The 57671-nt window shown below is 60.5% G+C and carries 53 protein-coding genes and 2 pseudogenes (1 of these 55 only partly in view); 28 read left to right on the top strand and 27 right to left on the bottom strand.

From position 1 onward, the window contains the following. Positions 1-654: the 5' portion of a hypothetical protein gene (locus IVB47_RS00280; RefSeq protein WP_247459243.1), read on the bottom strand. It extends 222 nt beyond the left edge of the window; the window shows 654 of its 876 coding nt (coding positions 1-654); it begins with the start codon at positions 652-654; the stop codon falls past the left edge of the window. Between the two features lie 125 nt (positions 655-779). Here IVB47_RS00280 and IVB47_RS00275 point away from each other — a divergent pair, with 125 nt between their 5' ends. After that, a complete protein-coding gene (locus IVB47_RS00275) occupies positions 780-1058 on the top strand; it encodes a helix-turn-helix domain-containing protein (RefSeq protein ID WP_247459241.1) in 279 nt (92 codons plus the stop codon). Positions 1059-1180: 122 nt separating this feature from the next. Here IVB47_RS00275 and IVB47_RS00270 read toward each other — a convergent pair whose 3' ends face one another. Continuing rightward, positions 1181-3583, bottom strand: a complete 2403-nt coding sequence (locus tag IVB47_RS00270) for a membrane-bound PQQ-dependent dehydrogenase, glucose/quinate/shikimate family (RefSeq protein WP_256467781.1) — start codon at positions 3581-3583, stop codon at positions 1181-1183. A 216-nt stretch (positions 3584-3799) separates the two neighbouring features. Between IVB47_RS00270 and IVB47_RS00265 the strand changes: the two genes are divergently transcribed. Further along, entirely contained in the window at positions 3800-4684 is an 885-nt protein-coding gene (locus IVB47_RS00265) for a YihY/virulence factor BrkB family protein (RefSeq protein WP_247459237.1), read from the top strand. Here the strand turns inward: IVB47_RS00265 and IVB47_RS00260 are convergent. The 3 genes from IVB47_RS00260 to IVB47_RS00250 form a co-directional block, all read right to left on the bottom strand. Continuing rightward, entirely contained in the window at positions 4647-6029 is a 1383-nt protein-coding gene (locus IVB47_RS00260) for a DUF2254 domain-containing protein (RefSeq protein ID WP_247459235.1), read from the bottom strand. The two genes, IVB47_RS00265 and IVB47_RS00260, sit on opposite strands and share 38 nt — an antisense overlap. An 84-nt stretch (positions 6030-6113) precedes the next feature. Continuing rightward, positions 6114-6866: a PRC-barrel domain-containing protein gene (locus IVB47_RS00255; protein WP_247459233.1), complete on the bottom strand. Its 753-nt coding sequence runs from the start codon at positions 6864-6866 to the stop codon at positions 6114-6116. Between the two features lie 68 nt (positions 6867-6934). Continuing rightward, complete coding sequence (locus tag IVB47_RS00250) at positions 6935-7318, bottom strand: BA14K family protein (RefSeq protein WP_247459232.1); 384 nt, start codon at positions 7316-7318, stop codon at positions 6935-6937. Positions 7319-7584: 266 nt separating this feature from the next. On the opposite strand from IVB47_RS00250, the gene IVB47_RS00245 reads away from it, so the two are divergent. Both IVB47_RS00245 and IVB47_RS00240 read left to right on the top strand, forming a co-directional pair. Next, positions 7585-7980, top strand: coding sequence for a response regulator (locus IVB47_RS00245; protein WP_247459230.1), 396 nt, complete (start codon positions 7585-7587; stop codon positions 7978-7980). Between the two features lie 355 nt (positions 7981-8335). Continuing rightward, positions 8336-8509, top strand: coding sequence for a DUF1328 domain-containing protein (locus IVB47_RS00240; RefSeq protein ID WP_247391914.1), 174 nt, complete (start codon positions 8336-8338; stop codon positions 8507-8509). A gap of 177 nt (positions 8510-8686) precedes the next feature. Here IVB47_RS00240 and cax read toward each other — a convergent pair whose 3' ends face one another. Both cax and IVB47_RS00230 read right to left on the bottom strand, forming a co-directional pair. Beyond that, positions 8687-9547: a calcium/proton exchanger gene (gene cax, locus IVB47_RS00235; protein ID WP_247459228.1), complete on the bottom strand. Its 861-nt coding sequence runs from the start codon at positions 9545-9547 to the stop codon at positions 8687-8689. A gap of 504 nt (positions 9548-10051) precedes the next feature. Then, the gene (locus IVB47_RS00230; RefSeq protein WP_247459226.1) at positions 10052-10864 is read right to left on the bottom strand and encodes a Crp/Fnr family transcriptional regulator; all 813 of its coding nucleotides are present in this window, start codon (positions 10862-10864) and stop codon (positions 10052-10054) included. A 365-nt stretch (positions 10865-11229) separates the two neighbouring features. Here IVB47_RS00230 and IVB47_RS00225 point away from each other — a divergent pair, with 365 nt between their 5' ends. Next, on the top strand, positions 11230-11943 hold the full coding sequence (locus tag IVB47_RS00225; RefSeq protein WP_247459224.1) for a PRC-barrel domain-containing protein: 714 nt from the start codon (positions 11230-11232) through the stop codon (positions 11941-11943). Between the two features lie 200 nt (positions 11944-12143). Here IVB47_RS00225 and IVB47_RS00220 read toward each other — a convergent pair whose 3' ends face one another. The 13 genes and pseudogenes from IVB47_RS00220 to IVB47_RS00160 form a co-directional block, all read right to left on the bottom strand. After that, positions 12144-12443 (bottom strand): cytochrome C oxidase subunit IV family protein, encoded by a 300-nt coding sequence (locus IVB47_RS00220; RefSeq protein ID WP_247459221.1) that lies wholly within the window; start codon positions 12441-12443, stop codon positions 12144-12146. After that, complete coding sequence (locus IVB47_RS00215; RefSeq protein WP_247459219.1) at positions 12440-13084, bottom strand: cytochrome c oxidase subunit 3; 645 nt, start codon at positions 13082-13084, stop codon at positions 12440-12442. The genes IVB47_RS00220 and IVB47_RS00215 overlap by 4 nt, the downstream gene beginning before the upstream one ends. Continuing rightward, the gene (locus tag IVB47_RS00210; RefSeq protein ID WP_247327372.1) at positions 13081-14754 is read right to left on the bottom strand and encodes a cbb3-type cytochrome c oxidase subunit I; all 1674 of its coding nucleotides are present in this window, start codon (positions 14752-14754) and stop codon (positions 13081-13083) included. Before IVB47_RS00210 ends, IVB47_RS00215 begins: the two co-directional genes overlap by 4 nt. Continuing rightward, a complete protein-coding gene (gene coxB / locus IVB47_RS00205; protein WP_247327375.1) occupies positions 14747-15688 on the bottom strand; it encodes a cytochrome c oxidase subunit II in 942 nt (313 codons plus the stop codon). Before coxB ends, IVB47_RS00210 begins: the two co-directional genes overlap by 8 nt. Continuing rightward, a complete protein-coding gene (locus IVB47_RS00200; protein WP_247459216.1) occupies positions 15685-16437 on the bottom strand; it encodes an SCO family protein in 753 nt (250 codons plus the stop codon). The genes coxB and IVB47_RS00200 overlap by 4 nt, the downstream gene beginning before the upstream one ends. Before the next feature lie 17 nt (positions 16438-16454). Next, on the bottom strand, positions 16455-16859 hold the full coding sequence (locus IVB47_RS00195; protein WP_247327381.1) for a hypothetical protein: 405 nt from the start codon (positions 16857-16859) through the stop codon (positions 16455-16457). Further along, the gene (locus tag IVB47_RS00190; RefSeq protein WP_247459214.1) at positions 16849-17919 is read right to left on the bottom strand and encodes a hypothetical protein; all 1071 of its coding nucleotides are present in this window, start codon (positions 17917-17919) and stop codon (positions 16849-16851) included. Before IVB47_RS00190 ends, IVB47_RS00195 begins: the two co-directional genes overlap by 11 nt. Beyond that, positions 17916-18446: a cytochrome c gene (locus IVB47_RS00185; RefSeq protein ID WP_247459211.1), complete on the bottom strand. Its 531-nt coding sequence runs from the start codon at positions 18444-18446 to the stop codon at positions 17916-17918. The genes IVB47_RS00190 and IVB47_RS00185 overlap by 4 nt, the downstream gene beginning before the upstream one ends. Then, positions 18443-18961, bottom strand: a complete 519-nt coding sequence (locus IVB47_RS00180) for a DUF3341 domain-containing protein (RefSeq protein ID WP_247400199.1) — start codon at positions 18959-18961, stop codon at positions 18443-18445. The genes IVB47_RS00185 and IVB47_RS00180 overlap by 4 nt, the downstream gene beginning before the upstream one ends. After that, entirely contained in the window at positions 18958-20325 is a 1368-nt protein-coding gene (nrfD, locus tag IVB47_RS00175) for an NrfD/PsrC family molybdoenzyme membrane anchor subunit (RefSeq protein WP_247400196.1), read from the bottom strand. The genes IVB47_RS00180 and nrfD overlap by 4 nt, the downstream gene beginning before the upstream one ends. After that, a pseudogene (locus IVB47_RS00170) lies at positions 20322-23176 on the bottom strand (4Fe-4S dicluster domain-containing protein). The gene nrfD and the pseudogene IVB47_RS00170 overlap by 4 nt, the downstream one beginning before the upstream one ends. Beyond that, entirely contained in the window at positions 23164-23817 is a 654-nt protein-coding gene (locus tag IVB47_RS00165; protein WP_247400192.1) for a cytochrome c3 family protein, read from the bottom strand. The pseudogene IVB47_RS00170 and the gene IVB47_RS00165 overlap by 13 nt, the downstream one beginning before the upstream one ends. Before the next feature lie 27 nt (positions 23818-23844). Then, positions 23845-26142, bottom strand: coding sequence for an FdhF/YdeP family oxidoreductase (locus tag IVB47_RS00160; RefSeq protein WP_247459529.1), 2298 nt, complete (start codon positions 26140-26142; stop codon positions 23845-23847). Between the two features lie 261 nt (positions 26143-26403). Here IVB47_RS00160 and fdhD point away from each other — a divergent pair, with 261 nt between their 5' ends. The 13 genes and pseudogenes from fdhD (at position 26404) to IVB47_RS00095 (ending at position 39482) form a co-directional block, all read left to right on the top strand. After that, a complete protein-coding gene (gene fdhD / locus IVB47_RS00155) occupies positions 26404-27243 on the top strand; it encodes a formate dehydrogenase accessory sulfurtransferase FdhD (protein WP_247459209.1) in 840 nt (279 codons plus the stop codon). A gap of 159 nt (positions 27244-27402) precedes the next feature. Continuing rightward, positions 27403-27762 carry a hypothetical protein gene (locus tag IVB47_RS00150; protein WP_247459207.1) on the top strand — a complete coding sequence of 120 codons (360 nt, stop codon included), beginning with the start codon at positions 27403-27405 and terminating at the stop codon, positions 27760-27762. Positions 27763-27942: 180 nt separating this feature from the next. Continuing rightward, a complete protein-coding gene (locus tag IVB47_RS00145) occupies positions 27943-29718 on the top strand; it encodes a thiamine pyrophosphate-requiring protein (protein ID WP_247400184.1) in 1776 nt (591 codons plus the stop codon). Continuing rightward, on the top strand, positions 29715-30812 hold the full coding sequence (locus tag IVB47_RS00140) for an enolase C-terminal domain-like protein (protein ID WP_247400182.1): 1098 nt from the start codon (positions 29715-29717) through the stop codon (positions 30810-30812). The genes IVB47_RS00145 and IVB47_RS00140 overlap by 4 nt, the downstream gene beginning before the upstream one ends. A gap of 133 nt (positions 30813-30945) precedes the next feature. Further along, the gene (locus IVB47_RS00135; RefSeq protein ID WP_247459205.1) at positions 30946-31758 is read left to right on the top strand and encodes a hypothetical protein; all 813 of its coding nucleotides are present in this window, start codon (positions 30946-30948) and stop codon (positions 31756-31758) included. Continuing rightward, positions 31751-32419 carry a gluconate 2-dehydrogenase subunit 3 family protein gene (locus tag IVB47_RS00130; RefSeq protein ID WP_247459203.1) on the top strand — a complete coding sequence of 223 codons (669 nt, stop codon included), beginning with the start codon at positions 31751-31753 and terminating at the stop codon, positions 32417-32419. Before IVB47_RS00135 ends, IVB47_RS00130 begins: the two co-directional genes overlap by 8 nt. Then, positions 32409-34061, top strand: a complete 1653-nt coding sequence (locus IVB47_RS00125; protein ID WP_247400175.1) for a GMC family oxidoreductase — start codon at positions 32409-32411, stop codon at positions 34059-34061. The genes IVB47_RS00130 and IVB47_RS00125 overlap by 11 nt, the downstream gene beginning before the upstream one ends. Before the next feature lie 24 nt (positions 34062-34085). Beyond that, positions 34086-34526 (top strand): PPC domain-containing DNA-binding protein, encoded by a 441-nt coding sequence (locus IVB47_RS00120; protein WP_247400173.1) that lies wholly within the window; start codon positions 34086-34088, stop codon positions 34524-34526. Positions 34527-34528: 2 nt separating this feature from the next. Continuing rightward, positions 34529-34909, top strand: a complete 381-nt coding sequence (locus tag IVB47_RS00115; protein ID WP_247400171.1) for a sensory rhodopsin transducer — start codon at positions 34529-34531, stop codon at positions 34907-34909. 32 nt (positions 34910-34941) lie between these two features. Then, positions 34942-36003, top strand: a complete 1062-nt coding sequence (locus IVB47_RS00110; protein ID WP_247400169.1) for an SDR family oxidoreductase — start codon at positions 34942-34944, stop codon at positions 36001-36003. Between the two features lie 9 nt (positions 36004-36012). Next, complete coding sequence (locus IVB47_RS00105) at positions 36013-37752, top strand: glycoside hydrolase family 15 protein (RefSeq protein ID WP_247459201.1); 1740 nt, start codon at positions 36013-36015, stop codon at positions 37750-37752. 99 nt (positions 37753-37851) lie between these two features. Further along, positions 37852-38634: a Crp/Fnr family transcriptional regulator gene (locus IVB47_RS00100; protein ID WP_247459199.1), complete on the top strand. Its 783-nt coding sequence runs from the start codon at positions 37852-37854 to the stop codon at positions 38632-38634. A 125-nt stretch (positions 38635-38759) separates the two neighbouring features. Then, a pseudogene (locus IVB47_RS00095) lies at positions 38760-39482 on the top strand (DUF4396 domain-containing protein). Between the two features lie 484 nt (positions 39483-39966). Here IVB47_RS00095 and IVB47_RS00090 read toward each other — a convergent pair. Continuing rightward, positions 39967-40476 carry a hypothetical protein gene (locus tag IVB47_RS00090; RefSeq protein ID WP_247459197.1) on the bottom strand — a complete coding sequence of 170 codons (510 nt, stop codon included), beginning with the start codon at positions 40474-40476 and terminating at the stop codon, positions 39967-39969. 150 nt (positions 40477-40626) lie between these two features. Then, positions 40627-41685 carry an AI-2E family transporter gene (locus tag IVB47_RS00085; protein WP_247459196.1) on the bottom strand — a complete coding sequence of 353 codons (1059 nt, stop codon included), beginning with the start codon at positions 41683-41685 and terminating at the stop codon, positions 40627-40629. A 230-nt stretch (positions 41686-41915) separates the two neighbouring features. On the opposite strand from IVB47_RS00085, the gene IVB47_RS00080 reads away from it, so the two are divergent. Both IVB47_RS00080 and IVB47_RS00075 read left to right on the top strand, forming a co-directional pair. Further along, on the top strand, positions 41916-43112 hold the full coding sequence (locus tag IVB47_RS00080) for an FAD-binding domain (protein WP_247459194.1): 1197 nt from the start codon (positions 41916-41918) through the stop codon (positions 43110-43112). A gap of 131 nt (positions 43113-43243) precedes the next feature. Beyond that, positions 43244-45061, top strand: a complete 1818-nt coding sequence (locus IVB47_RS00075) for a chloride channel protein (protein ID WP_247400162.1) — start codon at positions 43244-43246, stop codon at positions 45059-45061. 52 nt (positions 45062-45113) lie between these two features. On the opposite strand, the gene IVB47_RS00070 is transcribed toward IVB47_RS00075, so the two are convergent. Next, the gene (locus IVB47_RS00070) at positions 45114-46361 is read right to left on the bottom strand and encodes a sodium:proton antiporter (protein ID WP_247459192.1); all 1248 of its coding nucleotides are present in this window, start codon (positions 46359-46361) and stop codon (positions 45114-45116) included. Between the two features lie 320 nt (positions 46362-46681). Between IVB47_RS00070 and IVB47_RS00065 the strand changes: the two genes are divergently transcribed. Beyond that, entirely contained in the window at positions 46682-46912 is a 231-nt protein-coding gene (locus IVB47_RS00065) for a hypothetical protein (RefSeq protein WP_247400159.1), read from the top strand. A 679-nt stretch (positions 46913-47591) separates the two neighbouring features. Here the strand turns inward: IVB47_RS00065 and IVB47_RS00060 are convergent. Beyond that, positions 47592-48266, bottom strand: coding sequence for a response regulator transcription factor (locus IVB47_RS00060; protein WP_247400157.1), 675 nt, complete (start codon positions 48264-48266; stop codon positions 47592-47594). Next, on the bottom strand, positions 48238-50394 hold the full coding sequence (locus IVB47_RS00055; RefSeq protein WP_247459190.1) for an ATP-binding protein: 2157 nt from the start codon (positions 50392-50394) through the stop codon (positions 48238-48240). The genes IVB47_RS00060 and IVB47_RS00055 overlap by 29 nt, the downstream gene beginning before the upstream one ends. Positions 50395-50467: 73 nt before the next feature. Between IVB47_RS00055 and IVB47_RS00050 the strand changes: the two genes are divergently transcribed. The 7 genes from IVB47_RS00050 to IVB47_RS00020 all read left to right on the top strand — a co-directional run bounded on the left by IVB47_RS00050 (position 50468) and on the right by IVB47_RS00020 (position 56441). Beyond that, positions 50468-51265 (top strand): Crp/Fnr family transcriptional regulator, encoded by a 798-nt coding sequence (locus IVB47_RS00050; protein ID WP_247459189.1) that lies wholly within the window; start codon positions 50468-50470, stop codon positions 51263-51265. Positions 51266-51652: 387 nt separating this feature from the next. Next, positions 51653-52159, top strand: a complete 507-nt coding sequence (locus IVB47_RS00045; RefSeq protein WP_247400151.1) for a PRC-barrel domain-containing protein — start codon at positions 51653-51655, stop codon at positions 52157-52159. A 165-nt stretch (positions 52160-52324) separates the two neighbouring features. Next, the gene (locus IVB47_RS00040) at positions 52325-52696 is read left to right on the top strand and encodes a hypothetical protein (RefSeq protein ID WP_247400150.1); all 372 of its coding nucleotides are present in this window, start codon (positions 52325-52327) and stop codon (positions 52694-52696) included. A 2-nt stretch (positions 52697-52698) separates the two neighbouring features. Next, complete coding sequence (locus tag IVB47_RS00035) at positions 52699-52956, top strand: DUF5985 family protein (protein ID WP_247400148.1); 258 nt, start codon at positions 52699-52701, stop codon at positions 52954-52956. Further along, positions 52956-53231, top strand: coding sequence for a DUF5985 family protein (locus IVB47_RS00030; protein ID WP_247345243.1), 276 nt, complete (start codon positions 52956-52958; stop codon positions 53229-53231). Before IVB47_RS00035 ends, IVB47_RS00030 begins: the two co-directional genes overlap by 1 nt. A 651-nt stretch (positions 53232-53882) precedes the next feature. Then, positions 53883-56117, top strand: coding sequence for a trehalose-6-phosphate synthase (locus IVB47_RS00025; protein WP_247400146.1), 2235 nt, complete (start codon positions 53883-53885; stop codon positions 56115-56117). A gap of 132 nt (positions 56118-56249) precedes the next feature. Further along, positions 56250-56441 carry a hypothetical protein gene (locus tag IVB47_RS00020; protein WP_247459188.1) on the top strand — a complete coding sequence of 64 codons (192 nt, stop codon included), beginning with the start codon at positions 56250-56252 and terminating at the stop codon, positions 56439-56441. Positions 56442-56593: 152 nt separating this feature from the next. Here the strand turns inward: IVB47_RS00020 and IVB47_RS00015 are convergent, their stop codons facing one another. Further along, a complete protein-coding gene (locus IVB47_RS00015) occupies positions 56594-57088 on the bottom strand; it encodes a MarR family transcriptional regulator (protein ID WP_247400144.1) in 495 nt (164 codons plus the stop codon). Between the two features lie 111 nt (positions 57089-57199). Next, positions 57200-57671, bottom strand: a 472-nt coding sequence (locus IVB47_RS00010; protein ID WP_247459185.1) for a hypothetical protein, incomplete at its 5' end; no start/stop codon positions are given.

The raw sequence follows: 57671 nt of genomic DNA, 5'->3' as shown, positions 1-57671 counted from the left end.
AAGGCACGAGGTGACCGTGTCCAGCGTCTCACGGACCGGAACCTCGAAGTGCGAATCGAGCTCCTCGCGACCGATCTTGAAGTCCTTAGTGAACCCTGTGTTCCCGTAGTAGTCGATCACGCCCGCCGTGACGCGCAAGACATTGCGGTAGCCTCGCTTCGCGAGATAGCTGGACAGCACCATGCCCGCCGCCCTCAAGTCATGCTCGGTCGGCCGCCGGGTGCGGCCGTCGACCGGGCCGTTGCCCCGCTTGAAGTCGTAGACGCCGGCCCAGCCCACCTCCTGATCGACCACCACGAGATCGACCGTGACGATGCGCTCGGCAGACGCGTCGGCCCGGATGTTGATCCGAGCAAGGTCTTCCGCGGCATTGCGGGCGAGCAGCAATTCGCTGGCGGCGTCGACGATCGGGATCGCGACGTCGACGAGGACGTCGAAGCGGCCGCTGGCGGCGAGCGCATTGGCCGTCGTGCTCTGGAGCAAAAGGCCGTGGCGCTTCACGACGGAGCCCACCACCGAGATCGCTCGGCTGAGATCCGGGCCGATCACCGGGTCTTCATTGAAAGCCGATGCGACGGCGTTGGCAACGAGCGTTCGAGCGCTGCGCGCGAGCGCGGCCTCGGAAATGGACTCACTGAGCGACTCAACTTCCATGTAACGATCTCCTTTGGTTGATAATCGTGCTACTATAGCACGAATTAAGGAGGTCGCAATGTTTTCGTGCTGAGGTACTCCGATCCAGCCGTGTTAACCTTAATCGCACCCTGAGGAGCGATTCGGTGGCGGAGTTGGACCAGGAGGAGATGCTGACGTCGGCGATGATCCGTGCAGCAAGGGGACTGCTCGGTCTCGATCAGGCAGGAGCAGCCAAATTGGCAGGGCTCAGCCAGCGGACGATCTCGAAATTGGAAGCCGAGGACGACCTCTCCTCCAAAGATCTGCGCCGAAGGAATGCTCTGAAGGCCATCAGATCTGGCTTCGAGAAAGCAGGCATAGAATTCATTTTTCCGGACGAGAAATCCGGTCAGGGAGTTCGGATTAAGCTGGCCTCGAAATAGTCGCTCAGGAAGACGGGAATATGCGAACGGGCTAGATCGCCAGGCGCTGTTTCATTGTGATGGCGAGTTGATGGGACCTTCTCGGATCAGCGAATCGAAAGGGACACCGGTCGGGGTGACATCTATTTTGCCGGTAAGGCGTAAGCCACCAAGGAATCGCCGATCGGCGTCTCCATGAAATGATGACCGCTGGCCATGATCACGAGGTATTGGCGGCCGTCGGCCTCATAGGTGATCGGCGTGGCCTGGCCGCCGGCAGGAAGCACGTCCTTCCAGATGGTTTTTCCGGTCTTAATGTCGATGGCACGGATCAGATTGTCGGTCGTCGCTGCGATGAAGATCAGGCCGCCGGCGGTCACGACCGCGCCGCCATTGTTAGGCGTGCCGATCGTGATCGGTAGCATCGACGGGATCCCGAACGGGCCGTTCGTTCGGGCTTCACCCAACGGACGATCCCACAGCGTCTTGCCGGTCTTCAGATCGATGGCGCGAATTCCGCCATAAGGCGGCTGCTTGCACAACAATCCTGTGCCGGGCAGTCGCCAGCCGGCATTGACGTTGATCGCATAAGGGGACCCGAGTTGCGGATCGCCGGCGCCTTCCTGCCCGCCGATTTCGCCGCGCGCCTGGTCTCGCGGCGCCCAACCGAGACGATTGGCTTCGTCGCGTGGCACCAGGCGGTTATAGTTCGGCATGTCGTTGTAATTCGCAACGATGACCTGGCGAACGGGATCGATGGCGATGCCGCCCCAATCGGAGCCCCCATTGTAGCCCGGATATTCAATCCAGTGGGGACTGGCGGTGGGCGGTGTGAAGATGCCCTTGTAGCTCGCCCGGCGAAACTGGATGCGGCAGATCATCTGATCGATCGGCGACATGCCCCACATATCCTGCTCGGTGAGATCGGCCTTCCGCAAAGTGTGATAAAGGGAATACGGCTGGGTCTTGGCGCGCTGCGCCGGCTCGACGCCGCCTTGTGGCACCGGCCTCTCTTCGACGCCGACGAGCGGCTTGCCGGTGCGTCTGTCGAGCACGAAAATATCGCCGCGCTTGCTCGGCAGCACGAGCGCCGGTACCGGTCCGCCGTTTTCCGTGGGGAAGTCGACCAGCGTGGCCTGAGAGCCGAGATCGTAATCCCAGACGTCGTTGTGCACGGTCTGGAAGTGCCAGGCGGGCTTGCCGGTGGTGACATCGAGCGCGACCAAGGACGTGGCGGACTCCTTCTCGCGCTCGGAGCGGCTGCTGCTCCAATAGTCCACGGCCGAAACGCCGAGCGGCAGATAAACGAGGCCCAGCTCCTCGTCGCCGGAGGCCGTCGTCCACATGTTGGGCGTGCCCCGGGTATAGGTCTGGCCCGCCGGTGGGGGCGCGCCTGCATCGGGCTTGACCATGTCCCAGGCCCAGCGCAACGCGCCGGTTTGTGCGTCGTATCCCTGGATCACACCCGAGGGCGCGTCCCGCTTTTGCCCGTCGAGCACTTCGTGCCCGATGACGATGATGCCGCGAACGATCGTCGGCGCCGAGGTGATCGCAAACATGCCGGGATCGTGCCGGCCAACGCCCGTCGCGGTGTCGACCTGTCCGTCATACCCGAAGCCCTCGCATCGCTTGCCGGTCCTCGCATCGATCGTGATGAGGCGCGCATCAAGCGTGCCTTCGACGATGCGCTTGGCGCAGGCGGCGCCCTGATCGGCATTGGGAAGCTCGTAATAGGCGAGACCCCGACAAGCCGCGGTGTACGGAATGAACTCGTCCGGGACACGCGGGTCAAATCGCCAGATCTGCTTGCCGCTCTTGGCGTCGACGGCAAGAACGAGGTTCTTGGGGGTACACACGTACAGTGTATCCCCCACCTTGAGCGGCGTGTTCTCCGCGCCGTAGGTGCCTTTCGTGTTCTTGGTCGGCAGGTCGCCGGTATGGAAAGTCCAGACCTTGGTGAGCTTGCCTACGTTGCTCGCCTTAATTTGGTCGAGCGCCGAATAGCGGCGCGCGCTGTAGCTGCCGCCATAGGCGGGCCAATCTGCGCCCGCCTTCAGAGGCGAAGGATCGGCCATCGCGCCTGTCGGCGACGGCATCACAGACGGCGCGGCGCTTGCCGGCCGGAAAGCTCCCGTCATCAACAAGCTGGTGGCCACCAACAGAAGCAACCCGACGACGATGGTCGCTGCAGGTTCGTATTGGTGGCGAATCGGGTGAAGCTTCGGGGTCAGCGCCAGAACGAAGATCAGCAACACACCCGGGCCGACCGTCCGCGGGACCAGCGCCCAACCATTGGCGCCAACTTCCCAGAACGCCCAAGCGAGGGTGAGCAGGAAGAGGAGAAGATAAAGCCATGCGCCTTCAACGCGCCGGCGGGTCAACAGAATACCCGAGACGATCAGGATGATTCCGCTGGGGAAGTAATAGAAGGAGCCTCCGAGCCACAGTAGCCACGCACCGCCGGCCCCGAGCACGAGGCCGATGAGAATCATGACGGTTCCAAGAATGAATGCCGCCCAATCTGCTGCGCGATATGTCTGAGCCATGCCGGGGTACTCGTCACGTGTTCGTTGCTCAGATCCAAGGTGCGTCCGCCGCTTTGGTTCCTGCATTTGCAGGTACGCTTCCGGACCAGGGTGAGCCCTTTGACTCAGGAAGCAGTGGACTTAGGAGCCCCTCAGAATTGCTCTTTTGATTATCCGCACGGGAACGTCAGCCGTAATCCAGGGTTTTGGTGTCCTGAAGGCTGGCTAGGGATCAACGTGAGCGAAAATGCAAGCCGCAATGTCGACAGGGCGAGCCCCGTTAGCTCCGGGCCTGTGCACAGGTTCATCTCCGTCGCAATGGCCGTTTGGCACAGGCTAGGCGACCACAATATTTCGGTCCTATCCGCCGCCGTTGCGTTTTACTCCTTTCTCTCGATCTTCCCCGCCATAGCCGCGCTGGTGTCACTCTATGGGCTTGTCGCCGACACTAATGACATCGTGCGGCAGCTCAACGCGCTCCAGGTGATCCTGCCGGGGGAAGCGACCGCGCTCATATCAGAACGGTTGAAGGCGCTCGAGCAGGGCGTGCACCCGCCTTTCAGCGTCGGGCTGTTGGTGAGTGTCGGGATTTCGATCTGGAGTGCGCGGTACGCGACCGGCACGCTCATGACCGCTCTGAACGTAACTTACGCGGTCCCGGAGGAGAGGGGGATCGTTCTCTTCAATGTTGTTGCTCTGTCGCTGACCGTGGCGTTGATCGTCCTGGCCGGTGGGGCCGTGATCCTGATCGCGGTGATGCCGCTCCTGCTCAGCTACCTGCCGATACCGACCGGCTGGCAGGCTACCGCGATGCGGATACGGTGGCCGCTGCTCGTGGGCATGATCATCGCCATCGTCGCTCTGCTCTACCGTTACGCACCCAATCGAACTGAACCAAGATGGGACCTTGCTTCGGCCGGCGGGCTTTTGGCGACGACCGGATTGATTGCCGGTTCATATGCTTTCTCGGCGTATGTGACCACGTTCGCCGCCTACCAGAAGACCTACGGTTCGCTCGGCGCAGTCGCCGTGTTGATGACATGGCTCTGGGTCGCGGCCTATTCCATCTTGACGGGCGCCGAGCTCAACGCCGAGATCGGAAGGCGGCTGTCTCGGCGATAGCTTTTGGCGGATCATCGTCGCCCGGCAGAGGCAAGAGCTGTTCGGTGAATCGCCCCATCGGACCTGCCCGGACCATCTGGGTAAACAGCTGATGTCGGCGTTCGACATCCTCCCTATCGCTGGTAGCGCCAATCATGCGACGAGCGTCCGCAAGGACGAGCTCAGCGTGGTGGGCTAGTGCCGAAAGCCTGTTGGGATCGCGCTCGCAGCTTGCGACCTGAGTCATCACCTCGATCATCCGGATCGATATTGCAGGTTGGGCGCCTGCGCTTTGCCGGATCATATGGAACATCGTTCCGAGCAATTGATCATATTGCACATGCGGCACCACCAGGACTGGCTGACTTCCCCTGATTGACACTCCCGTCGGGAAATGCAGGGGTACAAGATCGCACAGAGCCGCTCCCAGCCGGTCGAGGACCGCTAGGGCGGTGTGGGGGTCATTGATGCCGGGAGAAAGTGCCCTTACTGCGACCTCAACGAGCTGGCGAACGGCAAAGCGCAGATCGGAAGAAATGCTATTCGTTGCGCCCAGCGCCGTCGCATTCCGAATAGCCGCTTCGGCACCGTCGACGGGAGGATTAACCAGAGCGACGGTCGCCCCCGGAAAAACATAGTCGCCGGGACCGATCAACAGCCGAATGGTGACTCTATGCTTGGCCGCCCAGGTGGCCAGGCCCTCTTCGTCCAGATGCTGCAGATAACCGCGCCGCGAGTCCTTCAGGGGCAGGGAGCCGATCCAGTACTCACCCGGCGGAGGCTTCGGCTGCGGATCCTGCACGGTTAGCTGGCGCATAGCGCTGCGAAGGTCTTCGCTGACGAGTTCGACGACGGTTTCAACGTTGATCCGGCCGGCGACGTGACCGACGAAGTAGACGAGCATCGCCACGCAAGCCAATGCGAGCAGAATTCCAACGCTCAATGATAGATGAGGGACGAAGCCGCCTTCCGGCTCTGTCCGGATGCTTCTCAGCACGACGAGAGCGTAACAGAAGGTGCCGAGCAGCATCCCCAGCGTGAATTGATTGCCACGATCGCGCGTGAAATTACGCAGCAGCCGCGGCCCCATCTGACCCGCAGCGAGAGACAACGCGGCAATTGTAATAGAAAACACGGTTCCCGCTACGCCGATCGTCGCGCCGGCTACGGTGCCGAGCAGGGTGCGAGCGCCGGTCGCGCCGCCGTCGTACAACCAGCCCTGTAGATTTGATAGCGAGACCGCGTCGCTTTGGTCAATATGAACGAGAGTGAAGGCGCCGATTAGGCTGGAAAGCACCATGAGCATAGGCACCAGCCAGAATGTCTCGCCAAGGTCAGTCACCACTTTTTCAGCGCGGGCGAGCATAATTGAGCCGAATGACCGAATCCGATCTGGAGCTAACAGCCGGGAAGCTGGAGCGGTTCCGCCGAACCGCTCCAGCTCAGAAGATTACCCGTTGTTGGGGTACTTGAATTCAGGCGCCGACTTCAATTGGTCTGCCGTCGTGTCCATGGTCGCGCTCCACTTCTTGGCCGCATGATCGAACTTCAGATTGATTGCCGAAGGCCGCACTGCAACGTAGTGGTCGCCAATGCCAAGGAACCCTCCCACCGAGAGGATATAGCCGTCGATGCCGTTCTCGTTTAGCGCGACGTCCTTGATCGTGCCAATGTCCTGTTTGGTGTTGTTGTACACCTGCAGACCCATCAACTGCGAGCTCAGGCCGTCCTTCGGCGGCACCGAAGTGAAGGCTCCGCCCGGGCGATCCGAAGTTGCGTTAGCGCTGTTGCTGGACGAGTTTGTATTCGAAGAAGACTTCTGCGCGTTAGCGTCGATCGTTTTCACCTCGGCGAAAGTATTTGGACCAACGAACATTGTCACCGGATTTCCTGACCGATCTCTGGCCTCCACCAGGAACGACTCCGGCCGTACCTTGACGTCGGTGAAACCTGCCTGCTGCAGGTCGCTGACCATCTGCTGCCGAACGCTCGCTTGACTAGCGTCGGACTGGACCGCGTCACCCTTGTTGCCCCCCTTGTTTGCCATGCTGTTTTCCGTGCGTTGGTCGGCCGACTGATTGCGGCTCGAGCTCTGCACGACGCCATGGTCCCCAGGACCGGTAGCTTGCGGAGCGCTTTGTGCCATCGCAAGCGATGATGCGCCGACGAGAGCTGCCACCGCCAAGAATGAGGTCGCTTTCATGTATGGATCTCCTTGCTCGAGTTCAAATGGCGTTCGTAATGGCCGGCGCCGGCAGAACGCCGTGTTGCTCAGGGACATGGATGCCGTATGCCGTCGTAACCCATGTAAGTCCCGGAGCTCGGGTCGTACGACTTGTATCGCTGGGAGCAGTAGGCGTTGTTCTCGGCAGCTTGCGCCCGGCTGTTGGCGACGGCGCTTCCAATCGCCGCACCTGCCACGAAGCCGCCTAACGCTGGACCCCAGCCGCCGCCATAGCGGTGCCTGTAGCCGTCGCGCCAGTTATGACGATGCCAAGCATGGTGACGGTCATGCCTCCATTGAACTTCCACCAGGTTCGGGTCGTTTTTGGCTATCCCGCTCGCAGCCAAGATGGGTGCGGCTTGCGCAGTAGTTCCGACCGGAATCGCGAGCGCCAATACGGCCACGGCGACGTACCATCCGCTTGTTTTCATAAACTCATCTCCTCGTTTTCATTTGCCTGAAGGAAATGCGCGAGCTGCGGTGCCGTTGCAGAGACAGTTGGTACATAAGTGTACCCCGGCCGGGAGCACCTGTTTACTGCAGCAGGAGTAACGCTGCGGTCAAAGTACTACTGGCCCCGTGCGGCAGCGGACCAAGTTATGCGTCTACGATTCGGATCCGGGTTGATCACCGCGGCATCACCGATAGGATAAGCGAAAATCTCGCAGGGGCTTGCTGCTACGTCATTGGAGTCCCAATGCGAATAGCCATAATCGAAGACGAATACTTCATCGCCGACGATCTTGCGACCGAGATCCGGCGCAGCGGTCATGAAGCAATTGGCCCATTTGCCGAGCTAAGCCCTGCTTTCCATGCAGCGGGTAGCGCAGCTATCGACGCCGCGCTTCTCGACGTCGACCTGCACGGGCGGGCGTCCTTCGAATTCGCAGATCTCCTTTTGAAAAGAAGCATCCCGTTTCTGATTTACACGGGATACAGCCGCGAAGTCATACCCGGCCGATTTGCCCCGTACATCGTTGAAAAGCCCATTCCAGCTCGCGATGTGGTTGATAGACTATGTCGCCATGTGCTTGTGCACGGCTCGCTACGGGACCGGTACGTCGTCCGTGATTGCCCAGACATCAGCCGGTAGGGTTGGGTGCAGCAACGCTACCGCGAGACTTGCTTCATGAGTTCAGCCGAAAAGGGACTGCCTCGCTCACTGAAGCTAAGAAGATAATTCGCATTCACCGATTAAAAAGACGTCGAGACCCCGATGACTGCCCGGTCGCGGACAAACATTTCAGTTCGCTTGGCTTCTGACGCAGCGCGTACGCAGGCGTGCCGACTTTCTGTCGGACATAAAACGTTCTGATCGGAACGCCGAATGCCTGGAACGATTGTCGGCAGAACGATTGCCGCTAGGCAAGTCCGAGAGCACCTTCGAACTGGGTGGGATTGCAGACTTGTGCGTACCTCAACTGTAGATAAGGCCGCAGGAGCTTGGCATGCTGAAGTGGGCGTTGATCTTCTTTGTGATATCGATCGTAGCCGGATTGCTCGGATTCAGCGGAATCGCTGCCGGTGCGTCCACTATCGCCAAGTGGCTATTTTTCGCAGCTGTTGCGATTTTTCTGGTGCTCGTGCTCCTCGCCTTTTTCGCGGGGGAGGTGATTTTTTAGGCTGATCGACGGGCGCTCGGCGCGGCCGGTAACCGCGAGGGTCTGCTCCGAAAGGGGGCCCCACTTCGGTCTTGGAGACACGGCGGGGCCATGTCCGGCGGCGCATCCGATCTGCCAAGACGCAACTACTTTGGAGCTTGAACGGTTGCCACTGTTGAAGCCGCCTAGCGTTTCATTTCAAGAAAAGAAGTATGCTAGGGCCAACACGACGTAGACTCCAATGAGCAGAACGCCCTCGAACCAGGTCGTCTCGGCGTCTCTCGTGATGGCATTCACGATGAACGCGGTGCCGGCGATTGAAAAGAGGTCGACGGGATTCCGGAAGACAAGGGTCATCGGCTTCCCGATCACCCATGAGAAAATGACGAGAAGCGGGGCAGCAGCCAGCGCAATCTGAATGGCGGATCCGATGCAGAGCGTCATCACAAGTCCCATCCTGTCGCGCCGAGCGAACCAAACGGCCGCAAAGATGTTCGAGCTGGTGCCCACAAGAGCGAGCACGACGACGCCAAGAAAGAGTGGTGTCACACCCGTTGATTTGGCCGCTTCGGTCAGAGCGCCCGAGACAAATTCGCTCTGAAGGGCCGCCGCGCCGGTGCATGCCAATAACACGTTCAAGCATGTGGTTGTAGACCACGCCGATCTAGCTGAAGCCTCCTCATTGGTCGCGAAGACATTCCGGTGAGTGATGAGGGTGAAGACAAGATTCCCGGAGTAGAGAACTAGCAGCACCATGGACACAGCCAGGCTAAGCAATTCGTCGGAGGCATTCACGTGATGGACATGACGGATGTTGCGACCCGCGTAGTCGAACACTGCGGGCAGAATGAGAGCGATCACCGACAGGACGAGCATGCTCGACAACAACCCAGCGCGCGCTTGGGTGAAGCTCTGGCGCTCGCGATTGAACCCGCCGGCGACGATGGCCAGACCCAGCCCCAACAAGCAGGTCGCCGCTATGGACCCGGTGATCTGGGCGTGAACCACCTCGACATGGCCGCGCGCGAGAACAAATAGCGCAAGAATGAGTTCGGCCAAGCTTCCAAGACTGACGGTCAGGAGACCGCCTATGGCAGGACCGGTGTGGGAGGATAGCTGGGTCGGTTGCTACGCGAATCCATTCAGCGAGTACAGCTATTGCGAGAACGCCGGATCCGAATATCCAGATCGGAGAAAGGTGAAAAACGTACTCGCCCATCGGGGTGAGCAGAACCAAGACCAGCGGCGCAACGCGCGCGATGGTACCGAACTGCCCAAAGATAGTCGTTGCTCTGGAGACGTTGGACTTCGGCAAGCTGGCGACTCACTCCTGGCGATCCCGCAAGGCTCCTACCTTCGATTTTAGCGGACAGATCGGGCCATTCCGCCGCCGACAGAGCGTGGCTTCTGTACCCAAAGCGCGTCGCATTCGATTCCCGGGCAGCTTGCGACGATTAACGAGGTGGGACACTTAGGGTTCGCTGCGCCGGCCTGAACTCGGTACGCAACCGGGCAAGGGAAGCGCATTGCGATGCCCAAGCCCTCATTCTCTTGAGCCATCATTCACCAATTGCTTGTGTATCGGGCATTGGCTGCACCAAGGGAGTTCTCATGCGCAGATAAAATCACGCGATAGCAGCTGCAGGACAATTGCTCGAGCTGGGACTGATCCAGAATCGCGACTTGAGCGCGGCCTTGCTTGATGATGCCTCGCGCTTCCATTTCGCCCATTGTCGACGTGATACCTGCGCGGCGAACTCCAAGGGCCTGTGCAATGCATCGATGCGTGAGCGGGATTTCGCGGGAGAACATCTTATCCTCTGCAACGAGAAGCCACCGAGCCAATCGTTGCTGCAAGCTGTGACGCGAGTTACATGCAGCCAACTGCGAGCTTTGGATCAGGGTGGCCTGCACGTACCGTAGCAACAGCTTCTGGATCTCGACATCCCCCCTCAGCAGCTCGAGCAAAGCATCGACCTCGATGCGCAAGGCTCTCCCGGCAACCTGAACCATGCAACGGTGAGGGGAAACGCGCATGCCAAGGATCAGGGGGATGCCGATGAAGTCCTTCGCTCCAACAGTCTGTATCTCGACGGGGCGGCAGTCTCCAGCCCTAGCGGTCAGCGAGGCCGCGCCATGTTCCACAAAATAGGCATACTGCAGTGGTTGATTGCGCTCCTGCAGCATTTGCCTTGGTCTCAGTGTTACCTCCTCGCAGAGCTCGACTAGCCGGCGGCGTGATGATTGTGGGAGGTGGCGGATCAGATCGTTGTTTGCGGGGTACGCGTGCGGCGTTTGATCGCGCTCTCGTGACCGTTGCAGAGATGGCGTCGCACTGTGCGTCCGCACGACGTGTTCGAGTTCGTTGCTGAGCATGTCGCGTCTCCTTGGAAACGGTTATTCACCAAGATGTGGGGCGCGCGCGGGCCTCCTCACAGTCGGGCTTAGGTGAAGACCCGTCAGGAGAAGCCTGACCAGGTCCTCAAGGCCTCGACCGTGAGCTTGCCTCTGATGCGCGAGCAACGAACGAAGTACGTCGGCCGAAGCATGTAATAGCGTTGCCAGGATGTGCACGCGTGGATCTGCGGTGCGTTTCCAAGGGCCAGGTACCCGATTGATCGCTGCACCTTCTCGTTGGCACGGCAGCGGACCATTCGCTTGACGGCCGGCCAGAACTTCGAGCTTCGGAAACGATTATACGATCAATGATGATGTTGGCACGTGGATCGCAGGAGCGCTGAATGGGCGTAAAGAGCAGGATCACCCTTGCAATTGTCGTAGGCACAATCTCGACCTCCGTTCTGTTGGGTCCCTCACGGGCAGAGACGGCGACGCAGACTGCCACGGAACAGCCGGCGCAGTCCGAGCAGTTCGTCAACACGGTCTATAATGGATACCGTGCTTCGCGACTGCTTGGGAGCGCGGTGTTCTCGTTGAAAGGTGAGTATTTGGGAACCGTCCGGAACGTGACCTTGGCAGACGACGGGCAGATTGATTCTTTGCTCGTCGAAGGCTTCAGAACGAAGGATGAGCCGGAGTTCATCTCCCGAATTCCCTTCAACCGGGTGCTGCGCCCGCTTCACGAAGGAGCTATCGTGGCCGACTTTTCCGATTTGAGGTCGCGAGAATACGGCCTCTTTGTTGACCCTGACCAGGCGCAAGCAGAGCCGCACGAATTCTCGGTCTCCAAGGTCATCGGAGATTATGCGCGGCTGCAGGCAGGCCAAGGCTATGGCTATGTCTCCGACCTCGTTTTCGACAGCGGCGGAAAGCTCGCGGCGGTTGTGATATCCCGCGAGGCGTCCGTGGGCGGGGGCACCTATGCCTTCCCTTACCCGGGCCAAACGGGGCGATGGAGCCCGAACCTAAGCTATTATGGTCTGCCTTACGTCACAGCAGAGCAAGCAAACAAAGTCGGTCTGCGGCTCGATATGAAGCAGTTTCAGAACTCGTGAACCACCAACGTCTGCCTGATGGTCCCCGGCGGTGTGCCTCACCGAGAGGCGCATGGCTTCACGAGCGAATTGGTGCAGTCACCTTTTTGAGCGCAGCCAAAGTTCTCCTCTCCCAAGCTTGCGTTCGAAGGTGGCTGCATCAGAGCGCTTCAATGCGTGCGGGGTAGCAGAAGGTACCTAAAAGTGAGTGCTCCCGTGCGTTAGATGCGTACGAAAACATCAGCGAAGGTCAATGCGAACATCGCGATCACGAAAACAAGCCCCGAGATCGCCGCGATCCGGATCAGCGGCTTCGCTGAGGCGAGTTGCATGAAGAGCAAGACGACGAGGGTCGATTTCACCCCCGCAATGATGATGCCGCTGGCTGTTGTCATTCGGCCCATGGGAACATAGGCGACGACGAGGCTGAGCAAGAGGAGTGCGAGGAGCGCTGCCCAGATCAAGAGGTTCCTCGCCCATAGGCGGCGCACAATACCGCCTGATTCACCTTGCCTGTTCATGATGCACGCCCCGGCAAATAGATCAGCGGATAGAGGAAGATCCAAACGATATCGACCAGATGCCAGTAGAGGGCTGTGACCTCGATCTCGGGATTGTCTTTCGCCGGGAGTTGGTGCCGGAGCAGCACCCAGAACAAGCGGCTCACGAGAGCAATCCCGATGGAAAGGTGGATCGCGTGGACGCCCGTGACCAGCCAATAAAATCCATAAAACAGCTGCGCTCCTGGCAGAGACAATGCAAACCCGGCTCCCGGTACGAGCTGCTTATCGATGTCCTCCTTGTACTCGAAGCCCTTGATCACGATGAACGCGAGCCCGAGCAACGCGGTGAGCATTCGGCACACGAGGACGAGCCGTCGCAGTCGCGCAGACGTTTCGGACGCTTGCGAAGCCATGGCCATGGTGAGGCTGCTCGTCAACAGCACGGCGGTATTGATCGTGCCGTACCAGATATTTGTTTCCCTCCCGGCTGCAGCGAACGCCTCTGGATGCTCGATTCGACAAACCGTGTAAGTCAGCATCAGCGCCCCGAAGAACAGCGTCTCGCTGGCGAGGAAAACCCATATGCCGAACTTGCCTGCCTCGCGCTGCCGGCCGAAATCCAACCAGGGTTCTCTCAGCAGTGCGCTTTCGTCGCTCATCGCGTTTCTCTTGCGTTTTGCATTTCGGGGGGATCGGTTCCAGCCGACATGCCTTCGGCGTGGTAGTCATACGGCGCGCGATCTACTCGGGGCTGCCTGTCAAAATTCTTCGGGGGAGGCGGAGAACCCGTGGTCCACTCCAGCCCTGTCGCGCCCCAAGGGTTCTTCGCGGCCTTTCCGCCGTAGAACAGGGACCAGGTGAGATATCCCAGAGGCAACAGGTAGGCGATGGCAAGGACCGCCGCTCCCGCAGACGACATGACATTGTAGATCTGAAACTCCGCCGGATAGGTATGGTAGCGGCGCGGCATGCCGAGGTACCCGGCGAAGAATTGCGGCAGAAATGTCATGTTGAAGCCGGCATACATGAGGATGGCCGCGAACTTCGCCCAGCTCTCCGGATAGAGCTTGCCTGTGACCTTGGGCCACCAGAAGTGGAGCCCGGCAAAGAAGGCGGACACCGATCCGCCCACCATGATGTAGTGGAAGTGCGCGACGACGAAGTAGGTGTCGGTGACATGGATGTCCACCGGGATCGAGGCGAGGAACAGCCCGGAGAGCCCGCCGGTCGTAAACAGACCAACGAAGCCAAGCGCATACAGCATCGGCGATTCGAAGCTGATCTGACCGCGATACAGCGAAGCGGTCCAGTTGAAAACCTTGATTGCCGACGGCACGGCGATGATGAAGGAGAGGAAGGAGAACACGAGGCTGGCCAGGGCTGACTGTCCGGAGACGAACATGTGGTGGCCCCAGACGAAGAATCCGACGCCCGCAATCGCAAGCATGGCATAGACCATGAAGTCGTATCCGAAAATTCGCCGCCTCGCGAAGCATGGGATTATTTCGGACACGACGCCCATCGCCGGCAGGACCATGATGTAAACCGCCGGATGCGAGTAGAACCAGAACAGGTGCTGGAACAGGATCGGATCGCCGCCGCGAGCCGGATCGAAGATCGGCAAGCCCAGCACGCGCTCCGCGATCACGAGCAGGAGCGAGATGGCGAGCACCGGGGTGGCAAGCACCATGATCAGCGACGTCGCGTAGATCGCCCAGACGAACAGCGGCAGCCGGAACCAGGTCATGCCGGGAGCACGAAGCATGTGGGTGGTCGCGATGAAGTTCACTCCCGTGGCGATGCTGGCAAAGCCGACAACGAACACGCCCGCGGCCGCAGCGAAGACGTGGCTGTTGGAGAACATCGACGAATAAGGCGTATAGAACGTCCAGCCGGTGTCGACGCCTCCGGCGACGAGGGCATAAACGGTGAAAGCCCCGGCAGCGACGGTCAAATACCAGCTGAAAAGATTGAGGCGCGGAAACGCGACATCGGGCGCGCCGATCATCAGCGGCAGCAGGAAATTGCCGAACGTATTCGGGATCGACGGCACCAGGAAGAACCAGACCATGATGATCCCGTGGAACGAGAACAGCTTGTTGTAAGTGTCCGACGTCAACAGCCATCCGTTCGGCTGGAACAGCTCGAGCCGAACGGCGGTGATTGCGGCTCCTCCCATGAAAAAGAAGAACGTAATGGTGATCGCATAAAGGATTGCGATGCGCTTGTGGTCGGTCGTGGCAAGCCAGGACGAGATCGTCGAGCCGTGGCGGAGATAATCGGGGCGTGGCGGAAGCGGCAGCTCCCCTGCGAGCAGGGCGTCAGTCATTTTGCTGCTCCTCCCTGAGCGAGCGGATGTAGGCGGTCAGGCTCTGGATCTCTCCGTCGTCGAGCAGCCCTTTGAAGCTCGGCATGATCGGCTCAAATCCGGCCACGACGTCGCGGTTCGGCTGCAGCATCGAATCGCGGATGTAGGCATCGTCCGCGGAAACGGTGCGTCCATCCGCCAGCTGCACCGCGCGGCCGTAGAGACCCGTCAGGCGCGGCGCGTGGACGTTCGAGGAGACGGCGTGGCAGCCCGAGCATCCCTGCGACACGAACAGCCTGGCGCCCTCATGGGCAAGATCGTCGCCCTCCGGCTGCTGGACCAGCCATTTGGCATAGTCATCCTGTCGCATGATCACGATCTTGCCGCGCATCATGGAATGGTTCGTGCCGCAATACTCAGCGCAGAGCAGTGGAAAGGTGCCGGTTTTGCTGGCCTGAAACCAGATGTCAGTGTCGCGGCCAGGCAGCACGTCCTTCTTGACCCGAAACGCGGGGACGAAGAAGGAATGGATCACGTCCTGCGAGCTCATCAGGAGATGGACGGGCTTATCCAGCGGCACGTGAAGGGCATTGATCTCACGCGCGCCGTTCGGATGTTGCGTCTTCCACATCCACTGCTTGGCGATGACGTGGATTTCAAGTGCGCCCGTGGGCGCGGCAAGGCTGCTGAGGTCAGCGGAAGATGCCCACCAGAATAGGAAGGCGAACGTCAGCAACGTCGCGACCGTCCAACCGATTTCGAACTCGCGGCTGAGAATCTCAGGCATCGGGCCGCGCTTGGCGGGAGATCCGCGCCGATATCGAACGGCAAACAGCAGGATGAGCCCGAAGACGAGGACCACGGTCGCCCCGGAAAGGAAGAGCAGAAGATAGAAGATGTGATCAACCGTGACGGCGTGTGTGCTCGCTTCCGGCAGCCTGAATAACGAATTCATGCCGAGGCTCCCCGACGCCTGCTGCGGACCAGCATCAGCCCGACGAGGGCGGCCATGATGGCAACCGTGGATGCTCCGAAAATCTGCAGGACCGTTGTGATCCTGCGGGTGTAGAGTCCGTGTACCGCGTCAAATCCATAGCAGAGCAGCGCGATGCGTCCGGAGAGTCCACCGATCCGCCCGTCACCGGCATCCAACAGAGCGAGGCGAAGGTCACCGGGCTGCAGCGCGAGGCTGGACAGCGCGCGGACGACCCGTCCGTCGGGCGCGAGCGTGACGAAGGCTGCCGGATGCGCAATCGCGTTATGCTTATCGTCGGTTTCGGTATGGTATCCGATTGCACCGAGCAGCGCGGCAACAGTCTCCTGCGATCCTGTCAGGACCGATGTTCCCGTGCCCCCGATCTGTCCCTGGGTAAAGCGGCGGGCGTCGTCAATGGTGTCGCGCGGATCGATGCCGACAACGACGAGGCTGTAGTCGCGTCCTGCGATAAACCCGGTCTGCTGCAGCGCCGAGCTTGCGATCGTCAGCGCAGGCCCGCAAATCTGCTTGCAGGTGAAGTCCGCTGGAAGGAGCAGGGTCGGACGTCCGTCGATCGCATCGCCAAGGGTGACGGTGTAACCGCCGACGGCCCTAAACTGCAGGGATAACGGAACGCGGGCGCCCTGAGGAGGATCGAACCCGACGCGCCCGATCTGCTCCTCGGTCAAACCGGCATGCGCGAGCCCCGGCCAGAGCGCAAGGGCCATGATGAAGATGGACCGCCTCATGGATTGCCTCCACTCGCACCTGGCGGAGGTGCGGGTGCGGGTCGAAGGGCGTCGTAGGCGTGCTGGCCCCGTCCTGCGACCAGCTGCATCGCCTGATCGATCGGGATGCGGGCGATGTTGTGGTCGCGATCGACCCAGGCATAAGTGGTGAGCCTCGCTCGCTGGGCGGCCTCGAACCGGGTCAGGTCGTCCTCCGGCGAGGTCTGGAGCTCGGGCGAGGGAAACCGGTTTTCTAGGCGGGGCGTGAATGCGCCCGGCGCCTCGCTATTCAGGAACAGCAGAATTCCCGCAATCGCGGCGCCCACGAAGAGCAAGAAGCTGCCGACGATGGCGAGAACGGCGCGGTTGTCTATGCCGGCCGTTTCTGGCAGCGCGCGGCTGCCCATCTCCTCATTCGGCATGGCGCACCTCTGCGGATGCGGTGCCCTGCCCAAAGAGGGCCGAAGCCACGGTCAAGGTGAGGAGGGCGCCGAGAGCGGTGAGTGCAACATGAACTTGCGCGGAAAATGCCGGCACCAGGAGCCAAGCGAAGTGCATGACAGTGCCGAAGAACAGCAACAAGCCGACTATGCGCAAGCCTGCAGGGCTGCGGCGCACGTCCTCCAACAGCAACATCGCAAACGGAAGCACGGCTCCGGTGACGAATGCCACGAGGAGAATGTTGGTCCATACGTCCGTGCTGCGCCTCAGGAACCACTCGGCCTTGTGAGGTAGATCGCCGTACCAGGCCACCACATATGTCATGTATTCGAGGTAGACGACGCCCAGCAGCGTTGCGATCAAAAGGCTGCCGATATCGCTCAGCGCTTTGCCATCGACGTTCGACGTTGCAAGCACGGCGACAACGGCCAGCGCGGCGAGCAGCTGCTGTATTGCAATCATGGAGGCGAAGGCGGTGGAAACGTAATGCGGTTCGACGGAGAGGAACCAATCGACCGCAACCATGCTGATGGTAAGCCCGAAGAACGCAAGTCCGAGCGCGGCCAGTAGCCGTCCACCTAGTTTAAGACCGAAAGTCACTCCGAGCACGGACCATCCGATCAATGCGATCACGGCACGCAGGACAAACCACGGCTGGCCGAGGTACCAGCGCGCAATGTCGGGCCTGATCTGGCTGGCATCCGCGGCCCAGGGGTAGATGTCAGTCAGTCCGGCGAGAACGGGGACGAAGGCGATGGCGACGAGGGGCACCATAAGTGCGAGGGGTCGCAGCACCGGTCCGGCCGCAAAGCCCCAGCGGCCGCCGGTCAAGCGATGAATCAGCAGCAGCGTCATGCTGCCGATGGGGGCGCAGCTCCAGATCGCAAATCCCAAGAGCCAGCCCTGGAGCAGGCTCGGATAGGGGCCGAGTCTCCCGGCCGCGAGCACGAGGCCAGAAGCGAGCAAGATCACCACGAGGCCCGCTGCAATTCGCGGCGTCCAAATTGCTCTGAGGGCAGGGCGGCGGAGCACGGCGGTCACGGCAGCTTGCTCCTCAGCTCCGGGACGTCGACGACGTCGGCGTGTTGCGACTGCTGCAGCGCGCGGATATAGGCGGTGATCGCCCAGCGGTCGCGCGGCTCGACGCGCGCAGCGTAGGAATACATCACGCCGTAGCCATGAGTGATCACGTCGAAGAAGTGTTGAGCATCGGCCGAGCGGAGGCGCGCGGAATGGTAGGACGGGGGTGCGGGAAAGCCACGCTGCACGATCATGCCATCGCCGTGGCCGGACAACCCGTGACACGGGGAGCAATAGATATCGTAGCGCTCGCGGCCGCGGGCCAGCAGCGCCATGTCGACCGCGGGCGGCTTGGTGATCTGCTGCAAACGGTCGAGATCGCCCTGTGCAACGACCCCTTGCGGTAAGGTCTGGGCTTCGGTGCCATCCTTGAACAGCGCAGCCTTCGAGAACGTGCCGTAGCGATTCTGCTGAGACATGGAATGATCGCCACAGCCGGTGAGCGCCGATGATAGCAACAGCAGCCATGGCAGCGCGCGGGCGGTCATGGCGTGCGCAGCTCCGTGACCGCGACGGCGCCGGCGTCGCGGAGGACCGTCCTCAGCTCGTTCGGGTCGCCGTCAGAAGCGGCCAGCAGGAAGTAGCGATCCTGCGTTGCGCGTTCGAAGCCCGGAATCTCGAACATTGCATCGTGGAGACGAGGCAGGCGGCACGACCAAAAAAAGGTGATGGCGCCGGCGAGCGCGGCCGCGAGGACACCCACCTCAAACGGCACCAGCAGGAACACCTGCCAGGAGTTCAGTGGCCGGCCGCCGCTGTTGATGGGATAGTCGATCACCGCGCTGTACCATTGCAGTGCGAAAGCGAATGCTGCAGCTCCGAGGCCGCCGGCAAGCATCACACCGCGAATTGCGGATCGGCCCTGCCCAAGCTGTTCGGCGAGCCCTGCGATCGGATAAGGCGCGAATGCTTCGAGTGCGGCGTGTCCCGCGGTACGCACGCGCTCTAGCGCCGCCTTCAGCGCTTCACCGTCGAGGAATTCCGCCACAAGCTTAGCCGTCATGCCGCGGCCTCCTGATGGGCGAGCTCGCGCATGTCGAACATCGACACGCTCGGTATCAGCCTGATGAAGATCAGGAACAGAAAGGCGAAAAGGCCGAGCGGCGCGACAAGAAAGCTCCAGTCCCAGAACGTGAAGTGAAACGTCCGCCACAGGGACGGCATGTAACCGTGCGAAAGCGTGTTCCAGACGATGAGGATGCGCTCGAGCCACATTCCTATGTTGATCGCGACAGCAACAGGAATCAGAATGAAGAGCGACCGTCGCGCGAAGGGCCACCATAGCAACTGCGGGATCAGGCAGTTGCAGGCCAGCAAGGCCCAGTACAGCGGCGCGTAGGTTCCAGTGAACTCGAAGCGAACCACGTCACGGTCGGCATGCTCACCGCCGTACCAGCCCATGAACCACTCCGTCGCATAAGAATAGAACATGACGATCGAGGCCATCAGCAGGATGCGGGCCATCACCTCGAAGTGGCGGCGGTTGATAATCGCCTGAAGGCTGAGGCCCCAGCGGATCGCCGCCGCCAGCACCACGACCATCGCGAATCCGGAGTACATCGCGCCGACGACGAAGTAGGGTGGGAAGATGCTCTCCTGCCAACCGGGCATCAGACTCGCCGCGAAGTCGAGACCGACGATCGAGTGCACCGAGCAGACCAAAGGCACGCCGAGGGCAGCCATCGTGGTATGCAGTGTCTGCAACCGGGACCACTCGCGCGCCGAGCCGCGCCATCCCAGCGCAAATGCGCCGTAGAGCAGCTGGCCGGCACGGCGGGGCGTGCGGTCGCGCATAGTCGCGAGGTCGGGGATCAGGCTGACATACCAGAACAGAATGGAGAACAGCAGGTAGCTGACGATGGCCCAGAAGTCCCACACCAGGGCACTGCGCCATTGCGGCCAAAGCGCCATGGTGTTCGGATATGGCGCGAGCCAATAGGCGTAGATTGGTCGACCGAGGTGAACGATGGGCATCAGCCCGGCGATCGCAACCGCGAACAGCGTCATGGCTTCCGCGAAGCGATTGATCGAGGCGCGCCATCTTTGTCGGGTCAACAGCAGCATCGCCGAAATCAATGTGCCTGCATTGCCGATTCCGATCCACCAGACGTAGTTGGCGATCGCGACTCCCCAGACGATGGTGGAGTTGATGCCCCAGATGCCGATGCCCTGGTAGAACAGCCACGCGATTGCAACGAACAGCCAGAGCACGAACGGCAGGGTGATCAGGAGGGCCAGCCACCATGTTTTGCCGAACCCGGTGAAGAGCGGATCAGCCACCGCCTGGGTAACTGAGGCGTCGCCCGCCCGCGCGGCCGAGATCCAGCGGTGCGCCGGTGGATGCTGGGGAAGGAGAACTTCGCTCATGTCCGCCCCTCCGGGTTCAAAGGTGCGGGATTGCGCACATCGGCAAGATAAGTGGTGCGCGGCCGCGTGCCGAGGTGGCCGAGCAAGGCATAGTGGCGCGGGCGGCCTTCTTGTGGTTGATCTCTGCGTCAGCCTGGTTCAGGTCTCCGAAGCTGATGGCGCGGGTCGGACACGCGTTCTGACAGGCTGTCTGCACCTCGTCTGGACCGAGCGGCCGGTTCTCGCGTTCCGCGGCGCGACGTGCGCCGCTGATGCGCTGGACACAGTAGGTGCATTTTTCCATGACGCCACGGGCGCGAACGGTCACCTCCGGGTTCTTCTGGCCGCGATAGGATTCCGCGCCGAGATTGCCGTATTCCTCGCCATCGGCATAACCGAAGAAGTTGAAGCGACGAACCTTGTAAGGGCAGTTCGCCTCGCAGAAGCGGGTGCCGATGCAGCGATTATAGACCTGCGCGTTGAGGCCCTCACTGTCGTGAACGGATGCGGCAACAGGACAGACGGGCTCGCACGGGGCGTGCTCGCAATGCATGCAGGGCACCGGCTGAAAGCCGATCTGCGGACTGTCCGCCGAGCCAAGATCATAGCCATCGACGCGCATCCAGTGCATGTCGCGCCCCATCGCGACCTGCTCGGGACCGACCACAGGGACGTTGTTCTCCGCCTGGCAGGAGACCACGCAGGCATTGCAGCCGATGCAGACCGAAGTATCGATCACCATCGCCCAGGCATGCTCGTCGCCGGGCTTCACGCTCGGCGGCATCAGGCTGGGTGGATCCGGGTCGACTGGCCCTGGCAGCGGCTGGCCGAGCTGAGACAGCGGATAGAGTTCGCGCACATCTTCCGGCGTCCGGACGATGTTCTGCGTCGTAAGGACCGGCTCACGGCGCCCCGTCGGCTGGATCGAGACCTGCGGAAGGTGCCATCGGTTCCCGGCTGTCCGGAGTGTATAGGCGTTGGCACCGACGCCATTGCCGATCGCGCCGGCATTCTGCCGCCCCCCGCCGAGTGTGAGCGCGCCGACGCCCATGGCCATCCCAGGTTCAGTCATCACGGGCACCTCGATCGTTCGGCCGTTCGCGGCGACCGTGACGACGTCGCCGGACGTGACACCGAGGCGGGTTGCCTCATCCGGATGCAGCGCGAGCGCATTGCCCCAGACCTGCTTGCTCAGCGGTTTCGGACATTCCTGGAGCCAGGCGTTGTTGGCGTATGAGCCATCCCAGAGGCAAGGATCAGGGCGCAGAACCAGGCTGATCTCGTCATCGCGCTTGTCGTGAGGCTCGGGATCCGCGAGTGGCGGCAGGAGCGGAGCAGCGAGGGAAAAAGCAGTGGCGCCGTTTCCTGCAATGATCCCGTCGTGCAGCACGCGCCGCCACCATGCCTCGAAATCCGCGGCGGCCGCGGTCGGCCAGGTCTGCCGCACCAATTCGTAAGCGCCCGCGTCTTCTGCGCCGCTCAGCCATGCGAGAAGCTCGTGCTCGCTGAAGCTCTCGTAGAGCGGCTTGATCAGAGGCTGGATGATGCTGGCCGTCCCGTCACCAGCCCGCAGATCCGACCACGTTTCCAGCCGATGGCTTTGCGGGACATGCCAGTTGGCGATTGCCGCGGTTTCGTCCGCGTACTCGCCCATATGAAGGCGAAAGGCTGCTTTCTGCGCCCGGGCCCCGAAGTGCAGATCGGATGGTGCGTCATAAGCGGGATTGACGCCGATCATGACGAGCTGACGCACGCGGCCGGAGTCCAGATCGCCAGCGAGCTGTTCAAGCGTTCCCGCCTGCTTGCCGGATGGCGTGCGATCAATGGGATCGATGAGCCGAACGGGCGCATCGAGCTGGGCATTGATCCAATGCACCAATGCGTGGACTTCCCTGGACATTGCCGGGCCCGCGATGACGAGCGCCTCGCCCTTGTGGGAGTTCAAGTCGGCTGTGATCTTCCGAAGCAGCAGACGTTCGCGGTCGGCAAGTTCGGTGGCGCTTGCATTCGCGCCGAGCTCCCGCGCGAGGCTCGCCGCGAATCGTTCGATCGCCTCGGGACGAAGCGCCAGACGTTCGTCCGCCTTTGCTCCGGTGAGCGTGAGTGCGCTCTCAAGACAATAGAGACGCGAGAAGGCATTCGGCTCGCCGCGGCTAATTGCGTAGCCGCGGCCAATCCGTATCTGATCGGGGCCATGCCCGAGCGGATCGGCATCGAGCGCGACGATCACCCGGGCCTTTGCGAAATCGGCAATGCTGCGCACAGGCTGGCCATAAGCGAGCTGCCCACCTTCATGCCCGTTATCGTCGTCCGTTGGATCGTACGCGTGCCACGAAGCGGCCGGGAACGCCTGAAGCAGGCCATCGATCTGGCGCAGCAGAGTCGGGGAGGTGGTTCGCCCGGTCAACAAGCGCAGGCCTTTACCCTGGCTGCTGCGGGTCTCGGAGAGTTCGGTCACCAGCGCTCGGTTCAACGCTTCGCGGGGCGCAATCGCGCCATTGTGCAGGATCGTGCGCGAGCGGTCGGGATCATACAGCGAAAGAACGGCTGCTTCAGCGAAAACGTCCGTGGCACCCAGGCTGCCCGGATGACGCGGGTTGCCTTCCACTTTGATCGGCCTGCCGTCAATAGAAGTCACGATCACGCCGCGACCGATCCCCGCCAACGGAAGTGTCGTTGCGAATTTCAGCGGTTCCCCGGGAACGATGCGCTCTGGCATCCTGACATAGGGCAGGATCTGCTCGTCGGGTTTGCTGCAAGCCGCGAGCCCACCCGCCATGCCGGTCGCCAGCAAGCTGAGCGCCTGACGGCGATTGAGCTTGCTGCGCCCGGCAGGATTTGGCCGCGTCGGCAATTCCTTCAGCGGTGGCATATCGTGCAGTCCGTCAAATGCCTCGTGTTGATGTGATAGCGTGCGGCAAGCTTGGGCCCGACCTCGGCCTGGTTCTTCGGGGTCTGCCAGGTTGGATCGAAAACCGCTTCGCGTGGACGCAGGTAACGTTCAGGAGCGCGGTGACAATCGAGACACCATTGCATCGTCAGCGGCGCGGCTTGGCGCATCAGCCGCATCCCGCCCACGTCGCCGTGACAGGTGGTGCATCCAACCCCTTTTGCGACATGGACCGAATGATCAAAATAGACGTAGCCGGGGAGGCGGTGCACGCGCTCCCAGGCCATTGGCTGGTTCTTGCCAAGACTCTCGCGCACCGGCGCGAGCATCTGCGCGTTGGTCCATATCTGCGAATGGCAGGTCATGCAGGTCTCGGTCGGCGGGATGCCGGCAAAGCGCGCGTTCTCCACCGAGGTGTGGCAATACCGGCAGTCCAGGCCGAGACCGGAAACGTGATGCTCGTGACTGAACGGCACCGGCTGGTTCCGCGTGACGTTTTGGTTGGTGATGTAAGGGGATCGCATCACCTCATAGGACAGTCCCACCGCAAGCACCGGCATCGCTCCAATCGCTGCGATCACCACCGTCGCAATCGTGTTCGCGCCGGGACGAAAAAGCTGCATTCATCGACCCCCTGCCGCACGCCTTGCTCACGCGCGGATTCGGACCGGTACCGACTTTGCGGCCGGCGTCTTCGAATGGATGTCGTGGTGCGACAGCGGGATCAGGGGATTCATTTCCGGATAGTAGGCTCCAAGGCATCCGTCCGGCAGCTTGAACGGCGTCACTTTAAGCGGCCCAACCTCACGCTCGATGCCGTCTTCTGCGTCGCTGACGAGATAGACCATCTGCCCATCCTGGAGTCCGGCACGTGCAATCTCTTCGGGGTTCATCAGCAGCACATCCCGTGTGCCCTCGATCCCCCGCAGGCGATCGCTGTACCCGTAGATCGTGGTATTGAACTGGTCATTGCTGCGCATCGTGAGCAGCCGGAATCGGCCGGGGGCGTCCGCGAAGCCGGTGGAGCTGAGAGTCTCCGGAGCAGTAAATTCCGCCTTGCCGGTTTCCGTCTTCCAGATCCGCTCGCGCGCGGAGTTGCCGCGATAAAACCCGCCGGGCGTGAACATCCGTTCATTGAAAGCGTGGAATTGGTCCGGGTAGGTCTCCGCGATCTCGTTGCGAATGAGATCGTAGTTGCCGACCCATTCGTCCCATTTCAGCTTCGGGTTCGTGGGCAAGGTCGCCGTGGCGAGACCTGCGACGATGGCCACTTCCGATTTCAGGTGCTCGCTCGCAGGCTTGCGCAACCCGATCGAGCCCTGGATGCAGCTGAAAGTATCCTCCATGCTGACGGCTTGCTGCCCGCTTGCCTGGATGTCTTCTTCGGTGCGGCCGAGGCACGGCAAAAGATAGGCGGCCTTGCCCTGCACGAGGTGGCTGCGGTTGAGCTTGGTGGCAATCTGGACCGTCAGCTCCAGTCCGCGCCAAGCTTGTTCCATCTTCGATCGCTCGGGAATGGCACGGACGAAATTACCGCCGAGCCCGATGAACGCCTTGACCTTGCCGGCGAGGACGCCTTCGCAGGTCTCAACGGTGTTCATGCCCTTGTCGCGTGGCGGCTCGAATCCGAATTGCTTGGCGTATTTGTCGAGAGGGACCAATTCAGGCTTCTCGGAGATGCCGACGGTACGCTGGCCCTGGACGTTCGAGTGTCCACGCACGGGCGAGATGCCGGTGCCATCTCGTCCGATGTTGCCCTTCAGGAGCAGCATGTTCACCAGCATCGCCACGTTCTCGAAACCGTGCACGTGCTGGGTCAGGCCCATGCCGTAGATCCCGATCACGCGATCAGCCTCGACATAGACCTGAGCTGCGCCTTCGATGGCCGACCGGCTAAGACCGGATGCGGTCTCGATCTCGCTCCAGTCCGTTGCCCGGACCTTGGCCTCGAACGCTTCGAAGCCGTGGGTGTGCTGTTCGATGAAGGGGGCGTCGAGAACTCTCTTGCCCTGCTGTTTGGCTGCGTCGTCCGCGGCGAAGACGTGCTTGCAAATTCCCATGATGACGGCAATGTCGCCGCCGGCCTTCACCTGGTGATACTGACTGCTGATCTGAGTCGCCTTGCCGGTCAGCATCTCCGTCGGATTCTGTGGATTGACGAAAGTTTCGAGGCCTTTCTCGCGGACCGGATTGAAGGTGATGATCTGGACGCCGCGCCTGGCTGCGTCCTGCAACGGATGCAAAAACCGCGGACTGTTCGACCCGGTATTCTGACCAAAGAAGAACATCGCGTCACAGTTGCTGAGATCGTCGAAGACCACAGTGCCTACGCCCGCGCCGATCAGCTTCTTGAGCGCGACGGACGTCGTCTCGTGACACATGTTGGAACTGTCAGGCAGATTGTTGTTGCCGTAGACCCGCGCGAACAGCGCGTACAGGTACGATGTCTCGAGGCTCGCCCGCCCGGACGAATAGAAAATTACGGATTTCGGATCGAGTGCCTTCAGCTGCGCGCCGATGGCTTGAAATGCTTCGTCCCAGCTGCATGGCACATAACAGTCAGTAGCACCGTCATAGCGCAGTGGTTCGGTCAGGCGGCCCTGTTGTTCGAGATCGTAGTCGGTCCATGAGCGCAGCTCAGTCAGTGTATGCTTGGCGAAGAAATCGGGCTTGCACCGACGCGTGGTGAGCTCCCAAAGAGTAGCCTTGGCGCCATTCTCGCAGAACTCGAAGGCGTGATAGTCGGCCGGCTTGGCCCACGAGCAGGAAACGCACATAAAGCCTTTAGGCTTGTTTTGGCGACGGAGCGTATTCAACGCTCCCGGCGAGTCCCACTCCTTGCCGAAGATTCGGGCTATTCCCTTGAGCGACCCCCATCCGCCAGCTGGACCGTCGTATTCCACCGTCTTCTCGGTGTTCTCGTCACCAGTTTCGCGTGCTCGCGTCATGATCTTGCTTCTCTTCGGGAACCGGCTGGCCTGTGCCTCGGCAACGTATGTTGGTGAGGCGGGTTCCTCGGTCCGCGTTTTTGACATCAGAGGAAGCACAGCTGCGCTCGAGCGAAATTTGCAGTGTGCTCAACACCATGGACGGAACTGAGCCTCTGTCTCTCCGGGCCGACGATAGTTTGCGCGCTGCCGTACAAAGAAATCTCGAGCTGGAACCGGGCTCGCCGGAAGAGGTTGCCAGACGCAGATCGGGAGCGGGACGTGGATGATCGCTGCACACTGGACAAGCCGGAGCTGGTTTGGCGAGGCAGCCGACCAATCCCGTCCTGGCGCAGGGTGGCAGAGGAGCGGCCGATCGCGCTCACTTACAACGGCTCGACTTATGCGGTGATGATGGCCTCGCCCGCCGACCTCCTGGATTTCGGTATCGGCTTCAGCTTAAACGAGGGCATTGTCGAACGTTGCAACGACATCATCAGCGTTGACGTCGTCGAGCTCGAGCTCGGTTGCGAGTTGCGGATCTGGCTTGACGACTCCCATTGTGATCGCCTTGCCACCAGGCGAAGAGCGATGGTCGGGCCGGTCGGCTGCGGCCTGTGCGGAATTGAAAGCCTGGAGCAAGCTTGCCCGCCGCCGCCGCGCATCGTCAGCCGGGGTGGATTTCGCCCCTTCGACATCCTGTCAGCGATGCGCGCCCTGCGCCCGCTCCAGCATCACAACCAGGCGACAGGGGCCATGCACGCTGCGGCGTTTTGGGACGGCAATGCTATTCGATCGATAAAGGAAGATGTCGGCCGCCATAACGCCTTGGACAAACTCGCGGGAGCGGTCGCCAGGGCCGGCCTGGAGACGTCACCGGGAGCTGTACTCATCACCAGTCGAGTCTCCGTCGAACTGGTGCAAAAGACAGCAAGAATGGGCGCGCCGCTCCTCGTCGCCGTATCGGCGCCGACTTCGCTGGCGATCGAGACCGCTGAGAGGGCCGGCGTCACGCTCGTCGCGATCGCGCGTGACGATGGCTACGAGATATTCAGCCACGCCAGCCGACTGGGGTTCGGAGAGGGAGACTTGGTTTCAAAAGCCGTGCCCGTCCGCGCCTGAATTACTTTCCTGCCGAATTCATCGGAGAGCCTTGGGGAATCCTAGTCCGGGGGTTTGTTCGCTCTCGTACCGACTTCGGGTGACCGAAAGGGCTCCAGTCGGAACGTCTGGGGCTGGCCAGCGCTGTAGCTGTGTTCATCAAAACTAAAGGAGACAGCAATGAAGAACACGCTTTTGGCGGCCGTCTTGCTTACCGCGGCGGCTTCCAGTCCTGCATTCGCGCAAGGTGGCACTAATTCGGCGACATCCTCTCAATCTGCCCCCAACTCGGGCCAGAACACGGTGGTGCAGAAAATCCAGGATGATCTGAAGAAGGCAGGTTTCACCGACATCAAGATCGTTGCCGAATCCTTCGTCGTCCAGGCCAAGACGAAGGACGGCAATCCGATGGTGATGACGATCGGTCCACATGGCCTGTCCGTGTTCGAAGCCATGAACACGGCCACGACCGGCTCCACAACCAACTCTCAGGGCACGACCGGGGCCAGCTCTTCGAACAACAACGCGGCGCCGAAGTAGTCCTCCATCTTAGACGAACATCGCTACTGGTCCATAGCGGGCCGGCGTTTTTCGCTTGCTGGCGCGGGATGGTGAGCCAATGAAGGCTCGGAGACGTACGCGAGCGTACAGAGATCCGCGAGAACCGGCCAATAGCAGAAGCGTTTGAGCTACGTCGGCTGCGCGAAAGCGAGTAATCCAATGAACGTCAGCGAATTTGTTTGGCACCGGCTCTCCGAGTGGGGCTTGAGCAGGGTGTTTGGCTATCCTGGGGACGGGGTCGGAGGATTGGACGTCGCTCTGGAAGGCGCGAAAGACAAGATGGAATACGTGCAGGTCCGGCATGAGGAGATGGCCGCCTTCATGGCTTCCGCCCATGCCAAGTTTACAGGGCAGGTCGGGCTTTGTTACGCGACCTCGGGGCCCGGCGCGATCCATCTCCTCAATGGTCTGTACGACGCCAAGATGGATCATGTACCTGTGGTCGCTCTCGTCGGCCAGCAGGCGAGGAGCGCGATCGGGGCGAGCTACCAGCAGGAAGTCGATCTGCAGGTCCTGTTTCAGGACGTGGCAGAATACGTCGGACAGGCAAGCGTACCCGAGCAGGTGCGCCACCTGATTGATCGCGCCGTGCGCATTGCCCACAACAAGCGCGCCGTCACTTGCGTGATCCTTCCTAAGGACGTGCAGGAACTGGACTACCGGGATCCGCCGCTGGCGCATGGGGCAACACATACCGGGACCGGTTACGCCGATCCCGCGAAACGTCCCGATGAAGCTTCGCTACGCGCGGCGGCCGAGGTGCTGAACAAGGGCAGCAAAGTCGCGATGCTGGTCGGAGCGGGTGCTCTGACCGCGACCGACCACGTGATCGCAGTCGCAGAGCGCCTTCAGGCCGGAGTCGCCAAGGCCCTGCTCGGCAAAGCCGCACTTCCTGACGAGCTGCCCTTTGTCACGGGTTCGATCGGCTTGCTTGGTACCAAGCCGAGCTGGGACCTCATGAAGAACTGCGACACCTTTCTGATGGTGGGGTCGTCGTTCCCGTACAGCGAGTTCCTGCCGAAACCAGGCTCGGCGCGGGGCGTTCAGATCGACATCGACGGCGCACGTTTGAGTCTTCGCTATCCCATGGAGGTCAATATCGTCGGGGACAGCTCGGCGACCTTGCAGGCGCTGCTGCCCCTTCTGCAGCAGAAGCAGGATTCAGCATGGCGGCAAGAGATCGAAGAGGGGGTGCGGGAATGGTGGCAGACCCTCGAACGGCGGGCAATGGATTCAGCAGAGCCTCTCAATCCACAGCGCGTATTTTGGGAGCTGTCGCCGCGTTTGCCGGAGAATGCGATCATCACCGCGGATTCCGGCTCTGTCGCCAACTGGTACGCGCGCGATCTGAAGATGCGGCGCGGTATGAAAGCCTCGCTGTCCGGTGGTCTGGCTTCATTGGGCGCGGGAACACCTTACGCTGTTGCGGCAAAGATGGCTTACCCTGACCGCACCGTGGTCGCGTGCATGGGCGATGGCGCCATGCAGATGAACGGCCTCAACGTGTTGATCACGATCTCAAAATACTGGAAGAACTGGTCGAACCCGCGGCTGATCGTACTGGTTCTCAACAACCGCGATCTCAATCAGGTCACATGGGAGGAGCGGATTCAGCTCGGCTCGGGCAAGACGCTATCAACGCAGAGCATTCCGGATTTCCCCTACCACCGATATGCGGAGCTTATTGGCCTGAAGGGCATCTTTGTCGATAATCCGGACCGCGTGGGTGCTGCTTGGGATGAGGCGCTGTCCGCGGATTGTCCTGTGGTCCTCGAAGCATATACCGACCCGAACGTGCCGCCGCTTCCTCCGCACATCACCCTGAAGGATGCCAAGAACTTCGTCAGCATGATTCCTTCCGAGCCCGAGCTTGGAAGCGTCCTGAAGAACAGCGCCAAGGAGCTGCTGACGAGCGTGATGCCGGGGAAGGGATGATGCCAGAGGTGCCGATCGAAACGTTGCAGGCGCGGGCGTTCGAGGTCCCGACCGATCGGCTTGAGGCGGACGGCACGATCAGCTGGAGCTCCACCACTCTCGTGCTTGTGGAAGCCGTCGGCGGCGGCAAATCCGGGATCGGCTACACTTACACCGATCGAAGTGCGGTCGGGCTGGTCGCGGGCAAGCTCGCTGGCACGGTCCAGGGCAAGGATGCCTTTGCACCCCAGGCGGCGTGGCTGGCCATGCAGCGGTCGGTGCGTAATCTGGGCCGCGAAGGTCTTGCGGCAACAGCTATTTCGGCCGTCGATGCGGCGCTCTACGATCTGAAGGCGCGCCTTATGCAAGTGCCGCTGGTTCAATTGCTGGGAAGCTCCCGCCCGGCCGTCCCGATCTATGGGAGCGGCGGGTTCACCTCCTATTCCGATGACGGGCTCACTCGCCAGCTGTCCGGCTGGGTCGCGGAGCAAGGCTGTAGATATGTCAAAATGAAAGTTGGCTCGGAGCCGGAGCTCGATCCTCACCGCGTCGACGTCGCGAGGCGCGCGATCGGCGAGCGGGCGGAGCTTTTCGTTGATGCAAACGGTGCCTACGGCGTGAAGCAAGCGCTGCAGCTTGCCGGCGTTTTCACAAGGCAGGGCGTGACATGGTTCGAGGAGCCGGTATCGTCGGATGATCTGCGAGGGCTCAGGGCCATCCGCGAGCGCGCGCCCGCAGGTATGGACGTGGCTGCCGGAGAATATGCTTATACGACCGACTATGTGCGGAGGATGCTGGAAGCGTCCGCGGTCGACGTGCAGCAGGCGGACCTCACACGTTGCGGCGGCGTCACCGGGTTTCTGCAGGCCGCCGCGATTTGCGACGCGTACCACGTCGACCTCTCTGGCCACTGCGCGCCTGCATTGCATTTGCATGCAGCTTGCGCGGTGCCCCGGCTTCGCCACCTCGAATGGTTTCACGACCATGTTCGCATCGAGCACCTGTTGTTCGATGGTGCTCCGCTGGCGCGCAATGGCGCGATCGAGCCCGACCTGACCCGGCCGGGCAATGGTTTGATCTTCAAGGAAGCGGATGCTGCACGTTATGCGGTCTGAGCACGCGAGAATACAAAGAGCCCACGGCCTCACCCCAAACAGAGTGGCGGAGGAGAGGAGCACGCTGACACAGGGGGGTTCATTGCCTGGGGGCCGTTCGCTGTCACGTCCTGACCGCCGCGAGTCCGACAACGTGTTGGCGGCGCGACGGCTCAATCGGGCAGCGGGCACGCTCGCCGCATCGGTCCTTGCCGACAGTGCCGTGGAGCACTACCGCGGCTCTTTCAAGAACAAAGCCATGCTGACGCCGATCGTCGTCGCGGGCCTGACTTTGGCAATGAGCCTGCATGGCACGGCCGACAAGCGCCCCGTCGCTCACAACGCGCGCGACACCTCCTACCTACTGGCAGCTGGAACAGGCCTGCTTGGCACGGGCTTTCACATCTACAACGTCACCAAGAAGGTGGGCGGGTTCAGCTGGCAAAACCTCTTCTATGGCGCCCCACTCGGGGCCCCCATGGCTATTCTGCTGTCAGGCCTGCTGGGCTTCTGCTCGGAGCGGCTGCGCGCCAATGGGCCGCGGCGCCGTCCTCGCGTGCTCAGCCTTCCGGCCGGCAAGACCGTTGCGACGGTTGCAGCGCTCGGCCTGCTGGGCACGAGCGGGGAGGCGGGTCTGCTGCACTTTCGCGGTGCCTTTCACAACCCGCTCATGGCCATTCCGGTCACCCTTCCTCCAATCGGCGCCGGGTTGCTCGGCGCCACCGCCGCCGGGAGCGGAAAGAGCGGGCACCGCGCCACCAGGTGGTGGATGCGGCTGCTCGTCGTAATGGGATTCGCTGGTGTCGGCTTGCACGCCTATGGGATCTCACGAAACATGGGTGGCTGGCGCAACTGGAGCCAGAACATTCTCAATGGTCCGCCGCTGCCCGCCCCACCAAGCTTCGCAGGACTTGCGCTGGCCGGGCTTGCCGCGCTCGAGCTCATGAAAGAGTCGTCCGATGGCTGACAGGACCTCTCAGCGCGGCCCAGGGAATGTTTACCCCGGCTATGACGTCCTTGCGAAGTGGAACAGTCCGTCCTGGAATGACAAGACGCGGGACGTCATCTCGCATCGGCTTGCGGTCGCGAACGAGCCGCGTTTTTTCACGGCGGAAGAATTCGAATCCGTCACGGCGATGGCGAACCGAATAGTTCCGCAGGCCCGCTGGCCTTCGCGTATTCCGGTTGCGGCACTCCTTGATAGAAAGCTGCAAGATGGCGTCCTCGACGGCTATCGCCCAGCCGGTATGCGGCGAGATGGTGAGGCGTGGCGAGTTGGGCTCAATGCCTTCAATGCGGAGGCGCGAAGTTTCTATGGTTTGCGGTTCGCCGAGATCGCCGGGCCTGATCAAGACGCGTTGCTGCAACGCTGCGAGGCCGGTGAATTGCACGCGCGCGAATGGGTCGGCATGCCGTCCGGCGCGTTCTTCAAGCACCGCCTGCTCCGCGATCTGGTTCTGGCATATTACTCGCACCCGGCCGCCTGGAATGAGATCGGCTGGGGCGGACCGGCCAGTCCGCGCGGTTATGTGCGTCTCGATTTCGACGATCGCGACCCCTGGGAGGCCGCCGAAGCCAAGCCCGGAGATGAGGTTACCGCTTTGAGGATCAACCGCCATGTCCGATGATCCCCGGCACAGTCCCCGTGCCCGCAACGGTCGCGCGCCCGACGTTTTCCGGCCGGGCCGCTGGGTCAGCATGAGGGAATACGCCGACAACGAAGCGGTGGATTTCGTCATCGTCGGGACGGGCGCGGGTGGAGGAACGCTGGCCTGCAAGCTGGCCGAACACGGCTTCTCGGTCGTCGCACTCGACGCCGGCCCTTACTTCCGTCCTCTGGAGGACTTCGCCTCCGACGAATCCGAGCAAACCAAGCTCTATTGGACCGACGATCGCATCGTCGACGGGGACAACCCGCTGCGACTCGGGAGCAACAACAGCGGCAAGGCCGTTGGCGGCTCGACGGTGCATTTTGCCATGGTGTCGCTCCGCTTCCGCCCGGAATGGTTCAAAGCTCGAACCAAGCTCGGCTACGGTGCGGATTGGCCGATCGATTGGCGCGAGATGTGGGCTTACTACACGGAGGTCGAGCAGGCCCTCAAAATATCCGGACCGATCAACTATCCGTGGGGACCTCCGCGCCCGCGCTACCCCTACCGCGCCCATCCGCTCAATGCTGCAGCCCGCGCGCTGGCCCGCGGCTGCGAGGCGATGGGCATCGCGTGGACGGAAACGCCGCTCGCCACCCTTTCTGCTCCGCGCGGGCTGGCGCATCCCTGCGTCTATCGCGGCTTCTGTGTCGCGGGCTGTTCGACCAACGCGAAGCAGAGCGCGCTCGTGACCTGGATTCCCCGCGCCCTCTCGGCAGGTGCCGAAATCAGGGACCTGGCGATGGTCGGACGGATCGAGACCGACGACAACGGGCTCGCGATCGGGGTGCACTATCACCGTGAGGATAAGTGGCACTTCCAGAAGGCTCGCAATGTGGTGGTGGCCGGTTATGCGATCGAGACGCCCCGGCTGTTGCTGAATTCTGCAACCGATAAGTTTCCGGAGGGACTGGCCAACAGTTCCGGCCTCCTGGGCAAGAATCTGATGGCTCAGGCGAACCAGGCGGTTTGGGGCGTCATGGACGAGGAGGTTCGCTCATACAAGGGACCTCCATCTCTCGCGATCACCGAGCACTGGAATTATAAGGACGAAGGCAAGGACTTCTTCGGCGGCTACTCCTACATGAGTCAAGGCCCTCTGCCGCAACTCTGGGCCAACACGCAGGCCAGCGCGCATGGACTGTGGGGAGCCCGGCTGGTCGAAGAAATGAAGCGCTACAACCACGTGGTTGGCCTGAAGATCGTCGGTGAAATGCTGCCTCAGGAGAAAAATCGGGTCACGCTCGCCGACGAGGTAGACCAATACGGGATCAGAATTCCCCGCGTCACGTACTCCTGGGGCGACAACGACAAGCGCCTCATCGATCATTCGATCGGCTTCATGAGCCGGGCCCTGACCGCCGCCGGCGCCAAGGACATCTGGGTCCAGCACGACGATACCTGTCACCTTAACGGAACAGCGCGAATGGGCAGTCGCCCGGACAACAGCGTGGTCAACGCGGATTGCCGCAGCTGGGACATTCCCAACCTATGGATATGTGACGGCTCGGTATTCCCGACCGTTGGCGGCGCGAATCCGTCGCTCACGATTCAGGCGATCGCATGCCGCACGGCCGACCGGATCCGCTCGCTGGCGCGGCTGGGAGAGATCAGGTTTTAGCCACCAGGCATGGGAGAGGACTCGATGCAGCACAAGCTTCTCAACGACGATGCTCAGCGAACCTTTGCTGTTGTCCTGGACACCGGTGATGAGGCGATGGCGAGCATCCGTTCCTTCGCAGCAGCGCAGCAGCTTGCTGCAGCTCAAATCACCGGTATTGGGGCATTCAGCAGTCTCACGCTGAAATATTTCGATTGGGAGAAGAAGGCCTACCTGGAAAACCGGGTCGATGAACAGGTCGAGGTTGCATCACTCGTCGGGGATGTCGCGCTTGCGCCTTCAGGCGATCCTTCCGTTCACATTCATCTGGTCGTTGGCCGGCGCGATGGCACAGCGCTCGCAGGGCACTTGGGCTCGGGAGTGGTGCGCCCGACGCTTGAAATGATCGTCACCGAAAGCCCGGCGCATCTCCACAAGATGCACGATCCCGACACCGGGCTGGCGCTGATCAAACTGGAGCAATGACGATGACAAGTCTCGGTTCGACGGTATGGGCGATCCCCGAAGGTTACATCCCAAGCGACAGCGTTAGCGATGCTCACGACCTTGTCTCTCACGAGGCGGCCTGCTTCCTGAACGCCGGGGATCGCGAGGTGCAGGTCGAGATCACGCTGTTTTTCGAGAACAGGGAGCCGGTCGGTCCATATCGCCTGAAAGTGCCGGCTCGCCGCACCCTTCACCTGCGCTTCAACGATTTGAGCGACCCTGCACCGGTTCCGCGCGACACCAGCTACGCGTCTTTGATCGAAGCAAGCGCTCCGGTTGTCGTCCAGCACACCAGGCTCGACTCACGGCAGCCGGCGATGGCGCTGCTGTCGACCATCGCCTACCCGGCTGCGCAGCCATGAAAAGCATAACACCGAGTCCACGGAGTAGGAACGTGCCCGAGAAGCCTGCACCCTCGCCTCTTGTTGCCGTGATCACCGGGGCATCCGCCGGCGTCGGACGGGCGACGGCTCACCGTTTCGCGCGCGCGGGCTGCTCGATCGGTCTCATCGCGCGCGACGCCGAAGCGCTCGAGGAGGTGAGGCGAGAGGTCGAGGATCTGGGTGGACGAGCCATCGCCATGCCGCTCGACGTGGCAGATGCCGCCGCGATGTTCGCCGCTGCTGACCGCATCGCCGGGGCGTTCGGACGGATCGACGTGTGGGTCAATGATGCGATGGTGACGGTGTTCTCGCCGGTTTGGCGCGTGACGCCGGACGAGTTCCGTCGCGTCACCGAGGTGACCTATCTCGGGTTCGTGCATGGAACGATGGCTGCTCTCCGTCACATGCGGCCGGTCAACCGGGGAACCATCATCCAGATCGGATCGGCCTTGGCCTATCGCGGGATCCCGCTGCAGTCGGCCTATTGCGGCGCCAAGCACGCCATTCGCGGCTTCACGGATTCGCTACGAAGCGAGCTCATTCACGAGCGGAGCAGGATCAATCTGTCCATGCTTCAGCTGCCGGCGGTGAACACGCCGCAATTCGATTGGGCACGAGCGCATATGCCCCATTCGCCCCGGCCGGTCGCCCCCGTCGTGGAGCCCGAGGTGATCGCGAATGCGGTCTACAAGGCCGTGCAAAAGCCTGCCAGGGAGTACTGGATCGGTCTCAGCACGCTCAAGGTCATTTTCGGGAATATGCTCGCGCCGGCTTTGCTGGATCGCTATCTCGCCCGAACCTGTATCGCCGGCCAACAGACCGAGCACGCCATCGATGCCATCCGCCCGGACAATCTTGTCAAGCCACTGCACGGCCTGCATCGCACCCGAGGCAGCTTCGGTTCGGAAGCGGTCGATCAGGCCTTCGTCGCGCCTGCGAGCCTGCTGCGGCTTGGGCCTGTTGCGGCATTGATCGGGATCGTCGCGGTCGCGCTGGCCGCCCAAGCGAGCGCTTCTGAACGCAGACACACTGGGATCGAACGACACCGTGCACGGAACCAGCGATCCAGGTGAGCACGGGCGGTGGCGGAAAAGCTCATCGAAGATTATGGGATGATCGCGGACGGCCAGACAGCCGCCCTGGTTCACCGCAACGGTTCAATTGATTGGCTGTGCTGGCCGCGCTTCGATTCGGATGCATGTTTTGCGGCTTTGCTCGGCACGAGGTCACACGGCTATTGGAAGCTCGCACCGGCCGGTGGCAGCACTTCCTGCAGCCGCCGCTATCGCGCCGATACGCTCATTCTGGAGACCGATTTCGAGGTGCCGACGGGCCGCGTCCGGCTGATCGACTTCATGCCCATTCATGACGGCGCATGCGCTGTGATTCGGATCGTGCTGGGCCTCGCTGGAACAGTCGAGCTGCGGAGCGAGCTGGATCTGCGCTTCGACTATGGGTCCTTGAGACCCGCGCTGGAAGTCGGCGACGATCGGGCGGTTGCGTTCGTGGGACCGGATCTCGTGGTGCTGCATTCTCCCGCGAAGCTTTCTCGCCAGGGATCGTGCATCCTTGGCGAAGTGGAAGTGCGAGAAGGCGAGCAGGTCGCCTTTTGCCTTCGCTATGGCAGCGCCACAGCGCTGCCGCCCCCGCCGCTGGCGCCGGGCGCCGCGCTGCATGCGACAGAAGACTATTGGCGCGGTTGGATTGCGAAGTTCGACATCGAGACGCGGTGGCCTGAGGCTGTCAGGCGCTCGCTCTTGACGCTCAAGGCTATGATCTTTCGAGCTTCAGGCGCCATCATCGCCGCTCCCACCACCTCGCTTCCGGAAGCGCAGGGTTCGCACCTGAATTGGGACTACCGTTATTGCTGGCTGCGCGATGCGACCTTTACACTCAGCGCTCTGCTGGGGGCTGGCTATCGTGATGAAGCCAAGGCGTTCCGGGACTGGCTTCTCAGGGCCGCCGGCGCCGAACCGGAGAAGATCAGGATCATGTACCGGGTCGACGGCTCGCGCCGGTTGGAGGAATGGACCGCGTCCTGGTTGCCCGGATATGCGGGCGTTGGACCCGTGCGGATCGGAAATGCGGCCGCTTCCCAGCGTCAGCTTGACGTGTATGGCGAACTTCTGAACTCCATAGCTGGCGCAGCCAAGGCCGGGATTGCGCCTACGGAACGGGAAAGCGAGCTGATCACAGCTGTCGTCGATCACGTTGAGCGCGTATGGGAGCAACCTGACCACGGTTTATGGGAGCTGAGGGGGGATTCGCGTCACTTCGTCAGTTGCACAGATCTGCATCGGGCAGCCGATCGCCCGTTTCTCCAGCAGATGGCCGCGTTGCGCGACCGGATGCATCGCGAAATATGCGAAAAAGCTTTCGACAGCAGGCGTGAAACGTTCGTGGAGTACTATGGAGCTGATGGGGTTGACGCCAGCCTTCTGAACCTTCCTCTCCTGGGCTTTTTGCCCGTAGCCGACGAACGCATCCGCAACACCATCAAAGCGATCGAGCGCGACCTCGTGCACGAAGGCTACGTTCACCGCAGGTCATCAGGGGCGATCCGTCAAGGAGCTTTCCTGGCGTGCAGCGGGTGGCTCGCGGAATGCCAGCTTATGCAGGGGAGGCGGGCTGAAGCGGAGAGAACCTTCGAGCACCTGTTGCATGCGCGAAATGAACTGGGGCTTCTAGCTGAGGAGTTCAACGTTCGTGATCGACGCCTTGCTGGCAACTTCCCCCAAGGATTGAGCCATTTGGCTTTGGTACGCGCCGCCCTTCGCTTCGAGGGAAGCGCCTTAAACAGGGGCGAGGCACAGGGAAAATAGTAGCACGCACGAAAAGGGAACCGCTGCCGACCGGAGCGCGTACTCTCTCAAGACTGGCGGACGCTTTCTAATCAGTCTCCGGACTAGGGGAGCAGTGCAATGCGGGATGGTCAGGCGACAGGCCCGGATTTGGCGTCGATTGTGCTTAAAGACACCGTTCGGCCCCTGGGTTCACGTAACAAGCTGTTGCGCTGCATTCCAGAGACGGAACTGGCAGTGCTTCAGTCGATGGGGACGGATGTCGAGCTCAAGCCGCGTCAGGTCCTCCACCATTGGCGCTTGCCGATGGAGTACGTCTACTTTCTTGGCAGCGGCCTAGTATCCGTCTCAGCCAAGGTCGAGGCTGGGCACTTCGTGGAGGCTTGGCTGGTCGGCTCGGAGGGAATGATCGGGGCGCCTTGCGTATTGGCGCCAGAGGATCCGATGCCGCCGCACCGGCGGGTCGTTCAGGTGGGCGGAACGGCACTGCGAATTCCGGCGCGGGCCTTTCTCGCCGCGCTCGACGATCTTGGGGTGCTCCGCGGCGTGATCCTCTCTTACATCAATCTTGTCCTGTTTCAGACGTCACAGGCGGGAGCCTGCAATTCGCTCCATTCCGTCAAGCAGCGACTTGCTCGGTGGCTTCTCGTTGCGGCGAACGCAATGGGTTCCAGCGAGCTGCCGATCACGCATGCCGTCTTGGCTCAATTGCTCGGGATTCGTCGAGCAAGCGTCAGCGAGTGTCTCGAAGTTTTCGAACGGGCCGGCATCATCCGCAACAGCCGGGCCGCGATAACACTGCACGACCGGGATCAGCTCGAGCACTCGGCTTGTTCGTGCTCTGGATTGATACAGCGCGAGTATGATCGGCAGATCGGCCGCCGTCTGCGTGGTGATGATTGAACGTCGAATACGAGTTCTGCAGAGAGCTCGCCCGCGATAAAGCTCTTGATCTTGGCCGACTCCAAGGCGCGAGTTGAACGAAAGCGATCTTCAGAACGTTTCCTTCTCCGAGCAACGGAGGAGCCATGATTCCAGTTTGGCTTAGAGATATGGCGCTGGCTAGTTTGGCTGTCGGACTTGTCTGCGCGATCGTAATCGCGATCGACCTGATCCGCCATCCACAGCGCATGTGGATCATGAACGTCGTCTGGCCAGTCAACGGTCTGTTCGGCACCGTACTGACCCTGTGGATGTACTACCAGTTTGGGCGGCTTGCAGCGCGTGATGCGACTGAGATAAATGAGCACTCCGATAGCTAGAAGGGCACTCCTTTTCCTGTCATGGTGGCAAAAGGTGCCATGCACTGCGGAGCCGGATGTACTCTCGGGGACATCATCGCTGAAAGCCTTGCGCTTGCATTTCCGGTGATTGCGATCTGGGCCGGATGGAAAAGCGTTTTTTCAGAGAAGATGTTCGCGATCTGGGTTGTGGATTACCTGTTCGCGTTCGTGCTCGGCGTCGCATTTCAGTACTTCACGATCAAACCGATGCGCGACTTGTCACCCGGCGCAGGAATCGTCCAGGCTGTGAAGGCAGACACTCTCTCCCTAACTGCTTGGCAGATCGGCATGTACGGCTTTATGGCGATCGCGCAGTTCGCGATCTTCAGGAATCTCTTCGGGGTGAGGCTCGAGCCGTCGATGCCGGAGTTTTGGTTCATGATGCAGATTGCGATGATCGCGGGATTTTTCACGAGCTATCCGGTGAATTGGTGGCTTGTAGAGGCAGGCGTCAAAGAACGCATGTAGGAGCAAGCTCCGATCGGTTGAGGGTGTTGCTTTGACGACCCCGAACACAATTAGCAACTCTTTCCGCTCGCGACCCTTTGACCAAACGGGGCGCCCGCGCTCAACAGGGAGAAGTATCATGGCGGCGCATGCAGGTGAGACAGCAAGAGACTGGAGACTTCAGGTGTGAGCGATGTCATCAGGCCACTCACGTCACAAAAGGACACAAGATTCCGAAATGCCCGCATTGTGGAAGCACGAGCTTTGATACTCGGCGGAACGAGCCGTAGGTACGCACGTCACTCGGAAGCAGGACGTCAACACAGCCAATCTTGCACCGTGATTGCCCTCTCGAAGTCTTACGAATGGCTGACGGACATCCTGTTCTGCGATCGGTGGTTCTGTCCCGACGTCGACAGCAGCCTCTCCAACGAAATGTTCGTCGTCGCCCGGCGCGCTTCTCCACTGACTGAATGCGGCCGGGCACTTTGCTACAGGCGCAGCGTCACCACCGATGGTGCGCACGGATCACGCCGTGATGGTGGTGCCGATAGTGCCGCGGCGCCCAGCCGTAGCTATGACGCCAGGGGTGCGCGCGCCGGACCGTATATCCCCATGGCCTCGGCGCGGACCAGCCGTAGCTATAGCGCAAGGGGCGCGGGCCCCAGGCGTATGGTCGCGGCCCCCAACCATAGCCACCCCAGTAAGGTGTATAGGCGTAAGCCGGATAGTACCCACGGTAGCCGTAGGGGTATCTGTAACCATAGTATGGCGGATATTCCTCATAGTACGGGGTCGCAATGGCGGAGCCGATCAAGGCTCCTGCCAGCAGGCCGGCGCCGATCCCCCAGCCGCCACGCCAGCGAATCTGGGTGAGATTATCCTGCGCCGCCGACGTGTGCTGCGTCGGGCTCGCGGCAGCCGAGAGCGCGGTCAAAGGTGCAGCTTGGGTACTGCCGACGGGAGAAATCGCGATGAGGCCGGTGAGAGAAAGGGCAAGTGTAAGTCTCCGCATCTGTGGCTCCTCTAGCTTCAGAATGCGGTCTCAACTTGAGCCTGCTATGTTGGTTTCTCGCGTCAAGAGTTCGGGACACTTTGTCGCGCCGAGTGCCCGGCCGGAGTCGCGAGTGTACGACACCGTACAAACTACACAGCCTCCGCTCTTTTAGTGGTGTTCTTCAACGAGGGAAGCCGGTCTACTCTCGCGCTCCAGGAACGCTTCAACATAGATCATGCGGACGGCAACGAGCAGGACAGCGATCAAAGGCGTGGCAACGATCAATCCGATCAAACCGAAGAGAGTGCCGAGAACGGTTTGGGAAAGTATCGTAAGTGCGGGCGGCAGCGAGACGGTTCGTTTCTGAATCCATGGTGCGATGACATTTCCCTCCAACAGCTGGATCGTCAAAAACAAGAGAGCGACCCAAGCGGCAAGGACAGGAGACTGTGCCAGAGCGACAAGGATCGCCGGCACTGCTCCTGCAAGTGCCCCGATGTATGGTACGAAGTTCAGAAGGGCCGCCAGTAGGGCCAGTGATAGTGGCAAAGGCGAGCCAATGAGGAGAAGGCCCAATCCGAGCAGCACGCCCACGATCAGCATGTCGACGAGTTGGCCGAGAAACCAGAGCCTAAGCGTAGCACCGAGCTCTCCGGCGACGTGGCGGCCGCGTGGTCGCCAAGCCATTGGAAGCAAACGAAGCGAGCCTTCAAGATAGAGTTGGGGCGAGGCAGCGAGAAATACGGCTGTCGCCGCCGTAACGACGAGAGTGCCACCTATGCCGAGAACGGAGCCAACGACGCCTGTGACGTAGCCGGTCAGGCCAGTGCGCAGAGACTTTCCGGCGATCTGCAACTGTTGAGCTAAGATCGAGCCCCACGAGCTGTTTTGCAGTTCGTCCCATATCCGCGATAGTTGGGTTCTCAGTTGCCGGCTGATTTCGTCGGCTTGATTGAAAATGGCGCTGCCCCTCCACCACAGCAGCGCACCGAGTGCGAGGCCTGTCACGAGAATGACGGAAATCAAAGCCGTGTATGGCCCGAGGCGCGTTACGCGACGGACCGCGTCGCTGGCGCCCCGCAAGACGCAAGCGATGACCACGGCGCTGAACAAGAGCAACAGTATGTCGCGAAGCAGCCAGACCGAAAGAGCGAAGAATAGAGCGATTGCGCTTACACGAAGGGTGCGCTCGATATGCCGGACATGAACAGTCAACTTGTTTTCCAAGTCGTCTCCTTTGTCGGAGCAGTCCAGTCTCCGAAGCTCGAGATTGAAGTTGCGCAGGCGAGAGTGCTCGGAACATCATCGCGGCGATCCCGTCGCGATGAATGTAATACTCTATCGCGGCCTCAAATGTTCTTGTACGCAAGCGAATAATTCTCGTCCCAAGACCACCGAAGCACCAGAGCAAGCTCGGGGATCGTGTGCCGATCGTCGTTCGTTTTTGAGGAGATGGCATGAACAGCGTTCTAATCTCCGGGGTTGGAATTGCCGGGCCCACGCTTGCCTATTGGCTGAAAGCAGCCGGCTTTCAACCGACGCTCGTCGAGCGCGCCTCCACGCTGCGGAGCGGAGGCTATGTCATCGACTTCTGGGGGCTGGGCTACACCATCGCCGAACGGATGGGATTGATCCCGGCGATCAACCGCGACGGCTACCACGCTCAGGAATTTCGGATCGTAGATGAAGCTGGCCATCGGCTGGCCGGCTTCGGTATCGACGTTTTCGCCGAGTTGACGAATGGAAAATACGTTACTCTTCAGCGCAGTGACCTCTCGCGCATGCTGTTCGAACGGATCAGCGGCTGCGTTGAAGCCATTTTCGGAGACGAGATCATTCTCGTCGAAGAGAAACCGGATGGCGTCGAAGTCCAACTGAAGCACGGCGGCAGGCGCAGGTTTGACCTTCTCATTGGGGCAGACGGCCTGCATTCGGCCGTTCGGAAGTTGGCTTTTGGACCGCCGATGCAGTTCGAGCGACATCTGGGGTATATCGTGGCCGCCTTCGAAGCTCCGGGCTATCGGCCGCGTGACGAGGATGTGTATTTGATCTACGGTCAACCGGGCCGCATGGTAGGCCGCTTTACGCTGCGTGATGATCGTACGTTGTTTCTCTTGATATTTGCTGAGCATCACTCAGTGTTGCCGGAAACGCCGGCCTCGCAAAAGGCGCTCCTTCGTGAAATCTATGGCGGAGATGGCTGGGAGTGCGATCAGATGCTCGCCGAACTGGAGCGCACTGGTGAACTCTACTTCGACACCGTCAGTCAGATCAGGATGCCCAACTGGTCACGAGGGCGGATAGCACTCATTGGTGATGCCGCCTTCTGCGTCTCGCTCCTGGCAGGTCAGGGGGCGGCGCTGGCGATGATTTCAGCCTATGTTTTGGCCGGCGAGCTTGCCATGGCCGGTGGACGATATTCCGAGGCGTTTGCCACGTACGAGGCGCGGTTGAAGAGTTATATAGGCCGGAAACAGCGGGGTGCCGAGCGCTTTGCTGGGGCGCTGGCGCCGAGAACGCGCTGGGGAATGCTCTTCCGCAACGTCGTGGTCAGAAGTTTCTCGATACCAGGCGTGGCGAGGCTCGCAATTGGGCGGGACATCGCCGACGAATTGGAACTTCCTGACTACTTGGCGCCGGGTGCCATGAAGTAACGCCCACCAGAAGGGAGGTGCGATCGTGGGGATGTGGACGCTCGATTGACGCGGTTGTCCCCAACCTGTCGCAGGAACCACTTTTCGGAACCGGGAGTTCGTATCCTCGTATCGTACGCCCGGGTGACCAAATGGCCTCAGTCCTGTCTTACGGCACAAGAAAAGCCCTGATCGGCAGCAGCGTTGAGCGGTTTGCTGAAGAGCGGAAGGTCAGCCTTCTCGTGCTTTGCGCGCTTGCGTTGATGATCGGTGTCCTGACCGGGCTTGGTGCCGTCGTCTTTCGCGTTCTGATCGCGCTAGTGCACAATTTGTTTTACAGGGGCACGCTGAGTGTCGCTTATGACGCGAACATCAGTGAGGGTCCCAGCCCTTTTGGGGACTTTATTCTACTCGCACCTGTGATCGGCGGCCTCATTGTCGTCTTCCTCGTTCGGCGCTTCGCTCCCGAGGCCAAGGGTCATGGCGTCCCTGAAGTGATGGACTCGATATTTTACAAGCGCGGCAAAATTCGCGGCGCGGTGGCCTTGGTAAAGGCGCTGGCATCCGCAGTATCGATCGGGAGCGGCGCCGCGGTCGGGCGCGAAGGGCCTATCATTCAGATAGGCTCAGCTCTCGGCTCTGCCTTTGCCCAATTCATCGGGCTTTCGACCCGGCAGAGGATCACGCTGCTCTCCGCGGGCGCCGGCGCAGGCATTGCCGCAACCTTCAATACTCCGCTGGGCGGCGTGCTGTTTGCTCTGGAAATTCTTCTGCCGGAAGTTTCAAATCGAACATTCCTTCCAGTCGTCGTGGCCACGGGCGCTGCGACGACGATCGGGCGCATCCTGATCGGTCCGGATCCGGCCTTTTCGGTTCCGGATATGCAGTTCAGCATGGTTGCATCCTTCAATGCGCAGGAAGCTGTCGCATTCGTCCTGCTCGGCCTGGTGTCTGGAGCGGCAGCTTGGGCGTTCATCCGTCTGCTCGTCTTTATGGAAGATGGCTTTCCGAAGCTGTCTGGTAACGAGTATGTTCAGAACATCATTGGCATGTCGTCCATCGGCCTGCTGATGGTGATGCTCACGCATGCCTTTGGTCACTCCTACGTCGACGGAGTGGGCTACTCCGTCATTCAGGAGATACTGGACCAAAAGATGACAGCGGCGGGGCTCCTGGCGCTGCTGTTCGTGCTGAAGCTGTTGGCAACGACGGTCAGCCTCGGTTGCGGGGCGTCGGGCGGAATATTCTCGCCATCGCTTTACCTTGGGGCCAGCTTGGGGGCCGCCTTTGCCGCTGCAACCAATTCAATCCTGCCTTACTCAGGGCTGACGCCATCTTCGGCCGCGATCATTGGAATGGCGGCCATTGTTGGTGCAGGTACGGGCGGCGTCATGACGGCGATCGTGATGGTGTTCGAAATGACGCGCGATTACGCAATCATCGTTCCAGTTATCGTTGCGGTAGCGTTGGCTGCAGGCGTGAGGCGTGCACTCGTCAACGAAACGATTTACACGGTCAAGTTGCGCCACCGCGGGCACCGCATTCCAAAGGAACGGCATATCAACCTCTATCTGGTGAAGCAGGCCCAGGACATCATGGAAAGGCGCTTTATCGTCGCCGGGGTAGGTACGACACTAAGACAGGCTATGGCTGCGGAAGATATCAATGATGCACTTCCTATCGTGGTTGAGCGCGAAGGCCGGATTGTTGGGCTGATCCCGCCACGTTCCGGCTTATGGGCGGAGTCGCAATCCAACCCAGTTGTCGCGGTCGAGCAATTCGTCGAGCGGCGGATGGTGATTTGCCGCGATCAGGACCTCTTGAGTTTGGTGTTTGCCAGGTTGAAGCGTCATCGGGCCGGCGCGGCAATCGTTGTCCGCTCTGCCTCCCGCCCGCGCGTGAACGATGTCGTCGGCGTCCTCACCAAACGCGTTATCGCAGATGCCGTCATCGACAGCTACGAGGATTGAAACGGATAAAGTGAGGGCTTGTCGCTTGAACGACAACTCGAGACGAGACTTATTATCCGACAGTCCGCCTTGCCACCCAGCCTAGGGTCGAGCCTTGAATGATGATGCTGAACAGGACGACCCCATAGGTTGACGCGAGCATGGCGGCCTTGGCCGGGCTATCCGGCATTGATAGGGCGAGTGCAACTGAAATCCCGCCTCGAACGCCCGCCCAGGTGAGAAAGGGCGCGTTGCGCAGGGAAAGCAGTTGAGTCCATCCGAACAAAAACGGTTGGACTGAAACAGAGACAAACCGGGCGAAGAGAGCGAGTGGAATCGACGCTGCTGCCAGGCCAAGGCTGCGAAGATCAAAGCGCAGTATCAAGGTCTCGAGCCCGATAAGCAGAAAAAGGACCGAGTTGAGGATTTCGTCGATGAGGCTCCAGAGTGCGAAGAGATATCCTTGTGTCCGCTCGCTCATCGCATATCGCGGTCCTCGGTCGCCGATGAGGAGGCCTGCGGCGACCATGGAGAGCGGTCCGCTGACGTGCAGATGTAACGCAAGTGCGTATGTTCCGGTGACGAGCGCGAGAGAGATCAGTACCTCTATGGCGTAGTCGTCGATGAGTCGCATCGCGCGATACGCGATATAGCCAGTCAACAAGCCCAGCACTATTCCACCGCCAGCTTCGCGAACGAGCAACTCAGTGACATCGGCAGCCGAAACTTGAGCGCCGTCTCCGGTGCTCGCAAAGCGAAGCATGATCGTGAACAGAACAATCCCGACGCCGTCGTTGAACAATGCCTCGCCTTCCGTCTCGATCTGCAGCTCTTTCGGCACTTTGGTGTTGCGAAGCGTACTCAGGACAGCAACGGGGTCAGTCGGGCTGATCAATGCGCCGAACACGAATGCCCAACCCAATGATACGGGTAAGTTCACAAGGCCGCAGATGAACCAGAACATCAGGCCTACGAGGACGGTTGAAATTGAGGTGCCGAGAACGGCCAGAATAAATACCGGAATGGCGCGGCTTCTGAGTGTGTCCAGATCTACGTGCAACGCGCCGGCGAACAGCAGAAATGCAAGCATTCCCTTGACGACGACTTCGGCAAAGTCGATCTGTCGGAGTCCGTCGGCAAGTTGGTTTAGCAGATGAACTGTGGGAACCGCTGCATCCAAACCGATCATCAACAGCGACGTCAGGACACTCATCAAAAGAAGACCTACGCTGCGGGAGAGCGGCAGGAACTTGTGATTCAGCCAACCAAAGGCGGCAGACAATGTGAGTAGAACGGCAGCAATATCCATCAGCGAAAGCACGACAGGCTCCCTTGTGCTCTGGCGAGAGTGCCTGTTCACTCCCTTCCGATGCCGCTGTTCGCTCTAACCGGTGACGGTAGAGCGTTCGAGATAGCGACTTTGAGACGTGAATAAGCAAAAGCAACTTCGGCAGTTCCTGCGGGACATCTAAGCGGATTGGGATAAGCCTCAATTCCAAGCTCCTCTCAGCGGCGGGGGCAGCTATCCATTTTCTGCATCTGCGGCGAAAGATCGCGACGACGTTTGTCAGTATCATCGTTCACACCGCATTCATTGGACCGATCTAGAAGTGCGGAGGGGGCGTACGACAAGGAAAAACTATGAAGAAAATCGCCTATGGATTTGCGGCCGCTGCTCTGCTTGCTGGCACTCAGTTCTTGGTTCCTGCCAATGCGATGATGGCGCCACCGGTCGGCGCCGCGGCAACATCCGAGACGAGGCAGGCTGGCTATCACTATCATCATCATCGGAGGGTCTGCACCGTGCGGACCGTAGTCAAGCGCGGCTATCATGGTCGGCGTATCGTCAAGCACGTGCGTGTCTGCCGATAAGCGCTTGGAGGGCCGTCGATCGAGGCGGCCCTCACCAAGAGCAGTCTTTGCGCAGTGAGATGGGTGCGCCGCACTTTACATCTGAAGCTGACGCTCAACAGTCCGGGAAAATCGACGTGCCGCGATCTCAAACGCCGCGACACAAAGAGCCGTGAACAACATACCGGGGACCAGGAGCACAACGACTGTATCCATGATCGAGCGAGTTCCTGCAAAGGATCGGGACGATGAATCCGACTTCGTCATTTCTCGATGTCGGTTGCCACACGCCTAGGTCAAGCAATCGCGTATGCCGAGAACAGAAGGCAAGTGAGATAGATGCAAGCGAGGCAAATGCCCGCGGTTCTCGCCGTGCGGGCATCTAGCCGCGAGCTCGTCCGAGTGGCGAGCCCGGGCAGTTTCTCATACTGTGCAAAGAGCTGGCGACCGGCACGTCCTCGAAAAAGTACATTTCTCATGTGTGCCTCCACACAAACCTGATCCGATCCAACAAGGTGCGGAGTGCAGAAGCCGCAAAGAACGGTGTTTTGGCTGGCGATCCGCATTGGTTCTCTCGTCCGCTTCACCGAAGATAGTGGACGGCGTCCCATCGGGCAGTCAGGAGATGAGCGGGGCTTGTCGGGATAATCCTGACGTCGGCATGCCGGGCGCAGGGCCGTTTGGCCCACCTACTGCCCGCTCAAACTTGATCGGCACTCTTTCCCGAATGGCCCAACCAGCCAAGGGCCACGCCGTAGCGCACTATGTCGGCACGCGTGAACAGCCCGAGCTTTTCGACCGCCCTGGCCTTGTAAGTTTCGACGGTCTTGATGCTGATGCTTAGCTGATTGGCAATTTCCTTGTTGCTGAAGCCTTGTGCGATGAATCTGAGAACCTCACTCTCGCGCGGTGTCAGCTCGCCGGCTGTGGAAGCGCCGGAAGACGAGTGGGCGCCCTGCGCGGATGGTAGTGCTTTCTCCGCTATTGCTGGATCCAGATACAAACCACCTCCAGCGATCGCGCGAACTGCGCGCTCGAGCTCGTCGGCCGCAGAGCGCTTCAGCAGATAGCCGCGAGCTCCCGCTTGCAGCATCGGCTGAACGTAGGCGTGATCCTCGTGCACGGTCAGCGCCAGAAGACGAACTTGAGGAAGCTGCGTCGCTAGGGTGCGAGCAACTTCGAGGCCACTGATACCGGGAAGTGAAATGTCCAGGATGGCAATGTCCGGTGTGGCCTGGCGAATGATGTCTAGGGCGGCCTGTCCATCCGTTGCTTCCCCGACGATCTCAATGTCATGCACGTCCTGAAGCAACGCCTTCATTCCGGCCAGAACAAGCGGATGATCGTCAGTCAACGTGATCCGGATCGGGCACATAGCCCATCTCCTCTATTGGCACCGGTATTCTCATGAAAAGAGAGGTGCCGTGGCCGGGTTCAGATTCAATCGCCAAAGATCCACCGAGCAGCGTGAGGCGCTCCTCGATGACGGACAGGCCCAATTTTGCGTGGCGGCTCTCGCCCTGCGAGAATTCCTGAAAGTCGAAGCCGTTCCCGTCGTCTTCGACGACGATCCTAAGCTCAGTTGTGCGTCGGTCGATGACCACGCTGACGTTTCGAGCTTGCGCGTGTTTGACCACGTTGTTTACGGCCTCCTGGACGGCGCGGTAAACCGCGATTTCGACGTCCTGGCCGAGACGATCTCTTCTGCCCAGAGGCTGAAAATCAACGCTGATCCCGAACCGGCGCCGGATCTCCGCGCAGAATGCCTCCAGCGCCTTGTAAAGTCCCAGGTCATCAAGGGCGGTCGGGCGCAGGTCAGAGGCGATTTGATGGATATCGCGCCCAATCCCTCTCGCGAGTCCTTGCAGCCAATTGAGCCTCTCCAATCCGAGCTTGCGTTTGGCGCTCGTGCCCAGAAGCGGCTCCAGGTTCTTCAGACCGAGAAGTAGACCTGTGACCGTCTGGCCGATCTGATCGTGAAGCTCTCTTGCGATTCTACGGCGTTCATTTTCTTCCGCTTCGGAAAGGCGTCGAAGCAGTTGTTGTCGCTCCAGCTCAGCTCGCTTGGTCTCGTCGATATCCAGAATGACGCCATATACGACGTCCAAGTTCTTATCATCGATGCGAGACAGCCGTCCGCTGGCCCGCAGCCATCGGCTGTGAGGGGGAGCGGTCCGGAAATCAGCAATCGCCACGTTTCCCGAACGGCAACTCAGCAAGGAAGCCTCAAAGTTCCGCTGGTCGGCGGGATCAATGCAACTCAGTATCCGATCTATCGGAAGGATCGTATCTCCTTCGGAGCGCGAACCGTCTATCCGGAGCATCTCCCGGGCGCGGGGCGACACGATCGCTTCTCTGCTCGCAAAATCACAGCTGAACACGCCGAGATCTGCGGCATCGATCGTCAGCCTCCGTCGCTCTTCACTTGCGCTGAGTGCCAATGCAGCCTGCGCCTCTTGCTCGCGCCGGCGAAGCGAAATGTCGCGTATGGTGTACCAGGCCAAAGTCAGAGCCAAGATGAAGCTCAATACCCCACCCCCGGCAAGGAAAATGGCTGAGCGCTGGACGGGACCATTCAGTTCCTGCGTCGGTATTCCGAAATGGACCGACCATCCGCTGGTTCCGGGGATGACTTTGTAGATCGAGTCGACTTGTTCGCCGGCGGGCGTGGTTTTGAGGTAGCCTCCTTCTGGCGCTGAGGCTATCGCCTGGCGGACCGTAGCGCTGGCAGATTGTCCGAGTTCGGATTGTTCACCGAAGGTGCGGGCGACGATGTTCCCCTTGGCATCGACCACGAAACCCACCCAGCCGGCCGGGGCTCCTGCGCTCTTCAAAATCTGGCTTATTGCATCGGGCACCAGGGCCACCGTGAGTACAAACTTCAGTTGCCCATCGCGCTCAACGGGGGCCCTGACGGCCACCACGCGTTTGCCGGTGATGGGACCACATGGCCCAATTCCGCCGATCGCCGGCTTTCTCGTTTTCAGGATCTGTTCGAAATTCTCTCGGTCGGCGGTGGCGCGCATCCCATCTCCGAGTGGACGGCTGACATCAAGCACCTGATTTCCCTCGGGATCGACGAGCTGAATCGTCTGCCAAAGAGGACGTGCTTCGTTGATACGCGTCGCTTCTCGATAGAACGCGTCGAGGTCCGGCTTGTCGAGTGTTGCGGAAGCCGCGACGGTCTCGGCGATCTCGAGCTGGAGACTGATCTCGGAGGCAAGCCGGTTGACGACGCTATCGAGCGTCTCCACGGCGGCAGCCTGAGAACCCCTGCGCTGCTGCTGGGCGTTCAGGAAAACGACCCAACCCGCGAAAAGCGCAAGAGGCATCGCTGCCGCGATGAAGACGAGGATCAAGGGGCGGCGGGCTGCGCGCCGGGAGATTGAGGTGGGCGCCTCCATGCGGGTGGGTATCAAATGAGACAGCAAAACGCCCACGTCTGGCACTTTCTCGATGTTTCTGGTTCTTGTCAGGTTTTTCCCGACGGTACTATCGGTCACCCTGACTCCCAGGATCGCTCGATACATCCCATCGTACAGGCAATCATTGTAGCGGTCTAGAATTGGGCTTGACATGGAACATTCTTCATCGCCGCTGCGGTTGATCGAAAACCAATTCAACCCGAAGCGGCTCGGCCTTGACGAGCCCTTCTGCGGCACTAGCCGCAACGAACTCGTCTCCCGACTGTCGGCCTCATCGCAGTGCCGGTTGCTCGAAAGCTGCGAGACAGTGTCTCTGAACAAAGGACAAATTCTCTACGATCGCGGCACTCCTCTTCGCTACGCGTACTTCATCGAGTCCGGCGGGTGTTCTGTCACGACCCGTGCGGGCGACTGCCTGCCGGTAGAGATCCATACGCTCGGGATGAAGGATTTCGTCGGCGTGCCGTTGGTCCTGGGCATGCAAGTGTCGCCGCACCGCTGCAGCGTGAGAGTGCCGGGTCAAGCGAGTCGGATCCAGTCCGATCAGCTGACTGCTTTGATCAAGAGCGACGTCGAGCTTGAAAAGATGCTTTTAGGCTATGTTCAGGCGATCCTAATTCACAGTTCGCAACTATCAGCCTGCAACTCCAGGCACACGCTGCACCAGCGCCTCGCGCGGTGGCTCCTAGTTGCCAGCGACAGGCTCGGATCTCGCGAGGTACCTTTCACGCATAGTTACATAGCCAACGCTCTCGCGGTCCGGCGCGCCGGCGTTACGGTCGCTCTCGGCAGTATGGTGCGCGACGGGGTGATTGGATGTCGCAGGGCAGGGATCGTTGTCACGGACGAAGCCAGGCTGAAAGCGATGTCTTGCGATTGTCAGGGTATCATCCTGGCGGCCCACAACCGTCCTTGTGCGGTGCCGCCCCTCCGCATTGCATATTCGTGAACGCGATTCCCGACTGCGTTAAGTCAAGTGTCCGGCAGCGAACAGAGTCCAGATATTCTTGAAGCGATAGAGGCGGAGATGTCATCGCAAGAAAGCCGGATCCGAACCGATACCGAAGTTCTGGTGGGAGCCTTGGAGGAGGCCCAAAGGCTTCTTGCCGTTTACGAGAACCCTTGCTGCAATCGTACCAGGGACGACATTATCGCTATGGTCGAGTTCATCATATGTAACCCTTCCGTGACACGTGCAATGCTTCGTCAGAAGATGCGCGGCCGTCTCAAGCTGGTAGGATAAGTCTCGTGCGGCAGCGTACCTTCGCATGCAGGAAACGAAACTTGCGGGCGTGCGATGAGTTGACGATGATCAACAGAACTAGGAGCAATCGTCATGAAGACATCAGTTTGCATTCTTGCCTCTGCGATGCTGCTGGCTACGCCGGCCATGGCGCAGTCACCCCACAACAACGCGACGACCGCCGCGCCCAACATGCAGCCGGCTGCCTCGACCGCCTCCATGCACAAGGAAGGCGAATGGCGTGCATCGAAACTCGTTGGTGTGAACGTCTATAACAACAGCAACGAGAAGATCGGGGATGTCAACGATCTGATTCTGGATGCCAGCGGGCGGGTTGCCAACGTGGTGATCGGAGTGGGAGGATTTCTTGGGATGGGTGAGCACAACGTCGCCGTGGCGTTCGATCAGCTCAAATTCGCCAAGGAACCGGTAAAGACGGCGTCCAACGATGGCGCTGGAAAGGCCGGCACTACAAGTTCTACGAGCACAACGGGAAGTGCATCAACGTCGGCCCGGCGAAGCGACAATTGGTATCCGGACCACGTGGTGCTGAACGCCAACAAGGATCAGCTGAAGAAGATGCCCGAATTCAAGTACTGAGCCGATTTCGGTCTGTATTTCCAGCATGCTTATCGGCGGTGTCATCGGAGATGACGCCGCCGCAGTTGTCTTGGATCCGGTCGGCTTAGATTTAGTAGCAGGAAAAGCAGCCTTGAATTTCCGCATTGAATCGATCAGCTTGCGTGCCGCTGGCTGAGGTCGACGATGTCCGATGAAGCACTGCCGGAACAGGTAGAGGAGCTTGTCCGGCGCTACATTCGCTCTGTGGCGCAGCTCGAAGCCCTTTTGTTCTTCCATAAGCGGCCGGGCGAGCGTTTTGACGCAGAAACGCTCGCTGCACGCCTTTACGCGGGCAAGACCGAGACGGCCGATGCTCTCGCGTCCCTCGCGAGGGATGGCTTCCTGGACGGCGCGGCAGGGATCTATGCGTTTGCGCCGCGGCCCGAATTGCGGGCTGTGATCGATCGCTTGGCCTTGGCGTATTCGCGGCATCTGATCCCGATCACACATATCATCCACAACAGCCCACACCGTATCCAGGCATTTTCAGACGCCTTCAGGATTCGAAAGGATTAGTCATGGCTGCGGTGATTTACACGCTTTGCGCGATCACGAGCGGCTTTTGTGCCTGGCTGCTCGTTCGGGCATATATCGATAACAGGTCGAGATTGCTCCTCTGGAGCGCGGTCTGCTTCGCGGGTCTGACTTTCGAAAATGCTGCTCTGTGGATCGATAAGATCGTGTTTCCTCAAATTGATCTCTCCGCCGTGCGTCTGTCGATCGGCCTGTTCGCCATGACGGTCCTGCTTATAGGCATGATCTGGGAGGCCGAGTGATGGACCATTTGAATCCCGTTCTTTCAGGTGCGACGGCATTCGCATCGCTCCTGGCGAGCATATATTTCCTGAAGTTTTGGCGTAAGACGGGCGACACCTTTTTCCTGTTCTTTGCCGCTGCTTTTGTGATCGACGCCGTTGCGAGATTTGTCCTGGCGGTGGTGCAAGTGACGAATGCGAGCGAGCCGGTCTACTTCATCCCGCGCCTGATCACATTCGGTCTGATCGCACTTTCGATTGTCGGGAAGAACGCGCTGCCGAAGAATCGCAAGTGACGCACGAATTCAAGAGGCGCTGACTTGCAAAAATGCTGTGCACGAACAACCGCTTTCGCGCTTTGAATGAAGATACCTTGGACAGGTCATGCCGTCAGGAGAGGCGGACCCCAGCCGAGGAACGATGGGGTCCCAGCTCCGCCGCGCGCCAATTCACCCGGACCTTGGTGGGCTGCTGTGTGGGACAGGAGTGATCTTGAGCGGAGCGCGCACAGCTTGCTACCTGACGAAACACGGTACACTTCCGTACAATAGACAGCCGATCTGCCCCGCTGCCGCTTGCTCGCGGGCGACCTCGGAAGGATATTGCGCAAGGGGGCTTTCATGATCAGAAATTCGAGTCAAACGACACTCAATGTGTTTCCGCAAGCATACTGCCTGTCTTGCGAGGAAAAGACGCCGCATCGGCATGAACGGCTGGCAATCCACGGCACGCAAGTGGCACGCGCGATTTGTCTCGCCTGCAACAACCAGCGTACGGGCTTTGAGAAGGGGAAGCGGCTCGCCAATCCGATCTAGGAGCCGCCGTCCTTTGGTGCATGTTCGCGTATTATTGCTTACGAAATCGGCAGAGTTTCCAAATTCGCTGCGAGGGCTGCGTCTGCTCGATGGCTCGAACAATCATCTCCATCCAGCCGGCGTAGCTCCAGAGTGACCCCGATATCGTACAAGGAGTTCTTCCGCTATGGCATTTTCGGCCTGGCGGTAGCCGCAGTCGTGGCGTTCGGTATCTCACCATTTACCGGAGGAATCGTACAGCAATGGTCGCGCAGCGATGTTGAAGCCAGATCCAAGCTGGTCTTCAACGCCATCCAGCCGTTGCTTAGTCGTGATGTGGAAGACCAGGCGTGGGACCGGCTCTCGGACCTTTTCAAGAGAGTGGCGCTTGACAAGAAGATTCTCGCGGTTGGATTTTGTGATCCGGGAGGCTCGTTGCTCGCGCCAACACCGGAGATGCCGGCGAGCTTCTCCTGCGAAAAGTCGGCCAAATCCGAGAACGACAGTTTCGCAAGCATCACCAGCGGGGGGCGACGAATTCTTGTAGCTGCGTTTCCGATCTCGAGTAGCCGAGGTCGTTCCTACCTCGTCATTCTAACCGACCTCAGCTTCGCGGCGGCCAGGTCTAGCCAGGTGCTGGCGTATCTGCTTGCAGCGCTTGCCGGCGTCGTTCTGGTCCTGACCGTTGGCACGATCATTTTCGCCGTCCTCATGATGCGCGGCTGGATGAAGGCGTTGCGACGCGCGGTCGAAGAGGTCCGTCGAGGTGCTCAGGGAGTGCCACTCCGATTCGGTGGCTCGTCTATTGATCGAGAAATTCACAAGCTGTTGCGTAGCGCCGAACAAGTTACGTTTACACGCCAGATCGAGTGGACGCCAAAATCGCTTCAGGAGGTGCTGCAAAGCGTCCTTCCGGGGGCCGAAGTTCTCGTCCTTTCCAATCGGGAGCCCTACATTCACAACACTTCGGAAGCGGGGACTGTAGTGCAGCGGCCGGCGAGTGGATTGGTCTCGGCCCTGGAGCCGATCATGCGTGCCTGCGGTGGCACTTGGATCGCACACGGCAGCGGCAGCGCCGATCGGGAGACGGTCGACGACAACGATAGGATCCGCGTGCCCGAGGCAAGTCCGGCCTACACGCTTCGGCGCATCTGGATCTCCGAGGAGGAACAGGACGGATATTATTACGGTTTTGCCAACGAAGGGCTCTGGCCCGTGTGCCATATCGTTTTCGTGCGCCCTACGTTCAGGTCCAGCGACTGGCAGATGTATCGGCAGATCAACCAGCGCTTTGCCGATGCAGTCGTTGCCGAGGCGCGGACCGCGGACCCCATCGTGCTGGTCCAGGACTATCACTTCGCGCTTGCTCCAAGAATGATCCGTGAGCGCCTGCCGAGGGCGACGATCATAACCTTCTGGCACATTCCATGGCCGAATGCGGAAACATTCAGCATCTGCCCATGGAAGGCGGAGATTATCGAAGGATTGCTCGGCAGCACCATTGTTGGATTTCATACCCAGTTTCACTGCAACAACTTCATCGAGGGTGTGGATCGCTTCGTGGAGAGCAGGATCGATCGCGAAGTGCAAGCGGTCAGCCTTGGAGGACATGAGACCAGAATACGTGCTTATCCAATCTCTATCGAGTGGCCGCCAAGAGAACTGGAAAAGCTACCACCTCCCGGGGAATGCCGATCTAGCATCCTTGCCCAGTTCGGATTGGCGGAGAATACGAGGCTGATCGTAGGCGTTGAACGCTTCGATTACACCAAAGGCATTCTTGATCGCATGCGGGCCGTAGACGCGCTTTTGGCGCGAGATCCGGCCTGGACAGATCGGCTTGCATTCATCCAGGTTGCAGCGCCGACACGCAGCAAACTCAGCTCATATTCGAAGCTCCAGGCGGAAGCGGAAGTGCTTGCTGCCGAAATAAACGAGCGGCACCACGGTCGCCAACCCGTGATGCACTTGGTCGCGCGGCACTACGAGCCGTCAGATGTGTTCCAGCTGTTTAGAGGAGCCGATGTCTGCATCGTCAGCAGCCTGCACGATGGAATGAACCTTGTCGCAAAGGAGTTCGTTAGCTCGCGAGAGGACGATGCTGGGGTCCTTATCTTATCGAGCTTCACTGGGGCGTCACGAGAATTGTCCGAGGCTCTCATTGTCAATCCCTATGACATTGGAGAAATGGCATCGGCGATCAAGCTTGCACTTACTATGCCGGCGGAGGAGCAGGCCGAGCGCATGAAGCTCATGCGGCAGCAGGTGAAGGAACATAACGTCTATCGCTGGGCGGGCGCGATGCTAGTGGACGCAGCGAGAAGTCGCACCCGCGAGCGGGTTCTTGGTCTGGCCGCTAAGGCCCCTCACGGCGTGAAGCCGATCTGAGCGAGTCTCTTTAAAAGCGGTCTTCCAAGAAAATCGGTACGAAAGCGTACTGTCCGCTCTTTCCAAAACGAATAGCTCGGTCGCACTCTCGTGCTTGCGACTTTTTGCTCCGTGATGTGGAGGAAGGCGAATATGAACATCCTGATTGGAGCTGCTATGCTTGCGGCAGCAGGCATCCTGATCTTCATTGGGCTTCCCAATCGGACCGGCGAGCAACCGAAGTTCCTGCGCTTTGAAGCAGCGCTGGTTCTGTATCCTCCAATGATCTTGTCGTTCATTGGCCTCGGCGCTGCGGCCCTGATTTCAGGCATGCTCACCAGATAGTCGCCTTTCGAGACATAGAGACGGCCCTCCAAACGGCCCAAAATGCAATCAGTCACGGCGTGGCTTGGAAACCATCGTCCAGGAGGCGGATGCGTGGCCCATGCCGGCAATCCCAGGCATCAGTCAAGAGGAGTAGAGTTGGTCTCGCGGGCTTAGCCGTTGGAATTCGGCCCGCCAGAGTGCCGAAACGACCTCAGCAGGCGATTCAGTGCCGGGCTCGCGGCGCGGCGGAGCTCCTGAAGATTTCTCTGCGATAGTGCCCGCAGTTTCTGTTCACCTCTCCCGGTCAGTTTGAGGTGCACACGTCTGGCATCCTGCGGGTCGGCAACCCGGCCTACTAGCCCAAGCTTGGCCAAACGATTGATCAATTCAACCGCCGAGTGAGGCCGAATCAGCAGAAAGCGCGCAACATCACCGACTGTCGCAGGACCCGGGCGCACGAAGCCCTTGATCCCAAGCAGCGCCTGATGCTGCGTCGGCGTCAATCCCTGCTTTGCCGCGGCTGCCTCGCTGAAGGCCAGAAAGCTCCGGATCTCGTACCGGAACTGCGCAAGCGCAGCATAGTCGGAGTCACGCATCGGCTCGGTGGCTGAGGACCGCCCGGACCTGGCCGCAGTCGCCCGTTGCGTCCTCTTCATCTGAACCATGCCGTGCCGCCTCCGTGCTTCCTACCCGGCAACGCGAGCCGTTAGCCAAAGTACCAAGCAGGAGCGCCCGGACCAAGCAGCGGGAATTCCGGATGCACAGCTATTGCGCCCCTACTCGAAGCTCGACAGCAGGATCTTCACCAGGATGATTTGAAACGCGATCGGGATGCGGACGCTTTTCCGCCGGATCGAGCGCTGCAGCGCACCGGCGATCTCGGCGCTGGTCAGGCTGCCTGCCGAGGCATTGGCGATCAGCTCGCTCCACATCTGCGACAGCGAACCGCCGGGCGGGATTACCGGCTTGATAGTCACGCCGCAGCCCTGCGCCCATTCCACGATCTCCCGCATCGTATGCGGCCCGCAATTGCGCGCCGTCGCGAGACGTTCAGCCGTGAGCGCCCGCAGCAACTCGCGCGATGGCGACCAGTTCCCTTTCGGCGGCTGCTCGCCGTTGAGCTCGACTGCGAGCTCCTTCAGAACGTTCTGGGCACGCACGCTCAGCCGCTTCATCGGCCCGGGCACACGCTTCGCCTGAACAGAGCCGACTGCCGGTCCCCGCTCACCTGTCGTTCGATTGCGAGGC

The organism is Bradyrhizobium sp. 62, from assembly GCF_023073035.1.
Lineage (GTDB): Bacteria > Pseudomonadota > Alphaproteobacteria > Rhizobiales > Xanthobacteraceae > Bradyrhizobium.
This window is presented reverse-complemented; position numbering and strand designations above follow the sequence as displayed.

Excerpts from the sequence above, each read along its gene's own strand:
- IVB47_RS00145 (WP_247400184.1), top strand. The coding sequence starts at position 27,943 with ATGAACGTCAGCGAATTTGTTTGGCACCGGCTCTCCGAGTGGGGCTTG.
- IVB47_RS00050 (WP_247459189.1), top strand. The coding sequence starts at position 50,468 with ATGGAACATTCTTCATCGCCGCTGCGGTTGATCGAAAACCAATTCAAC.
- IVB47_RS00255 (WP_247459233.1), bottom strand. The coding sequence starts at position 6,866 with ATGAAAGCGACCTCATTCTTGGCGGTGGCAGCTCTCGTCGGCGCATCA.
- IVB47_RS00100 (WP_247459199.1), top strand. The coding sequence starts at position 37,852 with ATGCGGGATGGTCAGGCGACAGGCCCGGATTTGGCGTCGATTGTGCTT.
- IVB47_RS00020 (WP_247459188.1), top strand. The coding sequence starts at position 56,250 with ATGAACATCCTGATTGGAGCTGCTATGCTTGCGGCAGCAGGCATCCTG.
- IVB47_RS00115 (WP_247400171.1), top strand. The coding sequence starts at position 34,529 with ATGACAAGTCTCGGTTCGACGGTATGGGCGATCCCCGAAGGTTACATC.
- IVB47_RS00090 (WP_247459197.1), bottom strand. The coding sequence starts at position 40,476 with ATGCGGAGACTTACACTTGCCCTTTCTCTCACCGGCCTCATCGCGATT.
- IVB47_RS00040 (WP_247400150.1), top strand. The coding sequence starts at position 52,325 with ATGTCCGATGAAGCACTGCCGGAACAGGTAGAGGAGCTTGTCCGGCGC.
- IVB47_RS00160 (WP_247459529.1), bottom strand. The coding sequence starts at position 26,142 with ATGACGCGAGCACGCGAAACTGGTGACGAGAACACCGAGAAGACGGTG.
- IVB47_RS00200 (WP_247459216.1), bottom strand. The coding sequence starts at position 16,437 with ATGGCCCTTGCGCTCTGGCCGGGGCTCGCGCATGCCGGTTTGACCGAG.
- IVB47_RS00225 (WP_247459224.1), top strand. The coding sequence starts at position 11,230 with ATGGGCGTAAAGAGCAGGATCACCCTTGCAATTGTCGTAGGCACAATC.
- IVB47_RS00250 (WP_247459232.1), bottom strand. The coding sequence starts at position 7,318 with ATGAAAACAAGCGGATGGTACGTCGCCGTGGCCGTATTGGCGCTCGCG.
- IVB47_RS00220 (WP_247459221.1), bottom strand. The coding sequence starts at position 12,443 with ATGAACAGGCAAGGTGAATCAGGCGGTATTGTGCGCCGCCTATGGGCG.
- IVB47_RS00230 (WP_247459226.1), bottom strand. The coding sequence starts at position 10,864 with ATGCTCAGCAACGAACTCGAACACGTCGTGCGGACGCACAGTGCGACG.
- IVB47_RS00030 (WP_247345243.1), top strand. The coding sequence starts at position 52,956 with ATGGACCATTTGAATCCCGTTCTTTCAGGTGCGACGGCATTCGCATCG.
- IVB47_RS00240 (WP_247391914.1), top strand. The coding sequence starts at position 8,336 with ATGCTGAAGTGGGCGTTGATCTTCTTTGTGATATCGATCGTAGCCGGA.
- IVB47_RS00060 (WP_247400157.1), bottom strand. The coding sequence starts at position 48,266 with ATGTGCCCGATCCGGATCACGTTGACTGACGATCATCCGCTTGTTCTG.
- IVB47_RS00165 (WP_247400192.1), bottom strand. The coding sequence starts at position 23,817 with ATGCAGCTTTTTCGTCCCGGCGCGAACACGATTGCGACGGTGGTGATC.
- IVB47_RS00180 (WP_247400199.1), bottom strand. The coding sequence starts at position 18,961 with ATGACGGCTAAGCTTGTGGCGGAATTCCTCGACGGTGAAGCGCTGAAG.
- IVB47_RS00130 (WP_247459203.1), top strand. The coding sequence starts at position 31,751 with ATGGCTGACAGGACCTCTCAGCGCGGCCCAGGGAATGTTTACCCCGGC.
- IVB47_RS00045 (WP_247400151.1), top strand. The coding sequence starts at position 51,653 with ATGAAGACATCAGTTTGCATTCTTGCCTCTGCGATGCTGCTGGCTACG.
- IVB47_RS00015 (WP_247400144.1), bottom strand. The coding sequence starts at position 57,088 with ATGGTTCAGATGAAGAGGACGCAACGGGCGACTGCGGCCAGGTCCGGG.
- IVB47_RS00245 (WP_247459230.1), top strand. The coding sequence starts at position 7,585 with ATGCGAATAGCCATAATCGAAGACGAATACTTCATCGCCGACGATCTT.
- IVB47_RS00215 (WP_247459219.1), bottom strand. The coding sequence starts at position 13,084 with ATGAGCGACGAAAGCGCACTGCTGAGAGAACCCTGGTTGGATTTCGGC.
- IVB47_RS00270 (WP_256467781.1), bottom strand. The coding sequence starts at position 3,583 with ATGGCTCAGACATATCGCGCAGCAGATTGGGCGGCATTCATTCTTGGA.
- IVB47_RS00260 (WP_247459235.1), bottom strand. The coding sequence starts at position 6,029 with ATGCTCGCCCGCGCTGAAAAAGTGGTGACTGACCTTGGCGAGACATTC.
- IVB47_RS00075 (WP_247400162.1), top strand. The coding sequence starts at position 43,244 with ATGGCCTCAGTCCTGTCTTACGGCACAAGAAAAGCCCTGATCGGCAGC.
- IVB47_RS00140 (WP_247400182.1), top strand. The coding sequence starts at position 29,715 with ATGATGCCAGAGGTGCCGATCGAAACGTTGCAGGCGCGGGCGTTCGAG.
- nrfD (WP_247400196.1), bottom strand. The coding sequence starts at position 20,325 with ATGAGCGAAGTTCTCCTTCCCCAGCATCCACCGGCGCACCGCTGGATC.
- IVB47_RS00120 (WP_247400173.1), top strand. The coding sequence starts at position 34,086 with ATGCAGCACAAGCTTCTCAACGACGATGCTCAGCGAACCTTTGCTGTT.
- IVB47_RS00080 (WP_247459194.1), top strand. The coding sequence starts at position 41,916 with ATGAACAGCGTTCTAATCTCCGGGGTTGGAATTGCCGGGCCCACGCTT.
- coxB (WP_247327375.1), bottom strand. The coding sequence starts at position 15,688 with ATGAATTCGTTATTCAGGCTGCCGGAAGCGAGCACACACGCCGTCACG.
- IVB47_RS00150 (WP_247459207.1), top strand. The coding sequence starts at position 27,403 with ATGAAGAACACGCTTTTGGCGGCCGTCTTGCTTACCGCGGCGGCTTCC.
- IVB47_RS00210 (WP_247327372.1), bottom strand. The coding sequence starts at position 14,754 with ATGACTGACGCCCTGCTCGCAGGGGAGCTGCCGCTTCCGCCACGCCCC.
- IVB47_RS00065 (WP_247400159.1), top strand. The coding sequence starts at position 46,682 with ATGAAGAAAATCGCCTATGGATTTGCGGCCGCTGCTCTGCTTGCTGGC.
- IVB47_RS00125 (WP_247400175.1), top strand. The coding sequence starts at position 32,409 with ATGTCCGATGATCCCCGGCACAGTCCCCGTGCCCGCAACGGTCGCGCG.
- IVB47_RS00035 (WP_247400148.1), top strand. The coding sequence starts at position 52,699 with ATGGCTGCGGTGATTTACACGCTTTGCGCGATCACGAGCGGCTTTTGT.
- IVB47_RS00195 (WP_247327381.1), bottom strand. The coding sequence starts at position 16,859 with ATGCCGAATGAGGAGATGGGCAGCCGCGCGCTGCCAGAAACGGCCGGC.
- IVB47_RS00185 (WP_247459211.1), bottom strand. The coding sequence starts at position 18,446 with ATGACCGCCCGCGCGCTGCCATGGCTGCTGTTGCTATCATCGGCGCTC.